Origin of the sequence: Caulobacter endophyticus (genome assembly GCF_029543245.1) — a bacterium.
Taxonomy (GTDB): domain Bacteria; phylum Pseudomonadota; class Alphaproteobacteria; order Caulobacterales; family Caulobacteraceae; genus Caulobacter; species Caulobacter endophyticus_A.
In genome coordinates this window covers 1-53,539 of sequence record NZ_JARQWV010000029.1, presented here as the reverse complement: position 1 = coordinate 53,539, position 53,539 = coordinate 1, and the positions used below count along the sequence as shown (strand labels likewise).

Genomic DNA, 53,539 nt, shown 5'->3' with positions numbered 1-53,539 from the left:
GAAATCGGTCCGATGCTGGGCCTGAACGCCAACACCGTCTCCATACGCCTGACCCGCGCCAAGGCCGCCCTGCGCGAAGCGCTCGATCCGGAGGATCGCCGATGACCACGCCGAACGGTCCCCCCAACGGTCCCGAAGACGACTGGGCCGACCTGGCGCAGACCTGGACCGCCCCTGCCGCCGGAGAGCCGGCTATCGACCCGGCCCAGATCCGCGCCCTGCGCCGCCGCGACCGGCTGGCCAGGCTGAATTTCGCCGCCGAGCTGCTGGGCGTTCCGCTCGTGCTCGGACTGGTGGCCTGGGCCGTCGTGAAGCGCGACCTGCCCTGGCCCGTCGCGATCGCCTGCGTGATCTTCACCCTGCTCGCAGGGGCGGTGACGCTGTGGTCGCGGCGAGGTGATCCTGGCCTGCTGCTCGACACGCCCCAGACCGTCGTGCGCACGGCCCTCGCCCAGGCCAGGATGGGCCTGCGCTGGGCGATCGGCGGCGCCTGGACCTGCGCGGCGGGCGCGGCGTTCCTGGCGACCCTGGGCGGACTGTCGGGGAAGTGGCGGGCCGAATGGCCGCTACTGGCCGGCGGGAGCCTGTTCCTGGCGACGTGCCTGGCGCTCTATCTCGCACACGCCCGCCGCTGCCACCGCCGGATCGCCGCGCACGAGGCGTCGCTGGCGGCGCTGGACGATCGTTAGGACCGTCCGCTCAGCGCTTCTTGCCGAGTTCGGCGGCGATGTCCTTGGTCATGCGGCCGACCTTGCGGTGGGCGGTCGTGATCTGCTCGCGGGTCACGCCCCAGCGCTTCATCCAGTACTCGACGGCCTGGCGCTCGGAGAGGTCGAGGCGATCCTTGTCGATGAAGCCACGCTTGTCCTTGAGGCCGGCCATCAGCTGTTCCACGGCTTGGTGGAGCCGGCCGCCTTCCGGGAGGCCTGCTCGCGTTGAAAACGACCGCCGCGCGGCGGCTTGGGACGGGCGGCGATCGCCGCCTGCTTGATGCGCAGCGCCCGCTGGATCGGCGTCTCGCCGGGCGGGCCGTCGTCGTTCTGGTCGCTCATACTTGGGAGCCTAGCACGGGCGGGTGGTCAGGCCGAGGCCATGCCAGGAGTCCCGCGCCGACGACTGTCGCCACGACGAACAACGCGATCGCCAGGGCGTCAGCATACGCGAAGGCGGCCTCGCGCCGGACGCCCGCCGCGTGGCCCATTTCCAGCAGCACGCCCCAGGCGCTGGTCAGGCCGAGCGCGAACCACATCGCCGCCATCAAGGCGGCCGGCAGCAGCGCCGCGATCCATCGCCGCCGCCACACCATCCGGGCCAGGGCCGGAATGCAAAGCGAGAAGGCGGCCACGGCGAGGACCGAGCTCAGCGACAGCGTCGACCATACCGCGCCGATGTAGAGGGTCGGAATCGAGGTGACGAGGCGAACCTCGACGACGCCCCAGGCCAAGACGATGACCATGGGGACCATCGCCACGGCCAAAGCTGACCGGGCCAAACGGACTGGGGCCCGTACGAGAGGAGCGACAGCGTCACTCATCAGCAGAACCCCACCCGTAAAAGACCTCACCCCTCGATGATGTGCGGCACGAAGCGGGCCAGGTTCTTGGTGACCTGGCTGTCGTCCTCGCGGATGCCCATGCCGACGGGCTCGGCCCCGACGATCCAGGCGCCGACCACCGGATGCTTGCCCTCGAAGCTGGGCGGCGGGTGGAAGGCCTGGACGATCGCGCCTTCCGCGCCATAGCCCTGGTCGAGCACAGGTTCGGCGCCCGCGCCGACGATCTCGACATTGGCGCCCTCGCGCGAAAACAGCGGCTTGCGCACGTAGTTCGCGCCCAGGGCCGAGGCCGCCGGATCGCCCTCGAAATAGGCTTCCAGCAGGTTGGGATGGCCCTTGTGGCGCTCCCACAGCAGCGGAAGGATCGCCTTGTTGGACAGGATCGCTTTCCACGGCGGCTCCAGCCAGCGGACCTTGGCCGTGGTCAGGTTGGCCGCGTAGGGCTCGCGCAGCATGTCTTCCCACGGATAGAGCTTGAACGCCGCCTGCAGCAGGTAGCCGTCGGTGTCGACGAACTGGCCCTCTTCGTTGAGGCCGATGGCGTTCATGGCCACGAACTTGGGATCAAGACCCGCCTGGGCGGCGAGGTCTTCCAGGAACCGCACGGTCTGGCGATCCTCGACGGCCTCGTCGTCGCTGGCGAAGTGCACGAAGCCGCCGTTCGGGAACAGGACCTTGAAGCGATCGCGCATCGCCTCGAACAGGCTGTTGAACTGATCGGTCCCGGCCGGCAGAGCGCCCTGCCCCAGCAGGTCTTCCAGCCACAGCCACTGGAAGGTGGCGGCCTCGAACAGGCTGGTGGGGGTGTCGGCGTTGTATTCGTAGAGCTTGGGCGGGCCCGAGCCGTCGTAGCCGAAGTCGAAGCGGCCGTAGAGCGAAGGCTCCTTGGCCCGCCAGGAGGCGGCGACGAAGTCCCAGTGCTCGCGCGGGATCGCCAGCTCTTCGAGGATCTCCTCGCTGGCGACCGCCTCGTCGACGAGATCAAGGCACAGGTCGTGAAGCTCGGCAGCCGCCGGCTCCAGGTGCTCCTCGACCTCCTGCAAGGTGAAGGCGTACGCCGTCCCCTCGTCCCAATAGGCCTGTCCGCCGGTGTGATGGTAGACGAAGCCGACGGCCTCGGCCTTCTCGCGCCAGTCGGCGCGAGGGGTCAGGGTAAGACGACGCACGCTTGGTCCTTATTCGGGCTTCGAAGAGCCGTCGGCGGCCTTGTCCTCGATCTGCAGCGGGGCGGGCTGCGGAGCCAGGCGGGCCAGGATGTCGTCGGCCGACGACTGGCCCGGCAGGATGCCGGCCACGCGCAGCTTCTCGTCGAGATCCGCGCCCGTGCGGCGGTCTTCCAGTTCCCCGGCGGCCTTGATCTTCTCGCCGCGGACCATTTGGCGTTCCTTGATCCGCGCCAGGCTGTCGGCGGCCGAGCCCAGCGAAGCGCCGGCGCCCGCGCCGCGGGCGGTGACGGCTTCCTGGGCCTTCTGGACGGACTCGTTGACCTTCACGACCTCGACCTCGCGCTTGAGCGTGTCGATGCGGCGGTCGGTGGCGGCGATGGCCTGGTGCAGCTGGTCCTCGGCCTCGCGCATGGAGCCGATCTGCGGCTCCTTCAGCGAGATCTCGCTCTCGATGTCGGCGATGCGCTGGGCCACCTGGCGGGCCAGGTCCATGTCGCCCTTGGTGACGGCGGCGCGGGCGGAGTTCTCGTACTTGGCCACCTGCTCGCGCAGGCTCTTGACGTCGTTCTCCTGGATGCGGCGACGGGCGACCAGGGTGGCGAGGTTGTCGCGCGCCTTGGCCTGGGCCGCGTCAGCGTCGCGGATCTCCTGGTCAAGGATGCGGATGGCGTTGGCGTCGACGACGGCGGACGTGGCTTCGTGCGCGCCGGCGCGACCCAGGGTGAACAGCTTGCGCCAGATGGACATCGGAAGGCTCCGGGAAATTCTAGGTTTGGGTCAGGCGGCGGACGAGAACGAGGTGCGCAGGTCGGAAGCCACTTCGATGGCGTTCTCGGCCAGGGTGCGCAATTCGATCAGGATGTCCTCGATCGAGGTGGTGGTCGAGAGCTCGCCGAACAGTTCGTAGTAGTCGCGGCCGCCGACGACGCAGATGCCGAAGTTCGACAGCGGCACCAGCTTCTGGGCCTTGAGCAGGAACTCGTTGAAGGCGTGGCGGTCTTCCTGTTCGTCGACCGGCCACAGCAGGGCCGAGGCGGCGACCTGCTGGTCGCTGACGCTGATGTAGATCTCCAGGTCGCCGTGCCAGTGCATGGTGGCCAGCAGGATCTCGTCGGCGCCTTCGAGGACGCTGACGGTGATTTCGTCGGCGCCGCGTCCGGGCGCTTCGTCCAGGGCCGCCTTCAGCGAGCGGACAGTCCAGGGCGTCTGACTCATCGGGTCGTAATCCTCTTCAACGGGCCATCTTGGCCGTGTTCATACAAGATGGGAGCTTGAACACCAGCCGTCGAGAGCGAGCGGCGCCCCTTTTACAGCGCAGGCTGGCGCCGTACATGAAGGGGCAGTATCGCAGGGACCCGCCATGTTCAGTCGCTTATTCGGCCGCAAGGAACCCGCCCCGGAGTCGGCCCTGCCCGCCATCCGCAACGTGACCCTGGGCCGGACCGTCTGGCTGGACCCGCTGGCCTGGAAGCGTTTCGGCTCGGATACCAAGTTCCCGCTCGACCGCGACACGCTGGAGATCACCGCCCAGGGCCTGGTGGACCTCAAGGACGGCGGCTTCGTGCACCGGTTCTACACCGACGACCACGTGATGTTTCAGGCGGTGTCGGACGACCGCGCCGGCCAGCGCCTGACCGACGTGACGATCTTCGTGCCCTGGGACAGCGCCTATCCGGGCGGCCGCGCCGACCGCGACGCCTGGGGCAAGCGCCTGCGCGCCCGCAGTTTCGCCGCCGCGGGCCTGCCCGAATATCATCGCTTCTGGTTCGGGGACGAGGCCGAGAGCCAGGAGCCCGTGACCTTCTGGGAAGAGCTGCACGACGACCGCGACGGCGTGCCCGACCGCAAGATCTTCCAGACCTGCATGCTGTTCGCCCGCGACCTGCCCGGCGAGGGCCGCGAACTGCTGCTGGCCATCGAGATGGAGACCGAAGACCGCGAGGTCTCGTTCGAAACCATGATCGGCGTGCCGCTCGAAGTCGGCGAATTCCGCGCCTAAATCACCTGACAGGGGGAAATAGACCATGTTCGACGTCAATGCCTTCGGCGAAAGCGCCCTGGCCTTCCTGGTGGCCTTCGTGGCCGCCGGCGTGTTCACCGTGGCGTTCAAGATCGTCTACCAGGCGGTGACGCCCTATGACGAAGCCAAGCTGATCCGCGAGGGCAACGTCGCCGCGGCCATCGCCCTGGGCGGCGCCGTGGTCGGCTACGTGCTGCCGCTGGCTTCGGCGCTCAGCCACACCGTCAGCCTGATGGAGTTCGCCGCCTGGGCGCTGCTGGCCGGCGTCATCCAGATCGCCGCCTTCACCCTGGTGCGCTTCACTGTGCTCAAGGACCTGATCGACCGGATCGAGAAGGCCGAACTGGCCGCCGGCGTCTACCTGGCCTCGATCTCGCTGGCCGTCGGCCTGCTGAACGCCGCCTGCATGACCTCGTGAGGCCGGACATGAACGCGCTTTCCCCCCTGCCCGCCTCCAAGCGCCGCAAGCGCTCCAGCGCCGTCGCCCTGACCGGCCTCATGGCCGGCTCGGCCTTCACCCTGACGGCCTGCGACGATCCCGGCTCGGCCACGCAATGGGGCGATCCGCCCGCCGCCGTCTCGGGTCAGAAGGTCGACGCCTCCAGCTTCGCCAACCTGGACGAGTGCAAGGCCTCGGGCGACTTCACCGCCGACCAGTGCCAGACGGCCTATGACGAGGCCCAAAAGGCCAGCGCCGAGAACGCGCCCAAGTTCTCCGACCAGCAGAGCTGCGAGGAGCGCTACGGCGTCGACCAGTGCGTGCCGCGCAGCCAGGCCAACGGCGGCGGCAGCTTCTTCACGCCGCTGCTGACCGGCTTCATCATCGGGCAGGCGCTTGAGGGCATGAACAACCGCGGCTATCGCGGCGCGCCGATGTATCGCGACCGCGACGGCACATATTACAGCGGCTCGGGCTATCCGATCTCGCGCGACTACCTCTCCGGCCGCAGCCGAGTGCGCCAGGACAGCTTCGACGCGCCCTCGCGCTACGAGGCTCCGGCGCGCGTGCAGAGCCGCAGCAGCGTCATCTCGCGCGGCGGCTTCGGCGGCGGATCGCGCAGCTTCGGCGGCTAGAGGGAACTGAAGACCGGGCGTCTCGCGTTGGTTCGTCGAGGACCACGCGAGACGACCGCATGACCGACAAACCCATCACCGGCGTCCCCCACCCTCGCTGGTGGCAACGCCATCCGACGCTGGCGTTCTGCGTCGCGTGGGCCCTGGGCCTGGGGCTGGTCGCGGCGGCCCTGGCGCTGGGACTTCAGGCCGCGACCTGAACGGTGCGCCCCTGCAGCGCGCGCACCGCCGAAAGCAGGCGAGCCGGCGTGATCGGCTTTTCCAGCCACATGTCGGGTTCGATCTGCAGCACGCGGGGGTCGCTGGCCGACACCATCAGCACAGGCACGTCGCTGCCCTCGACGGCGCGGATCAGTTCGGCCCCCGTCATGCGCGGCATCGAGTTGTCGGTGATCAGCAGGTCGGGCGCGAAGGCGTCGAAAGCCTCGAGCGCTTCCTGGCCGTCACGGCTCCACAGGACCTCGAATCCCGCGTCCTCGAGCAGCATCTCGTAGACGCCGCCGAGGAGAATGTCGTCTTCCGCAATTAGGATCCGTCGCATGGCCAGCCCCAGCCCTGTCGAATGTGTGAACAGGTCTTAACCATGCTGGGACGCCCGGTGTCAGCGTGCGCAATCGTCGCATTTCCCGAAGTTGAGCAACCATCGACTGAGTCGCGCGACTCACTTCATCCGCAGGCTTAGCCCGGCGGCGACCAGATGGACGGCGTCGGCCGCCCGGGCCAGGGCCTGATGCAGGCGGCCGGCCTCGTCGCGGAACCTGCGGGCCAAGGCGTTTTCGGGCACGACGCCCCATCCGACCTCGTTCGACACGAGCCACAGTTCGCCGTCGAAGGCCGAAACGGCGGCGACCAGTTCGGCCCCGGCGGACGAAAGGTCGCACTCGGCCAGCATCAGGTTGGTCAGCCACAGGGTGAGGCAGTCGACCACGGCCACGGCCCCCGGCGGCAGGCCGCGCAGGGCCGCAACGAGGTCCATGGGGGCTTCGAGCGTGGTCCAAGCCTCGCCGCGGTCGGCCTGGTGGCGCGCGATGCGTTCCTCCATCTCCGAGTCGAAGGCCTGAGCGGTGACGATCATCACCGGCCTCTGGCCTTTCGTCCTTGCACAGATCTCGGCCGCGCCCTGCGCGAAGGCGCTCTTGCCGGAACGGGCCCCGCCCAGGACCAGGGTGACAGACAACGCAAAGCCTCCAGATTGACGGTGTGCGGCGCACCATATAGTGCAGCCGGCGCGACAGGTTCCTCCCAAAGAGGATGAAAAGGGAACTCGGGTGCGAAACCCGGGCTGCCCCCGCAACTGTAAGCGGCGAGTTCGCGCGTCACATGCCACTGGCGGCGCCCTTCGGGGCGCTGCTGGGAAGGCGACGCGCAGCAACGATGACCCGCGAGCCAGGAGACCTGCCCGTCGCAGTCGTTTTTCGTCCGGCCGGGGTGCGCCGTACGATCGGGTCTTCCCCGCATGACGACGTCCAGTCCGGGCGTGTTCCTCCTTGGAGCACGCTCCTTCTTGTCGCGCACGGAGGAATGACATGCGCCTTGTTTCCCTGCTGGCCCTCGCGGCCGCAGTACCCGCCCTCGCCCTGCCCGCCTATGCCCTGGCCGACGACGCCGCCGCGGTCGACCAGATCGTCGTCACCGCCGGCCGCGAACCCGAGAAGCTGTCGGAAGTCTCGACCAGCACCACGGTGATCGACGCCGAGACGCTGAAGAGGACCCAGGCCGTGGTGGTCTCCGACCTGCTGTCGCGCACCCCGGGCGTCACCGTGACCCGCAACGGCGGCGTCGGCGGCACGACCCAGCTGCGCATCCGCGGCGCCGAGACCGACCAGACCGTGGTGCTGATCGACGGCGTCAAGCTGAACGACCCGGCCTCGACCGGCGGGGGCTACAACTTCGCCACCCTGCTGGCCGGCAACCTGAACCGCATCGAAGTGCTGCGCGGCTCGCAGTCCACCCTGTGGGGCAGCCAGGCCATCGGCGGCGTCGTCAACCTGCTGACCGCCACGCCCAACGGCCCGCTGAGCACCAGCGTGTCGGCCGAAGCCGGCTCGCGCGACACCGCCTATGGCCACGCGGCCCTCGGCGCCGGCGGCGACTGGGGCGGCTTCCGCCTGGCCGGCGCCTACTACACCACCGACGGCGTCTCGGCCTTCGGCAAGTCGTATGGCGGCAAGGAGAAGGACGGCTACCGCAACGCCGGCCTCAGCGGCCGTCTCGACCTGAACGTCACCGACTGGGCCGCGGTCGACCTGCGCGCCTCCTACGCCTCGGCCAAGAACGAGTTCGACGCCACCAGCGGCGACACGGCCGAGTACGGAAAGACCAAGGAACTGGTGTCCTACGCCGGCGTGCGCACCACGCACTTCGACGGCATGCTGAAGAACCGCCTGGGCTTCAGCTATACCCAGATCGACCGTGACAACTTCAATCCGGGAACCGCCACCCCCGTGACCTTCGACGCCCGTGGCCAGAACACGCGCTACGAGTACCAGGGCACCTGGACGATCAGCGACGAGTTGCGCGCGGTGTTCGGCGCCGAAAGCGAGCGCTCGCGCTTCCGTTCGGTCTCGCCGTGGTCGGGCGATCCCAATCCCAAGCCCGCGCCGAAGACGGCCAGCACCGACAGCCTGTACCTGCAGCTGCAGGCCAAGCCGATCAGCGGCCTGACCCTGACCGGCGGCGTTCGCCAGGAAGACCACTCGGCCTTCGGCGAGGCCAGTGTCCTGCAGGCCGGCGCCACCTACTCGCCCAACGGCGGCGTGACCGTGTTCCGCGCCAACTATGGCGAAGGCTTCAAGGCCCCGTCGCTGTACCAGCTGTACAGCATCTACGGCGACAAGACCCTTCAGCCCGAAGAGTCCGAAAGCGTCGACCTGGGCGTCGAGCACAGCGTGCTGAACGGCCGGGTGCGCGCGGCCGTGACCTGGTTCCACCGCGACATCACCAACCAGATCGACTTCGTCTCGACCAACACGCCGCCGAACTACGGCGGCTACGCCAACTTCGCCAAGACCGAGACCAGCGGAGTCGAGCTGGAGACCACCATCGAGGTGACCCCCGCCCTGGTGGTGAGCGCCAACTACACCAACATGGACCCGATCAACCGCTCGGCCGGTTCGGTGGGCAAGCGCCTGCCGCGCCGCGCGGGCGAGACGGCCAACCTGAACGCCGACTATGACTGGAAGAGCGGCCTGACCACGGGCCTGTCGATCCAGTACGTGGGCGACAGCTTCGACAACGCCACCAACACCCGCCGCCTGAAGAGCTACGCGCTGTTCGACCTGCGGGCTTCCTATCCGGTCAACGAGACCTTCGAGGTCTACGGCCGCGTCGAGAACCTCTTCGACAAGGAATACCAGACGATCTACCGCTACGGCTCGGTGGGCCGCGGCTTCTTCGCCGGCGTGCGGGCGAAGTTCTGATGAACGGCGGGCCGTCGTCCCTATCCGGACACGGCGGCCGCCTGGCCGCGGCGCAAGCGCGTTTTCCGAACGCGCCCGCGCCGTGGCTCGACCTGTCGACGGGGATCAATCCCCGTCCCTATTCGGTCCCGCCCCAGGCCTACGAGGACTGGGGTCGGCTGCCCGACCCCAGCGACCTGGCCAGGCTTGAGGCGGCCGCCGCCGAGGCCTTCGGCGTGGACGATCCGAGCCGGGTCGTGGCCATGCCCGGCAGCGAGACCGCCATCCGGCTGCTGCCCAAGATCCTGCCCCGCGAGCGGGTGAGCCTGCCCCTGCCCACCTATTCCAGCCATGCACACGCCTGGCGGCGGGTCGGCTCCGAGCTGGTCGACGATCCCGCGCAGGCCGACATCTGCGTGGTGGTGAACCCCAATAATCCCGACGGCCGCAGCCTTCCGCCCGAGGCGGTGCTGACCCTGGGCCAGCGCGGCGCAATCGTGGACGAGGCCTTCGTGGAGTGCGAGCCGTCGCTGTCGGTCGCCCGCTTCGCCGGCGCGCCCGATCATGAGCAGCTGGTCGTGCTGCGCTCGTTCGGCAAGTTCTACGGCCTGGCCGGCCTGCGCCTCGGCTTCGTCATCGCCCGTCCGGCCCTGGCGCGCCGCCTGCGCGACACCCTGGGCGAATGGCCCCTCTCCGCCCCGGCCCTGGCCGCGGGCCTGGCCGCCTATCCCGACACCGCCTGGGCGGACGCCACGCGCGCCAACCTGGCCGACGACGCCGCGCGGCTGGACGCCCTGCTGACAGGCGCCGGTTTCGAGGTGCTGGGCGGCACCAGCCTGTTCCGTCTGGCGCGCACCGCAAACGCGGCGCGCCGTTTCGAGAGCCTCGCGCGGGCGGGCGTCCTCACGCGGCCCTTCGACCACGACGCGAGCCTGCTACGCTTCGGCCTGCCCGGATTCGACGCCGACTGGGCGCGCCTCGCCGCCGCCCTGGAGATCTCGCGATGACCGACGACGTCGCCGGCGGCCGCAAGAGCCTGGTCGCCCTCAGCCGCCGCACGGCCCTGGGCGCGGGCCTCGCCGCCGGCCTGGCGGCGGGGACGGCCGTCGCCGCGTCGCGCAAGCCGCGCCTGGTCTCGCTGAACCCCTGCCTCGACGGCGTGCTGGTCGAGGTGGCCGACCGCGACCAGATCGCGGCGCTGAGCCACTATGCCCGCGATCCGCAGCAGTCGAGCATCGCCGCGCGCGCCAAGAGCTATCCGATCACCTACGAGAGCGCCGAGGAGGTGATCGCGCTGCGGCCCGACGTGGTGCTGAGCGCCGCCCACTCCTCGCCCGCCACCCGTGCGGCGCTGAAGCGGCTGGGCGTGCGGGCCGAACTCTTCAAGGTGCCCAACAGCTGGGCCGACAACCAGGCCGACATCCGCCGCATCGCCGACGCCGCCGGTCACCCGGAACGCGGCGAAGCTCTGATCGCCCGCGTCGACCGGGCGCTGGCGGCCTCGGCCCCGCCGCCCGGCTCGCCGCCGCTGGAGGCGCTGGTGTTCCAGCCCAACGGCTTCGCGGCCGGCGAAGGCACCCTGGTCGACGAGATGATGAAGCGCGCCGGCTTCGTGAACGTCGCCTCGCGCTACGGCCTGAAGAAGTGGGGCAATGTCTCGCTCGAGAGGCTGCTGGCCGATCCGCCGCAGGTGCTGCTGGCCGGCCAGGCCCGTCCCGACGCCCCGACCTGGGCCGAGCGCATGCTCAGCCACCCCGCCCTCGCCAGCGTGAGCCACCGCATGACCCGCGCGACCTTCCCCGAGCGGCTGCTCTATTGCGGCGGCCCCACCCTGATCGACACCGCCGCGACCCTGGCGGCCGCCCGCCGCCAAGTGCTGAAGGCCCGTACATGAGCCATTCCCGTCGTTCCTGGCTGCTGATCGGCGGCCTCCTTGTAGCCATAGCCGTACTTTTCGGCCTGTCGCTGATGAGCGGACGGGTGTGGGCGCCGTGGAGCGCCTGGATCGACCGGTCCGATCCGCGCTGGGCGATCATTTTCGAACTGCGCCTGCCGCGCACCGTTCTGGCCGTCGCGATCGGGGCGGCGCTGGGGATGTCGGGCGCGGCCATGCAGGGCTACACCCGCAACCCGCTGGCCGATCCGGGGGTGCTGGGCGTGTCGTCCATGGCCGCCCTGGGCGCGGTGATGAGCCTCTATCTGGGCCTGGCCTTCACCGCCACCTGGCTGCTGCCGGCCTGCGCGATCCTGGGCGCCGGGCTTGGCGTGATCGCGATGCTGGCCCTGGCCGGCACCACCGGCGGCACGGTCACCTTCCTGCTGGCCGGCGTGATCCTCAACACCGTGGCCAGCGCCGGCGTGGCCCTGGCCCTGTCGCTGGCCCCGAACCCGTGGGCGGCGCAGGAGATCATCAGCTGGCTGCTGGGCTCGCTCGCCGACCGCAGCATCGAGGAGGTGCGGCTGGCCGTGCCCCTGATCATCATCGGCCTGGCGGTCCTGCTGACCCTGCGCAAGGCGCTGGACGCCCTGACCCTGGGCGAGACCGGGGCCGCGGCCCTGGGCGTCAACCTGTCGGCCGTGCGGGTGATCCTGGCGGTGGGCGTCGGCGTCGCCTCGGGCGCAAGCGTCGCGGTGACCGGCCTGATCGGCTTCGTCGGCCTGATCGCCCCGCACCTGGTGCGCCCCCTGGTCGGACACCGGCCGGGCGCCCTGCTGGTTCCCGCCGCCCTGGCCGGCTCGGCCCTGGTGCTGGCGGCCGACATCGTCGTGCGCCTGACGCCCTCGGCCGCCGAGATGCGGCTGGGCGTGGCCACCGCCGCCGTGGGGGGGCCGTTCTTCCTGGCCCTCCTGATCTCCATGCGCCGGAGGCTCGCATGACCCTCTCCACGCTTTCCGCCGAGAACATCAGCGTCGCCCTGGGCGGCCGCGCCGTGCTGCACGGCGTCTCCGCCGAATTCCGGGCCGGCGAAGTCACCGCCGTGGTCGGCCCCAACGGCGCGGGCAAGTCGACCCTGCTGGCGTGCCTGGCGGGGCTGCGCAAGCCGGACGCCGGCGGCGTCAGCCTCGCCGGCGCGCCGCTGGCCGCCCTGTCCCACCGCGAACGCGCGCGGAAGATCGGCTTCCTGCCGCAGACGCCGGAAGTGGCCTGGGCCGTCGACGTCGAGACCCTGGTTGGCCTGGGCCGCACGCCGCACAGCGGCATGCGGGGCCTCTCAGAAGCCGATCGCCAGGCCGTGGCCCGCGCCCTTAAGCACACCGACCTGGAGGACCTGGCCCGCCGCGAGGTGAAAAGCCTGTCGGGCGGCGAACGCGGCCGGGCCCTGTTCGCCCGGGTGCTGGCCGGCGAGCCTAGCTGGCTTCTGGCCGACGAACCGCTGGCGGGCCTGGATCCCGGCCACCAGCTGGACGCCGTGGACCTGATGCGCGGCTTCGCCGCCGATGCCGGCCGGGGCGTGATCATGACCCTGCACGACCTGGCCATCGCCGCGCGACTGGCCGACCGCGTGCTGGTGCTGGTCGACGGCCGGCTGATCGCCGACGGCCCGCCGCGCGAAGCCCTGACGCCGGACGTGCTGGCCCGCGCCTATGGAGTCACGGCAAGAGTGATCGAGGGCCAGTCGGGCCCGCTGATCGAACTTGTGGGACGCCATGGCTGAACCCCTGCTGCTCGCGCCTCCGCTGGCCCTGCTGATCGAGGCCCTGGTCGGCTATCCGCCAGGCCTGCACAAGGCTCTGCCGCATCCGGTGACCTGGATCGGCAAGGCGATCGAGGCGATGGAGCGGCGGTGGAACCGGCCCGAGCGATCCGACGCGCACCGTAAGGAGATGGGCGTGGTCACGGTGGCGATCCTGGTCGCGGCCGCGATCCTGATCGGCAGCCTGCTGGAGGCGGCCTTCGACAGCGGCCTGCTGGCGACGCTGGTCGTGGCGCTGCTGGCGACCCTGGGCCTGGCCCAGCGCAGCCTGCACCAGCACGTCATGGCCGTGCTCGACCCGCTGGAGGCCGGCGACCTGCCCGCGGCCCGTGCGGCGGTCAGCATGATCGTCGGGCGCGACGTCGATGACCTGGACCTGCACGGCGTAACGGCGGCGGCCCTGGAAAGCCTGGCCGAAAGCTTCAACGACGGCGTGGTGGCGCCGGCCTCGTGGTTGACCCTGTTCGGCCTGCCGGGCCTGTTCGCCTACAAGGCGGTGAACACCGCCGACAGCCAGATCGGCCACATGGAGCCGCGCTGGCGGTCGTTCGGCTGGGCGGCGGCCAAGACCGACGACTTGATGAACTGGGTTCCCGCCCGCCTCGCCGGCGTCCTGATCTGCCTCGGCGCGGGCTGGAAGGGCTGGGCTGTCATGCGCCGCGACGCCCGCAAGCACGCCTCGCCCAACGCCGGATGGCCCGAGGCGGCCATGGCCGGCGCCCTGGACGTGCGGCTGGGCGGCCCTGCCCGCTACGACGGCGAGACCACCCAGCGCCCCAGCTTCGGCGACGGCCGCGCGCCGGACCTGACCGACCTGCGCCGCGGCCTTCGCATCTATCGCCGCGCCTGCGCCCTGCTGTGGCTGCTGGTGACCCTGTTGTGCCTGGGCGGATGGAGACTGACCCAATGACCTTCACGCCCCCGCCCATCGCCGCCGTCGACCGCACGCTGGAACCCAAGCTGCGGGCCAAGCTGGACGGCAAGGCCAAGCCGCCGGGCTCGCTGGGCCGGATCGAGGACCTGGCCGTGCGCCTGGGCCTGATCGCCAATGACGTCGCGCCCCGCGCCGACCGCACGGCGCTGCTGGTGTTCGCAGGGGACCACGGGCTGACACAGGAAGGCGTCTCGAGCTATCCGTCGAGCGTCACGGTGGCGATGGTCGGGCTGTTCCTGTCGGGCCGCTCCAGCGTCAACGCCTTCGCCAAGGCCACCGGCGTGTCGGTCAAGGTGGTGGACGCCGGCGTCGCCGCGCAGTTGCCCGCGCATCCGGACCTGATCGACGCCAAGGTGCGCCTGGGCGCCGGCAACGCCGCGCGCGAGCCCGCCATGACCCGGCAGGAGACCCACCTGGCCCTGACGCGCGGGATCGAGATCGCCGGCCGCGCCCTCGACGAAGCCGACGTGCTGGCGATCGGCGAGATGGGCATCGGCAACAGCTCGGCCGCGGCGCTGGTCATGCATCGCCTGGCGCCCGCGCCGCTGGACGCCTGCATCGGCCAGGGCACGGGCCACGACGCCGAAGGGCTGGCGCGCAAGGCCGCCGCCATCGCCCGCGCCGCCGCCCGCAGCGACGCGGAGGACCCGTTCTCCGTCCTGGCGGAGTTCGGGGGCTGCGAGCTCGCCATGATGGCCGGCGCCCTACTCGGCGCGGCCGCCCTCAGGCGTCCGGTGCTGGTCGACGGCTTCATCGCCACCGCCGCGGCCCTGGCGGCCGTGCGCCTGGTTCCCGAGGCGCTGGACTACTGCGTCTTCGCCCATGGTTCGGCCGAGAAAGGCCATGCGGCGATGCTGACGGCGCTGGGCGCCGAACCGCTTCTGGATCTTGGCCTGCGCCTCGGCGAAGGCACCGGCGCGGTTCTGGCCGCCCCGCTGCTGGCGGCGGCGGCCAACCTGCTGACGCAGGTCGCCGACCTGGCCGACGTGCTGGCCGGCGCGGGATGATCGGCCGACAGCTGAATCTGCTGCTTTGCGCGGTGCAGTTCCTGACCCGGCTGCCGACCCCGCCCCTGCGCGGCTTCGAGCCAGACTGGATCACCCGCTCGGCGCGCTATTTTCCGCTGGTCGGGCTGCTGGTCGGCGGGATCTGCGCGCTGGTGCTGCTGGCGGCGGGCCAGGTTTGGGACGGCTGGGTTCCGGCGCTGCTGGCGCTGGGCGTGGGTCTGCTGCTGACCGGCGGCTTTCACGAGGACGGCCTGGCCGACAGCGCCGACGGCCTGGGCGGCGGACAGACCCGCGAGCGCCGCCTGGAGATCATGAAGGACAGCCGGGTCGGGACCTATGGCGTGCTCGCCCTGGTGGTCGTGCTGGGAACCAAGGCCGCGACCCTGGCGACTCTGGCGCCGGCGCAAGCGGCGCTGGCTCTGTTCGCCGCCCACGGGATCGGCCGGGTGGCCGCCGTGGCGGTCATGGCCGCCCTGCCCCACGTCAGCGACCGGGCCGACGCCAAATACAAGCCGGCCCCCGACGGCGTGAAGCCGATCGAGGTGCTGATCGCCGCGCTGCTGGGCCTCTGGCCTCTGCTGCTCGCGCCGCCTCTGGGCGCGGTGGCTGCGATCGGGCTGGCGGCAGTCCTGGCCTTGGCGCCCGCCCTGCTCGCGAAGCGGCTGATCGGCGGCTATGTCGGCGACGTGCTGGGCGCGGTCGAACAGGTCGCCGAACTGGGCGCGCTGCTGGGCCTGGCGGCCGTGCTGGCATGATCCTGGCGGTCTGCCCGCTGAGCCGGCTGGATGCGCATCTCGCCGCCCACGCGCCCTCGCACGTGATCAGCCTGCTGTCGCCGACGGCCGAAGCCCCTCAGATCGCGGGCGGGCTGCGCCTGCATCTGGCCTTCCACGACATCGCCGAGCCGCGCGAAGGACTGACGCCGCCCGACGCAGGCCTGATCGCCCGCCTGCTCGCCTTCGCCGACACCTGGGACGGCGCGCGGCCGCTGCTGGCGCACTGCTATGCGGGGGTCAGCCGCTCGACGGCGGCGGCGTTCATCCTGGCCTGCCGCCTCGCGCCCGGTCGCGACGAAGCCGAACTGGCCCGGACGCTGCGGACGCTGTCGCCCTCGGCGACGCCCAACCCGCTGATGGTCGCCCTCGCCGACGCGGCGCTGGCGCGCGGGGGCCGGATGGTCTCCGCCGTCGCCGCCATCGGCCGCGGCGCCGACGCCTTCGAGGGCGAGGCCTTCGCCTGGGACCTGGCTCAGTAGGTGACCGTGGCGATCACCTGGTCGCCGTAGGTTCCGGGCGACGGCGTCGACTGGGCCGGGACGCGGCCATAGAGGGTAAGCGGCTGCCCCCCGCCGGTCCCGCTCCCGCCGACGGTCAGACCCGCGCCGGTTCCCCAGGGTGATCCTCGCGCCTCATCCTTGTAGATGCCGTAGGTCACGTACTGGCTTGCGGCCTTCATCCGGCGGGCCGTGGCCGAGGTCCCCTGCTGGCCGTTGTCGAGGCCGATGGCGTAGGGCGTGTCCTTGGTGCAGGTCACCGACATGCCGGTCTGGGCGTCCTTGTTGGCGCTGAGCACGCCGACATTGCCGAAGCTCAGATTGCCGGTCGAGATCGTGCAGTCGGGGATCAGGGTGGCGCTGAAGGTGAAGGTGGCGGGCGTGATCGTCGAGCCGACCGTGACGCCGGCGCAGCTCAGCAGGTTCAATCCCCAGAAGAAGGTCTGGCCGGTGAAGCTGGTGGAATAGGCGCCCGGCAGCGTCGTCGTGCTGGTCGAGAGCCGCAGATAGACCGTCTGGTTGACGTTGATCGAACTGCCTGTCCCCGGGTTTGCGGTAATGGTCGGCACCGTGCCGAACACCAGCAGCGCCGACGAGCCCCAGGGCTGGGTGCGGCCGCTGTCCTGGTAGATCTGGAACGGCACGGTCGCGCCGCCGGGCCCGGCCATGTAGCGCTGGCCCGACCCGTTGCTGCCGCCGGAGCCGGCGTCGAGATTGGGACACAACGACACCGGCAGCAGCGGTGTCAGACCCGTGCAGGTGAAATTCAGCGTCGCCGTGGCGTCGACAGTGCCCGCCGTCAACGGGCTGAGGGTCGATCCCAGGTTCACGCTCGAGATGGAGGCGTTGCAACTGGCGGCGGCCTCGGCGCGCGAGGGCGCGCCGATCCAGGCCACGAGCGCCAGCAGCAGCCCCGCCAGCGCCATGAGCCGGGTTCGACCGATCCTAACGGCAGACGGCTTCGACCACATGCCGGCCTCCCTCCCTGGCGGCGTCGCCCAGAGCCAGGCGCGCCAGGCACTCATTCCCATCCTCGACGATCACCCGCAGCTCGACTTCCCCGGCCACGCCCGTCAGGAATGTCTGGCCGTCGTAGCCGACGATCGCCCGCTCGTTGACGCCGGCGCGGATCACCTCGGCCCCCGCCGGCACGAAGCTTCCGTCCGGCCGCTTCAGGGTCAGCAGCACGGCCGGAGGACTCTTGCCCACGCCGAAGCGCACGACGGCCCCGCCCCCCGCCATCGGCGTGACGGCGCGTTCGGTCTGGGCGACCTCTAGCTCCAGCGGCAGGTCCTGGCTGTCGATCGACAGTCGATTGACGTCGAAGGCCTCGAGATTGCGCACCAGCAAGCGCCCGTTGCGGTCGCTGCGGCCCACCTTCTGGTTCTGGTAGAGCACCGGCACGTCCGGGGCGCCGACTTCCACCATGGCGAACGAGCCTTCCAGGCGATTGGTGACGGCGGCCACGCCGCCCAGCCAGGCCACCGCGCCCTCGACCTGCACCTGGGCGCGCGCCGCGCCATCGGCGTACTGGACCGCGCCGGAAACCCGGGCGTTGTGACCGCGATAGGCCGCCTGGGCCTCGGCGCCCTGCCGGGCGCCCTGTTCGATCCGGGCGCGCCAGCCGTAGCTGCCGCTGGCCTGGGTTTCGGCGCGGCTGGCCTCGACGAAGCCGAAGGTGTCGCCGCCCTGGGATTGGACGCCTGTGGTGGCCGACCCCGTCGAGCCCAGCGGGATGGAGACGCCGAGAAAGGCCCCCGTGTCGCGGCGCTCGCCACGGCTCGCATAGGCCGTGACGTAGGCGGTGACGCGATCGGCAAGGGTGTGGCGCAACGAGCCGCTCCAGACCTGGCGACGGGGCCCCGCCGCCGGGGTCTGGGCGCTGTAGGAAGCACTGAACACCGGCGCGTCGCCGTTGCGCATCAGGGGGGCCAGGCGAAGCGGGGTCGAGACCGTGACCTGGTCGATGGCCCGCGGCGGCTCGTCGCCCGCCATCCGCCAGTTGCGATAGAAGGAAGGCCGCGAGGTGACGGAGGCCAGGTCGCGATAGCCTGCCGAGGCCCGCATGCTCATGCCCGAAATGTAGAAGCCGGCGAACCGGCTGTCGAAGACCACGGCCGCCAGGGCGCCCGCGCGACCGTCGACCCGGCTGGCGGCCGCCGAGGCCGAGACCACGCCCAGTCCGCCGAACTGCGCCGTCAAACCGCCTCCGCCCTGCACGAGGCCCGCGCCGGCCTCGACGTGCCCCTCCAGCGTCAGGGCGTCGAGCACGCCATAGCGAAGGCTGGCCGAGGCCACCGGCGATCCGGCGTAGTCGGCGGACTCGACGCCGAAGCCCCGGCGCGCGAAGCCCGCCTCGGCCGAGAAGTCGGCCAATCCCTTGCGCAGCAGCAGCGGCGTGGCGAAGAACGGCGCATCCACCGCCACCTCTCGGCCGGCGGCGTCGGCCAGCACCAGGCGCACATTACTGTAGCCCTGGCCCGACGGCAGGCCGTCGATCCGGATCGGACCTGCGCCGACCGGCCGGCTCAGAATCCGGTTGTCGTTGACGTAGAGCTCCAGCGTCGAGGGCGCGGCGGCGGTGGCGGCCAGTCGCGGCGAGGGCATGGTGAGTATGTCGGGCCGGGTCGCGAAATCGCGGCGCACCTGGAAACCGGCCATGCGGATCGGACGGGTCCAGGCGAAACCGCCGTTGATGTAGTCCCCTCCCCGCAGGCCCAGCATCCGCTCGGGATCATACCATGACCAGGTGGTGTCCAGGCGCACCAGGCGCGTGGCGTCGCCGACGCGGTTGGCCGACAGCCCGCTGGAAAGGGTTCCGAACCGGCCGAAGACACGACCGTCCAGCGCCAGTCCGATGGCGTCCAGGCCCAGGTCGTCGTCGGCGTCGACCTGGCCGGCGTCGGCCGAGAAGACGTAGTTGAGCACCGCGCCCAGATCCTGGCGCGGGGCGCCGGCGGCTTCGCGCCGCACCGACAGGTCGAAGCGCTGGATCGCCAGTTGATCGACGTCGGCCGTGACCATCAGGCGCTGGCCCAGGTCGTCATAGGTCGCCGACAGGCCCGGGACGCCGTCCAGCGCCACCAGCCCTTCGCCGCCGGGGGCGGCCAGTCCCACCGCGCGCATCTCGTCGGCGCGCATTCGCAGACGACCGTCCGCCTCCCGCTCGACGGCGGCGACAAGGCCCGTGTTGCGGCTGTTGATCCAGACTTCGAGCTGCAGGTCTTCGCGCATGGCGGCGATGGCCTTGAGATCGGGGAGCGGCAGGTCCTGGGCCAGGACGCTCGTCCCGAGGGCGGTGAAGACGGCGCTCAGAAGGGCCGCCTCAGTCGCTCTTGAGCGGCGCATCGATCGGCCCGGTGTCGGTGTCGGCGATCAGCCGAACTCCGGCGGCGGGCTGGAAGGCCCCCGCGGGCCAGGAGACTTCCGCTCCAGGCAGAACATAACCCACCAGACCCTTGCGTTCGGCAAGGACCGCGCCGGAAGCGTCGCCGATCTTCAGATTGGCCAGACGCAGGCGGCGGGCGCCGGTGTTGCGCCCGACGAGCGCCGCGCCGCCGTCTTCGGACGGCTGCAGCCGCCACTCGATGCGGGGCCGCTCGCGGCTGGATCCGAAGAACAGCGGGATGGAATGGCGCATCAGCAGGGTGACCTGCCGGCCCGCATCGCTCAGCGGCGGCGGCAGCTCGTCGACGATCAGGCGGTAGGATTCCTCGGCCTCCGGCGCGCGGCCGTCGAGGCGCACGACCCGCACCGTGCGGCTGGCGCCCGGATCGACCTTGGCGATCGGGGGACTGGCGACCACGCCCGTCGCCGGGGTCAGCACATCGCGCCCTCCGGCCTGCGTCCAGCGGAACACCCGGATCTGGACATTCAGCGGTGCGGCGTCGTCGTTCTGCAGCGTCAGGGTCGTCGCGTTCTGGCCCGCGGGCAGGTCCAGGCTCACGGGGCTGACGCGCAGCGACGCGGCGGTCGCTTGCGCGCCGCCGAGCGCGGCCAGGGCCAGACCGGCCAGGAGGACGACCGCACGCATGTCAGTAGGTGATCGTCACGGCGACCAGGTCGCTGTAGGCGCCCTGGGCCGGCGTGGACTGGGCCGAAAGCCGGCCGTAGGCGGTATAGGACTGCACCGCGCCGTTGCCGGTGCCGGCCTGGGTGTCGACGTTCTGGGTGACGCCCCACACCTGGGTGCGGCTCGCGTCACGGTAGACCGCGTAGTTAACCGTGTCGTTGGCGGCGCTGGTCATCTTGCGCGCGGCCACGGTGGCGCCGGTGCCCGCCCCGGCGCTCAACGCGACCGTGTAGGGCGTGGAATTGGTGCACTGAACGCCGATCGTGCTGGTGGTGTCGATACTGGCGTCGAGCACGCCTCGCGACCCGAAATCCAGGTTTGAGGCCGACTGAACCTTGCATTCGCCTTGAATGGTCAGGTTGACCTGGAAAGAACTCGACGCCGTAGCAGCCGTCGCCGAACTCGAAATCGTGACGAACGCCATCATTCCGACGACGAAAACTGAAGTCGCTAGTTTTTTCATGTCCGGCCGCCCCTTCTGGAAATTCGAACAGCATTCACTCGCGTAAGACTTGCGGCGCTCGCCCTTGTCGAGTGATTAACGAGCATTAGGGGTGGCTGCGGAGGCGGTCGCGGACGTTACCGCTCCCTCAGGTGGAGAGTCGTCGATTCCTCCTCCCCCAGAAGTGGAGAAACGTCAATTTTCGGGACAGGCTTTGGTTGAGCCACAAGGGAAACGCCGATTTTTGAACATTGTTATGTCGCGAGCGACTGACATCGATGAAAATAGTGCAGGCGGCGTCTCGTAAACGCCTGTCGCAGGACGTTATGTCGCAGGGCCTTCAACCCGTCCGGCGGACCTGGCGGCGGCGATCAGGACGCGGACAGGCCCGGTTTCGACAAATCCGGCCGCCATCCTCCAAGCGCGACGACGATCCGACAGGCAGGATACCAACGTTCGATCGGCGCTCCACCGCACCGCCCCTCGAACGGCGCGGCCCTCCTCCCCCGTACCTCGAGGCCGCCCGGCCGCCGTCCCGCCGCAACCCCGACAGGCAGGACGGCGGCCGCTGACGGGCGATCGATGGAACGCGGCGGCGCTTTGCGGCTTCACCTCCCAGAGGAGGCCGCCATGCCCCACGTCAGATCCGTTCCCCCCGCCCTGCCCGCCGCCGACGCCGACAGGTCCATCGACCTGCAGGAGCCCCGCAGCGTCCGCTACTGGACCGAGACCCTGGGCGTCAGCGAGGAACAGCTGCACACCGCCTGCGAACACGCCGGCGCGTCGGTGGAGGAAGTGCGCAGGTATCTGGGCAGCAATAGCTGAGGGGCTGAAAGGCCTGGAGCCATCTCCAAAAATCAGCCTGCTCCCATCAGGTGCGCAGCGGGATGTCCGAAACGAAGACACGTTCGGCGGCGTTTTCGACACCTGCCTTCTCTAGCAAGCCCACAAAGGCGTTGAACATCGTCAGTGGCTGACTGCTGGGGCCGATGATGATCCGGTCAAGGAGGCTATTGATGCCTGCCCCAACCAAACCGTTCGCCGGATCATCGCGCAAAGGAATGCGATGAATTTGCTGGGGGACTCCCTCCACGACGGCGAAGGCTGGTTCAATTACTGGCGATGGGTCCGCTCCGGGTGAATAATAGACACGCCATTCCTGCTCCTCGGCAAATCCGGGGTGCTTGGTACAGAGCATGTCCGTCTTGAACATCACAAATAGCGAACCGAAAAGTATGTCGCGATCGAGCGCAGCGACTTCATCCCGTCGGACGATTAGTCCATCAATGATATCTTTAAGACGCGCACTGTACTGCTGAGGCGTAAGATAGCTAACAGGAGATGACACAGCTTTAAGCTGGTCGGTTTCAGCCATAAACGGTGTGTTCTTAAGAATGAGGGCTACGCCATTCCGCTGACCGTACGCGCGCCACATCGATAACCGTCCATACTCATCCTCACTCTTATCATGCCGTGACAAGGATGTGAGGAAGGTGTTCTGCTCAAAGTGGGGTAGCCAGCTATTGAACCGCTCCTCAAAAAGGTTGGGTAAGCCGGGATGTATCTCTTCAATGAATTCGCGGAGACGGCCGCCGACTTCAGGATCCTTGTAGGCTGGGATAATGCAGTCAAGGCCGTGACGCATTTCGGAAAAATCGTTCATCGTCAGCGCGTTTCTCATCCAGACATAAGGGTCTTGGATGATGCTCATTGCCACCGCCGCGCTGGTGTAGTGCGCGAACCGGGTGTTTTGCCGCTCTACCTCATCGCGGGCCGCCAAGTGATGGGGGAAGAATAGAGACCCCAAATGTTGATAAGCCTCGGACAACGGCATGGAACGACTCGCGCTTTGACCAAAGGTGAAGCTACGAGTGTCACTCCCGCAAAGATGGTGGACCGTCAACCTCTCCCCCGGGGCACTTTAATTGATGCGTCGGTCATGGTCTTGAAACCGCGTCTACATGACCATCTCGCCTCAGCCCCTCCTGAACCATCGCCTTGTGATCCGTGACCAGCCTTCAGTTGGCCGTTGGAGAATTTTTGGAGACGCCTTCTCCGAAAAGCCCAAAGCTTCAAATAATTTATTGATTTCAATAACTAAAATTGAGTTTTGGTAGGCCTGGAGGGATTCGAACCCCCAACCAGACCGTTATGAGCGGTCGGCTCTAACCATTGAGCTACAGGCCCCCATGTCGCGCGGACGAGAGTCGGCGCGGGCGAGGACCGGTCGATTAGCATGGGCTGCACGCGGCTTAAAGGTGCGGTTCAGGTTGAGTTTGCGACAGGGGAACCAATCGCGGGTCGACGCACTGTTGGGTCCCCGCGCGCAGGAGAACAAGAACCATGATCCGCATCCGCTCGACCGTCCCGGTCCTGGCCGCCGCCGGCGCCGCCGTCCTGGCCCTGTCGGCCCTGCCCGCGGCCGCGCAAGGCGCCGACGCGGCCTTCCGCGCCACCACCTTCAACCTGTCGGCCTCGGGCGAGACCGTCGTGGCGCCCGACATGGCCACCATCACCCTGGGCGTGCAGACCGAAGGCGCCAGCGCCGCCGCGGCCCTGTCGGCCAACGGAACGGCGATGAACAAGGTGATCGCGGCGCTGAAGAAGGCCGGCGTCGCCGAGCGCGACATCCAGACCTCGAACCTCAACGTCAATCCGCAGTACGTGTACGAGGAGAACAAGCCGCCGCGCCTGACCGGCTACCAGGCCAGCAACCAGGTGACGATCCTGGCGCGCGATCTCTCGAAGCTGGGCCAGACAGTGGATGCGGCGGCCTCGGCCGGCGCCAACACCGTCAGCGGCATCAGCTTCGGCCTGCAGAACCCGCAGAAGGCCGAGGATGAGGCGCGCGTGAAGGCCGTGGCCGCCCTGAAGGCCAAGTCCGACCTCTACGCCCGGGCGACCGGCTACAAGGTGGTGCGCCTGGTCAGCCTGAACGAGGCCGGCGGCTACACGCCCTCGCCGCAGCCCGTGGCGATGTTCGCCATGGCCAAGCGCGAGATGGCCGACTCCACGGCGATCTCGGGCGGCGAGCTGAAGGTGCGGATCCAGGTCAGCGCCACCTACGAGGCGCAGCAGTAACGGCCAGGATCAGTCCTGAAACAGGAAACCTCGCTCCCCACCGGGAGCGAGGTTTTCTTTTGTCAGAAACCGGCGCGGACGAAGGCGCGTTCGACGCGGTCCTGGATCTCGATGCCCGGCAGGGCGCGCTCGCCCTCCATGACCGCGAGATAACGCAGGCCGGACGCCTGGCGGCCCTTACCGGCGGGCATCGGGCCCATGGCCCAGCCAACGCGGTTGGTCGCCGAGCTGTCGCAACTGACGAACCTGGCCTCGCCGGCCAGGTTGGCCTTCAGCACGTCCTGGGCCGTCGAGGTCTTGCCCTCGCAGGTCGGCAGGTTGCGGGCGCAGGAGATGTAGCCCCCGCCCGTCCAGAGCACCTTGCCGTCGGCCTGCGCAATCAGCACGCAGGTCGAGGGCGAGCCGATGGCTCGGCCCACGGCCTGGGTCAGGGCGTCTTCGTCGACGCCCTTGGGCAGCTTGGAGCCGCCGCAGCCGGCCAGCGCCAGGGCGCCGGCCAGGAGGAGCGCCAGGGCGGCGGCCGACCGCATCAGGCGGCCTGCTTGATGACATTGCCCTCGTCGAGCAGCACGACGGTCGGGGCGTAGTTGCGCGCCTCCTCGGCCGGCATCTGGCAGTAGGTGACGACGATGACGGTGTCGTTCTTCTGCACCAGGCGGGCGGCGGCGCCGTTGACGCCGATCACCTTCGAGCCGCGCGGGGCTTCGATGGCGTAGGTGGTGAAGCGCGCGCCGGTGGTGATGTTGAGCACGTCGACCTGCTCGTTCGGCAGGATGCCCGAGGCGTCCAGCAGGTCGCGGTCGATGGCGATCGAACCTTCGTAGTCGAGGTCGGCCTGGGTCACCGTGGCGCGGTGCAGCTTGGCCTTCATCATGGTCAGAAGCATGGCGACGCCCCCTTCTTATCTCGTTGAAACACTGGGATTTCGCGAGGTCGCCACACACATGACCCGCGTTCAGTCAGGGCCATATAGACAGGATGGCCCGCGCGTTCAATCGCAGCGCAGCACGGCGCGGTGGATGGTCGCGTGGGGATCAGCCGGCATGAGCCTTCAGGAACCCCGTCATCTGGTCCAGCACCGGCGCCTTGCGGCGGAACGGCCGCGACAGCGCCAGCAAGGGCGCGGCGTGGTCGAGGCCGGGATAGACCTGCTCCTCGACGACCACGCCGACCTCGCGCAGGGCCTTGGCCAGCTTGCGGGTGTTGCGGGGCCGGACGGTGTGATCGCCCTCGCCCGTGGCCAGGAACGCGGCCGGTGCGCCCGCGTGGACAAAGCCGATCGGCTGGGTGGTCGGCAGGTCGTCGACGTGCCCGAAGGTGCGGGTCGAGATTGCGCCGTCCAGCGGCAGGAAGGCGTAAGGCCCCGACAGCCCGGCGAAGGCCTTCACCGCGCCGGGCGCGACATCGGCGGCGGCCAGGTATGACGGGTCCAGCGCCAGCATGGCGGCGATGTAGGCCCCGGCCGAGTGCCCGGCCAGCGACAGCCGGGCCGGATCGCCGCCCAACCGCGGGGCGTGCTCGATCGCCCAGCGCACAGCCAGTGCGCCGTCCTCCAGAAAGGCCGGATAGACGACCTCGGGGTGCAGACGGTAGTCCGGCGTGACAACCAGAAAGCCCTGCGCCGCCAGGGCGCGCGCGGCCCAACCGTAGTCCTTCCGGCGGCCCGAGTTCCACGCTCCGCCGTAGAAGAACAACAGCACCGGCCAGCCCCCCGCCCCGCTCGCCGGCACGTAGACGTCGAGCCGCTGGCGCGGATGGTCGCCATAGGAAACCCCGCGCACCGGGCGGCGCGCGGGGTCCTTGGACGTCAGGGTCGCGAAGATCGCCAGCGGCGACCAGGCTTCCGACAGGCTCAGAGCTTGAACCCGCCGGCCAGGATCTTGGTGTAGGCGGCCTTGGTGACCTTCACATAGCCCTTGCCGGGCTCGCGGAAGTACAGCGGGTCCTTGATCACGGCCGGGTCGAAGCCCTCCTTCACCAGGTCGATCTTGCGGTACTTGAAGGTGCCGGTGGTCTCGATCTCGGGCTGCAGGCGCACGAACACCGGACGGGCGTAGGCGGGCATCTCGCGGTCGACATATTCGGCCAGGTTGTCGATCTCGAACTCGGGGCCGACCACCAGCGAAGCCATGCCGGCCTTGCCGTCCAGATCGCCCACCGGCACGCCGTAGACATTGATCTCCTTGACGCCCGGGAAGCCCGCGAGGCGTTCGGAGACCTCGCTGGTGGCGACGTTCTCGCCCTTCCAGCGGAAGGTGTCGCCGATGCGGTCGACGAAGTAGATATAGCCGTCGCTGTCCTGGCGCATCAGGTCGCCGGTGCGGAACCAGGCGTCGCCCTTCTCGAAGACGTCGTGCAGCACCTTCTTCTCGGTGGCGGCCTTGTCGGCGTAGCCGGTGAAGTTGGAGCGCGCATCGCTGGCGATATGGCCGATGCACTCGCCGATCTCGCCAGGCTTGACCTCGATGCAACAGCCATTGGCGCTGCGCACGGGGGTCTCGGTCTCGACGTCGAACTTGACGATGCGGATGTTGAACTTCTTCTTCAGGTAGCCCGGCACCCGGCCGATGGCGCCGCGGCGGCCGTCGAAGTTGAACAGCGACACATTGCCTTCGGTGGCCCCGTAGAACTCGAGCACGCCGCCGACCTTGAAGCGGTCGAGCATGTCGTCCCAGACGTCGGGGCGCAGGCCGTTGCCGAAGATCAGGCGCAGCTTGTGGGCGCGCTCGAACTCGTTCTCGGGCTGGTTGGCCAGATAGCGGCACAGCTCGCCGATATAGACGAACATGGTGCAGTTCTCGCTGACCACGTCGCTCCAGAAGTGGGTGGCCGAGAACTTCTTGCGCAGCACGATGCTGCCGCCGTTCAGCAGGCCCGCGCCCATGGCGCAGAGGCCCCCGGTGGCGTGATAGAGCGGCAGGGTCACGTAGATGCGGTCGGTGGCGCGCGAGTCCGTCGAGCCGGCGAAGCCGCGCATGTAGAGCTGGGCGCGCATGTGGGTGATGCGCGCGGCCTTGGGCAGGCCCGTCGTGCCGCTGGTGAAGATGTAGAGGGCGGTGTCCTTGGCCTTGAGGCCGTCGCGGGCCGTCAGGCGATCGGGTCGCAGCTGGCTGCAGCTCTTCAGCGCGTTGACCAGGTCGCGCTGGTCGCCGTGCACCGGACCCAGCACCCACTGCTGGATGTGGCGGCCCAGCTGCTCCTTCACGTCCTCGAAACAGGGCGAGGTTTCCGGATCGACGATGCAGTGCAGCGCCTGGGAGATGTTGAGGCAGTGCGCCAGCGCGGCGCCCGTCAGTTGGTTATTTATCAGAGCCGTGGCGACGCCGACCTTCGAAAGGCCGTACCAGATGGCCAGGTACTCGATGCGGTTGGGCATGAAGAGGGCGACGGTCTGGCCGCGGGTGATCCCCTGCCCCTTGGCCCAGTGCGCGTATCGGTTCGCGATCGCGTCCAGCTCGGCATAGGTGATCGTCTTGCCTTCGAACGTGATGGCGGGATTGTTCCGCCACTTGTCGACCGCCGCCTCCAGATCGTCGCAGATCAGGTTGTCGCTGTCGGGCGCGATCGACTTCACACGCTTTAGGGTGCGGGTCAGTCCCTTCAGGAACCGCCACTCGCGCTTCAACTTGGCCTGCAGACGCATAAATTCACTCCCTTCAAACAACCATTGGAGAGCGCCGGGCTAGCGGTCAAGTCGTTGGAAGGTCTTGAGTGTGCATCTGCGAAAAGCAACCTCGCAATTGCGACAAATCTTTTCGGCTGCCGTAAGGGCACTATTGAAAGGGCCCCGTGGAACTGATCCACGGGGCCCCTTTCGTCTCGAATCCGAGATTGACCTTAAGGTCAGCCTCAGCCGTTGGCGGCCTTGCGCTGGTCGTCACGCGCCGCCTTCAGCTTCTCGGCCACAAGGAAGGCCAGCTCAAGAGCCTGCTCGCCGTTCAGGCGCGGGTCGCAGTGGGTGTGGTAGCGGTCGGCGAGATCGGTCTCCGACACGGCGCGGGCGCCGCCCAGGCATTCGGTGACGTTCTGGCCGGTCATCTCCAGGTGCACGCCGCCCGGATGGACGCCTTCCGAATGGGCCACTTCCACGAAGCTCTTCACTTCGCTGAGGATGCGGTCGAACGGACGGGTCTTGTAACCGGTTGAGGCCTTCAGCGTGTTGCCGTGCATCGGGTCGGTGGCCCAGACCACGGCGCGGCCGTCGGCCTTGGTGGCCTTCATCAGCCGCGGCAGGCGGTCGGCGATCTTGTCCGAGCCGAAACGGCCGTACAGCGTCAGGCGGCCCGGCTCGTTGTTGGGGTTCAGAACGTCGATCAGGCGCAGGAGGTCGTCGCCCTCCATGGTCGGGCCGCACTTGAGGCCGATCGGGTTCTTCACGCCGCGCATGAACTCGATGTGGGCGCCGTCCAGCTGGCGGGTGCGCTCGCCGATCCACAGCAGGTGGGCGCTGGTGTCGTACCAGTCGCCCGAGGTGCTATCGACGCGGGTCATGGCCTCCTCGAAGCCCAGCAGCAGGGCCTCGTGGCTGGTGAAGAACTCCACGCGCTTCAGGTCGGGCTGAGTGTCGGGGGTGACGCCGACGGCCGACATGAAGGTCAGGGCCTCGGAGATCTTTTCCGACAGTTCGCGGTAGCGCGCGCCCTGCGGGCTGTCGCCGACGAAGCCCAGGGTCCAGCGGTGGATGTTGTAGAGGTCGGCATAGCCGCCGCTGGCGAAGGCGCGCAGCAGGTTGAGGGTCGCCGCCGACTGGCCGTAGGCCTTCAGCAGGCGGTCCGGGTCGGGCAGACGTTCTTCGGCGTTGAAGTCCATGCCGTTGATGATGTCGCCGCGATAGGACGGCAGGGTCACGTCGCCGATGGTCTCGATGGGCTCGGAGCGCGGCTTGGCGAACTGGCCGGCGATCCGGCCCACCTTCACCACCGGCTTGCCGCCGGCGAAGGTCAGCACCACCGCCATCTGCAGGATCAGGCGGAAGGTGTCGCGGATATTGTCGGCGTGGAACTCCTTGAAGCTTTCGGCGCAGTCGCCGCCTTGCAGCAGGAAGGCCCGCCCCTCGGCGACATCGCCCAGAAGCGACTTGAGCCGACGCGCCTCGCCCGCGAACACCAGCGGCGGCATCTGACGAAGCGTCTGCTCGACACGCTCGACCGCGCCCGCGTCCGGATAGTCCGTCGGCACGTGCTTGGCGGGTTTGGCTCTCCAGGTCGCGGGGGTCCACCGGGCGGTCATGATGTTCTCAACGGTTCCAAAGGGGAGCGCTCATAGCGCACCCCGGGGGTAAAGGCAAAAATCGTGCGGTGAGCGTGGTGTAATTCAGCTCACCGGGGAAAGTTCGACCCATTCGCCGCCATATTCGCCGCTCGACTTCCGCACGGCGACACAAGCGACGATCGCCAGGGCGCCGACGGCGATCCACCACTCCTGCCAGACGCCGAAACTTAAGGCCCCGATGACAAGATAGCTGGTAAGGGCCGCGCCCGACATGGCGGCCGGTCCGCGATCGGTCTCGGCCGCGCGCGTGACGCCATGGGCCAGCCAGCAGAAGAAGGCGCCCGCCAGGGCCGCGCCGACGGCGCCCAGCTCGAGCCACAGCTGGAGCTGGGCGTTGTGAGTGTGCAGCGGGATCGCGTCGCCGAAGGTCCGGCTGGCGTCCAGCCCCCAGCCTCGGAACGGATGATCCTGGATGCGGTCGGCGGCGAAGGCCCAGATGTTCAGGCGCGCATCCCAGGACGGCGGAACCAGGCCGTGCAGCCAGCCCCAGAAGCCGGACTGGATGGCCCAGAGCACCGCGATCGGGGCCACTACGAACGGAACGGCCACGGCCGCGGTCAGCAGGCGTCCGCCCATCTTGCCCAGGCCCTTGACCAGGCCCCAGACCACGCCGCCGGCCGCCAGCGCGACCAGGCAGGAGTCGGCGCTCGACAGCAGCGAAGCCGTCACGACGCCGGCCAGGAGCAGGCCGACCGCCACGCGCCGTCCCCGGCGCGCCAGGGCGGCGGCGGCCGGCCAGAACAGCACGGCCATGACGTAGCAGCCGATCGAGATCTTCACCTTGGCCAGGTCAGGACGGATCGGATCGCCCGTCAGCACCCGAAGCTGCTGGAAGATCGAGGCCCCGATGAGCGCATCGACGCCCACCAGCACGGCCAGGGCCAGCACGCCGAAACCCATCACCGTGGCGACGCGATCAGCCCCGTGCGCCGTGAGACGCAGGACTGCGGCGACGGCCGCGCCGTAGAGCGCCAGCTGAAGGAACAGCTTCACGGCCGTCACCTTCTCGACGTCGCCGTAATCCTTGAGCGATCCCGGCGGCGGGGCGGCCGGGCTCCATTTCATGCTGAAGGCAGCCCAGATCGCCAGCAGCAGCAGGATCAGCGCGGGCGCCGTCGGAGCCCTTGGCTTGCCCATGACCGGCAGCACCAGCAGTCCGACCAGCGCCATCAGCGGCGCAAAGCCCAGTTGCGCGGCATAGCCCAGCAGCGGCGTCAGCGCGAAGGCGAAGACCATGACCCCGACGAGCCACGGCGTCCCCTTCTCAGGAACCTCGGAGGTGGTGATCATACCCCGCCCACCTCGGCCGGCACGTACTTCTCGCGCATGGTCACCAGTTCCTCGGCGAGGGTCGGGTGAACCGCGCAGGTCGAGTCCCACTGCGGCTTGGTGACGCCCATCTTCACGGCGATCGCCGCCATCTGAATGATCTCGGGCGCATCGGGACCGACCACATGGACGCCGACGATCTGCTCGTTGTCCTGGCGGACGACCAGCTTCATCAGGCAGCGCTCCTGGCCGCCGTAGAAGGTCAGCTTCATCGGCCGGAAAACGGCGCGATAGATGTCGACCTTGCCGAAGGCGTGGCGGGCCTCGGCCTCGCTCATGCCCACCGCGCCGATCGGCGGCTGCGAGAACACGGCCGAGGCGACCAGGTCGTGATCAAAGGTGGTCGGGTTGCCGTAGAACTCGGTCTGGGCGAAGGCCGCGCCCTCGCGGATGGCCACCGGCGTCAGGTTGATGCGGTCGGTGACGTCGCCGACAGCCCAGATGCTGTCGACATTGGTCTTCGAATGGGCGTCGACGGCGATCGCGCCCTTGTCGTTCAGCTTAACCCCGGCCTTCTCAAGGCCCAGCCCCTCGACGTAGGGGTCGCGGCCCGTGGCGAACAGCACGACGTCGCTTTCGAAGGTCATACCGTTGTTGAAGGTGCTGACCAGGCCGCCGTCGGCCTTTTCGATCGACTTGTGCGAGCAGCCCAGCACGACCTTGATCCCGCGCTTCTCCATCTCGTCGGCGAGATGGGCGCGGACGTCGTCGTCGAAGCCGCGCAGGATGTTGGAGCCGCGATAGCAGAGCGTGGTCTCGACGCCGAGACCGGCATAGATGCCGGCGAACTCGACGGCGATGTAGCCGCCGCCGACCACCAGAACGCGCTTGGGCAGGGTCGGCAGGTGGAACGCCTCGTCGGAGGTGATGCCGTACTCGGCGCCCTCGAACTCGGGGCGCACGGGCCGGCCGCCGGTGGCCACCAGGATGCGCCTGGCGGTGTAGCGGCCCGCGTCGCCTTCGGAACCCTCCTTGGGCAGCACCTCGACGGTATGGGCGTCAATGATGCGGGCCTTGCCGTGCAGCAGATGAGCGCCGGCCTTGCGCAGGTTGGTGACGTAGATGCCCGACAGGCGCGCGATCTCGACGTCCTTGTCGTGCAGGAAGGTCTTCCAGTCGAACGACGCCTCGCCGATCGTCCAGCCGTAGCCCTTGGCGGTCTTCAGCTGGCTGGAGACCTCGCTGGCGTAGACCATGAACTTCTTGGGCACGCAGCCGCGCACCACGCAGGTGCCGCCGACCCGGTACTCCTCGGCCACGGCCACCTTGGCGCCGGACAGGGACGCCAGGCGCGCGGCGCGCACGCCGCCCGAGCCGGCGCCGATGACGAAGAGGTCGAAGTCGTACTCAGCCATCATCGGCTCCGGATCAAAGCGAACTGGGAACAGCGGGATCGGGATATGGGATCAAGGCAGAAGCTTGACCACCCCCTCGTCGGTTCCCACCAGGGCCTCGTCGGCCAGGTCGAGGAACAGGCCGTGATCGACCACGCCGGTGACGGCCTTCAGCGCCGCGGCCAGGGCCGCCGGCTCGGCGATGGCGCCCGAGGCCATGTCGTAGATCACGTTGCCGCCGTCGGTGACGACGATGCCCCGATCGGCCATGCGCAGGCGCGGCGGCGGAAGCTCGAACTCGGCGGCGATGTCGGCCAGGCGACGACCGGTGTGAGGATGGCCGAAGCGCACCACCTCGATCGGCAGCGGAAACTTGCCCAGCACCTTCACGTGCTTGGCGGCGTCGGCGATCACGACGCAGCGCTTGGACGCCTCCCAGACCAGCTTCTCGCGCAGCAGCGCCGCGCCGCCGCCCTTGATCAGGGACAGGCCCGGGCCGATCTCGTCGGCGCCGTCGACGGTGAGGTCGATCGACATGACGTCGTCCAGCGTCGCCAGCGGAATGCCGAGCTCGCGGGCGAGGCTGGCGGTCGCTTCGGAGGTGGGCACGCCGCGGATGTCGAGCTTGCGGGCGGCCAGGGCCTTGACGAACCAGGCGGCGGTCGAGCCGGTGCCCAGGCCAACGACCATGCCCGGCTCCACCAGCAGGGCGGCGGCTTCGCCCGAAGCCTTCTTCTGTGCGTCGGCGCTCATGCCTTCTTGTCCTTCTTGGGCTGTTTCAGGGCGCGGAACTTGGCCGCCCACCCGGTCTTGAGGGTTTGCGGCGCACGGCTGAGCGCCAGGTCGCCGGCCGGCACGTCGGCGGTGATCACCGAGCCCGAGCCCGTCATCGCCCCGTCGCCGATGCGCACCGGCGCGACCAGGGCCGAGTTCGAGCCGATGAAGGCGCCCGCGCCGACATGGGTCTCGAACTTCTCGAAGCCGTCGTAGTTGCAGAAGATCGTGCCGGCGCCGATGTTGGCCTTGGGGCCGACCGAGCCGTCGCCCAGATAGGTCAGGTGATTGGCCTTGGCGCCGGCGCCGACCTTGACCTTCTTGACCTCGACGAAGTTGCCGATATGGGCCTCGGGGCCGATCTCGGCGCCGGGACGAAGGCGGGCGTAGGGACCGATCAGCGCCCCCTCCCCCACGCTCGCGCCTTCAAGGTGGCTGAACGCCTTGATCACCGCGCCCGAGGCGACGCTGACGCCGGCGGCGAACACCACGAACTGCTCCACGGTGACGCCGGCGGCGATCTGGGTGTCCCACGACAGGTGGACGGTCTCGGGCGCGGGCATGGTCACGCCTTCCGTCATCAGGGCGGCGCGGCGGCCGGCCTGCCAGACGGCCTCGGCGGCGGCCAGCTCGGCCTGCGAATTGACGCCCTGCACCGCGGCCTCCGGCGCGAAGGTGGCGCGGGTGGCCAGCTTGCGGTCATGGGCGATGCCGACGATGTCGGTCAGATAGTACTCGCCCTTGGCGTTGTCGTTGCCGACGGCGGCCAGCAGGTCGAACAGCTGGGCGCGATCAGCGGCCAGAACGCCCGAATTGCAGTGCTTGAGCGCCAGGACTGCCGGCTCGGCGTCCTTGGCCTCGACGATGCGCAGCAGCACGTGGCCGGGGGCCAGGACCAGGCGACCATAGGCGCCCGGATCGGCGGCCTCGAACCCCAGAACGGCGACGTCGGCGCCGGCGGCGCGCAGGTCGAACAGCGGGGCGATCACCGGCGCGGTCAGCAGCGGGCAGTCGGCATAGGTCACGACCACGTCGCCGTCGAAGTCGGCCAGGGCCTCCTTGGCGGCCAGCACGGCGTGGCCAGTGCCCAGGGGCGGGTCCTGCACGACGGTGGCGTCCGCGCCCAGGCGCTTGCGGGCGTGCTCGCCGACCTGCGGGCTGTGAGCGCCGACCACGACGACGATGCGCGTGCAGCCCAGCGCCTGCGCGGCGTCGATGGCGTGGTCGAGCATGGCGCGCCCGCCGACCCGGTGCAGCACCTTGGGCGTCGGCGACTTCATCCGCGTGCCCTGGCCGGCGGCCAGAATCACGGCGGCGCGGGGACGGCCCGTATGATGAGCGGGGGCGATCTGCGTCATGATCAACGCGACTCCGAAGCGAACCAAAGTTGCATTAGCCGCGCCTTTAGCCGAAAGGCCAGGGCATGTCTCTTCCGCACGCCCTCAAAGATACGACGATCGCCTTCGACCTCGACGGCACCCTGGTCGACACCGCACCGGACCTGGTGGGGGCGCTGAACACCATCCTCGCCGAGGAGGGCCTTCCGGTCCTGCCCTTCGACGACGTGCGCAAGATGGTCGGACGCGGCGCCAAGGCCCTGCTGGAACGTGGCTTCGCCGCTGCCGGCGCGCCGCTGGACGCCGACCGCGCGCCCAAGCTCGTCGAGCGCTTCATCGCCATCTATCTGGGCCGCATCGCCCACGAGAGCGCGCCGTTCGAAGGCGTGGTCGAGGTGCTCGCCGACCTCAAGGCCGCCGGCGCGCGTCTGGTGGTCTGCACCAACAAGCTGACCCACCTGTCGGTAGCCCTGCTGGACGCCGTCGACCTGACCCGATTTTTCGACGCCGTGGTCGGCGCCGACGACGCCCCCGCCCCCAAGCCCGACCCGCGCCACGTGCTGGCGGCCATCGCGGCCGTGGGCGGAGACCCGGCCCGCGCGGTAATGGTGGGCGACAGCATCAACGACGTGCTCAGCGCCAAGGCCGCCGGGGTTCCCGCGCTGCTGGTTTCGTTCGGCTACACAGAAGCTCCCGTGGAGACGCTCGGCGGAGATCTGTTGATAGATCGCTTTTCCGAGGTCCCGGAGGCCGCAATCTCGCTTTTGGCCTCTTGCGGCGCGGAAAAGAGCGGTCTATAGCCCCCTTCCTCTCGCGGCGGGGACTTCTTCGGAAGGCCTAGCCCACACGGCGGATGCGTAGCTCAGCGGGAGAGCACCTCGTTCACACCGAGGGGGTCACAGGTTCAATCCCTGTCGCATCCACCACTCCTTCCCTTCTTCGGACATCTTGTACGGAAGGTCGGCGGCCATGCAGGTTCCCGAGATCTTCTGGACATTCGCCACGATCGGGCTGGGCCCTTTCGTAGGCAGCTTCATCGGGCTTTTGACCCTGCGCCTGCCGGCGGAGCGGCCCTGGGCGGCCTCGAGGTCGGCCTGCGACGGCTGCGGTCGCAAGCTGGGACCGCTGGACCTGGTTCCCATCGCCAGCTTCGTCGCCCTGCGCGGACGCTGCCGAAGCTGCGGCGCGACGATTCCACGGCGATACCTGCTGCTCGAACTGGCCTGCCTGGGAATCGGCGCCTGGAGCGCCTTGGCCTTCGCCGGGCCCATCGCGCTGGCCACGGCCGTCTTCGGCTGGTGGCTGCTGCTGCTGGCGGTGATCGACGCCGAGCATTTCTGGCTGCCCGACATGCTGACCCTGCCGCTCGGCGCGGTCGGGTTCGCGGCGTCGCTGCTGGTGCTGCACGAACCCGTCTGGACGCCGGTGCTCGGCGCGGCGATCGGTTTCGGAACGCTGTGGCTGCTGGCCTTCGCCTATGAGCGTGTGCGCGGCCGCCAGGGCCTGGGAGGCGGCGACCCCCGCCTGCTGGGCGCTATCGGGGCCTGGACGGGCTGGAGCGCCCTGCCCTCGGTGGTCGTATGGGCGGGCCTGGCGGGGATCAGCGTCGCCCTGGCGCAACTGATCCTGCGCCGCCAGGTCGCGACGGACACCCGCCTGCCGTTCGGGACGTTCCTGGCGATCGGCGCATGGCTGACCTGGCTGCTAGGGCCGCTTCACGGCCTTTTCGGCTGACAGTCGCGTCGAGACCACCCGGCGGACGCCGGCCGCGTCCTTGACGAAGCCCTTGTCGAGCGCCGCCTGCACCAGCAACGGATCGGCCGTCGCCACTGCGGTCTCGGCCTGCAGCCGCCCAGCGCCATCGGCCCGCAGGGTGATCGCCGCGCCGGCGCCGCCCGTCGGCGCAAGCCGCGTGACCCAGTCGCCGCCCACGCACGCCGGCGTCCCGGCAAGGGTCGCGCCGCCCAGCAGCGAGTCCTGAGCCGCGCGAAAACGGATATGTCCCCCTGCCCGCCGGCAACGGCCGTCGCGGAACAGCGCCACGACATCCTTGGCCTCGATCCGCCCGGACAGCCCCTCCAACTCCAGCGAAAGCGGGCCGGTCAGACCTTCCACGCCCCTGTCGCGACCCCAGCGCAGGACAAAGGCGCGGCCGGCGGCCTTGTCGGTCGCCTTGAGGCGCACCTGGCCGGTCAGCAAAGCCAGCGGCGACAGGCCGACCCGGAAATCGCCCAGCCGCCTGCCCTGTGCGATCGCCAGACCCACGCGCCCGCGCCAGACGGAGCCCTCGGCTTCAGTCACCCGCAAGGCCGCGGCGCCGGCCAATCGGCTGGTCAGCAGCGTCGCCGGCGCCAGCGCAATGACCATCACGGCTGTCGCCCCCGCCAGCACAGAGATCAGGATCCGCGTATTCATCGCACACCCCTAGCGAAGGTCACCTCGGCCTCGACCAGGCCGTTGTCGAGCCGCGAGGCGGTGAAGCCGGCGACGCTCAGTCCCGTCTCGCGTTCGAGGGATGCGACCCAGGGCAGCAGGGTGCGGGCGTCGATGGCGTTGATCCAGATCGTGAACGCGCCGTCGCCTTCCTGGCGCTTGCGGGCGATCGGCACGCCGAGGCTCGCCGCGCTGGTCTCGACGATCGTGGACACGGGACCGGCGGCGGCCTTCGCCGGGGACGCGACGCCCGTGGCCGCAGCCAAGGCGGCGGACAGCTCACGCGCGTCCGTCAGCCGCTCGCGAGCGGCCTCGCCCGAGCGCTTCAGCGGCACGACCACGCCGTAGAAGCCGCCGACGCCGAGGACGGCGACCGCCATCACGGCGAGCATCACGCGCTCGCGAGGCGTGCGTGCGTTCCAGCTTTCGGCGATGCGATTCATGGCCGCCTCCGGATGATCAGGTCGCTGGTGACGCGCTGGCCTTCGGTGAGCGTGCCCTGCTCGACGACGTCGAAGCCGCCCGACTTCAAGGCCCTCCGCAGCTGGTCCATGTCGGAATAGTTGACGTAGGAGACCGACGAGCGGATCGCCCCGTCCTGGCCGTGGACCAGGGTGTCGAGCCGCATGCCCGAGACCGAGCGCACGGCGTCGACATAACCGGCCGCGAGGTCGCCGAAGCCCAGGCGGGTGCGCGCCTGCAACCGACCGACGGCAAAACGAGCGGGGTCCCCGTAGCGCGCCGCCTGCGGGACCAGGCGGACGGCCAAGGTGCGATTGCGGGCTTCAAGCGCCCGGGCGGCAAGGCCGTCCTTGGCGACCTGCGCCAGCAGCAGCACCAGCGGTGAAACCACGACCACGGCCGCCAGGACCGCCAGGCGCTTCCAGCGCAGCACCGGTCCTTGGGTGCGCGGCGCGAACTGGCCTTGCAGCAGATCGACAGCCGGACGTGTGGCGCTCGCCAGGAGCCAGGCGTCGAGTTCGGAGGCCGGGATGTAGCGATGGGGGCGGTCGCCGACGACGATCGAGGCCAGCTCCGGCTCGACGCCGAACGCCAGCCCCTCGGCTCGCACGCCCAGCCGTTCGCCGAAGGCGGCCAGCACCGTGCGGCCCTCGGCGTCGTCGGGCAGAAACAGGTAGTCGGGCGCCGCGCCGGTGACCTCGACCCCTCTGGCCCGCGCTGTCTCGAGGGCCGAACGCAGCACTTCGCGATCGATCCAGACGACCAGCGCCCGCCCCTCGGCGTCGCGCTCGCCGACCGCGAGATGCAGCCCTTCGGCGCCCGTCGCGACGGCGTCGCCGACCTGGAAGGCCGCAGCCGCCCTCGCCTGGGCGAGACTGCCGCCTGGCAGGTCCAGCCAGCGGCTCACGGCCCGGGCGCCGGGCAGCACCAGCATCGCCGAGCCTCCGGCCTGTTCGCTGGGCAGCAGCTTGCGGCGCACCGGGCCGTGGGCGCCGGCCTCGACGATCTCGGGGGCCTCGTCGGGCCCATCGGGGAGAAACAGCAGGCGGGTCATTCTTCCAGGGTCCAGCGCCGGGCGACGAGACGGACACGGTTCGTCGGGCCGGCTTCGAAAAGCGAGGTCATGAAGGTTTCGCCGCCGGCCAGGCCTACGCGGCTTTCCAGCGAGAAGTAGCGGGTGCGGAAACGGATCTGGTCGCGGACGCCGTCGACCGGCGCCGCCCCGGCCAGGGCCTTCTGGCCCCAGAAGGCCTCCAGGTCCGACCAGCCGCCCGCCGGACGCGCGGCGAGCGCCTGGCGGGCGCTCTCTGGCGAGACGCCGCCCAGGGTGACCGCCGAGAGCAGGACAGCCCGCTCCTGGGGCAACGTGTTGACGTTGATCGGCGACAGGTCGGTGGTCGGCAGCGCGCAGACATAGGGGCGCAGCATGGCGTAGACCTTGGCGTCGAAGCCGCGCACGGCGCGCAGCTCGCTGACCTCGGCCAGGGGCGCGCCCGCCGTTCGGTACGGCGTCTTGCTGCCCGCATAGCCGTCGTCCTCCAGCCCGGCCGGGCCGACGTCGTTGCTGTCGATCCACTGCGCCAGGCTTTCGGCCAGGTCGGGACCATTGGGAACGCCCAGCAGGGTCATCAGGCTGGCAAGCTGGCGCACGCCCAGCTCGCGGCGGCGGAAGGGTTCGCCCTGATCGGCCTCGGCCACGCTGTTGAGGTTGAAGCAGCCGGTGGCGTCGGCGACACGGGCCTGGATCACGCCGCCCTCGATCGGGAACTCCACGGCGCGGCCGTTCCAATCGCCTTCCAGCGAGGTCTTGCCGGCGTCGTGCGCCAGAAGCTGGTCGATGCGCGAGCGGGCCATCTGCTCGCCTCCCAGGGCGTACCAGCGGGCCTGGCCGCCGACCTGGGCGTTGAACGAGCGGCGCAGGCCGAAGCGGATGTCTTCGAGCACGCCCACGGCGATGATGCCGATGACGGCCACCATCAAAAGCACCGTCAGCAGGGCCGCGCCTTCCTCGTGCCTGCGCTTCATCGCCCTTCCCCCGAGGTGAGGAACAACTGGTCGACCCGGCCCAGGTCGGCCAGCGTCATGTCCAGGCGCACGGCGGTCGGGATGTCGGTCTGCGGATTGCCCTTCCAGGTCGGGGTCCAGGCGCCGTTGAATAGGAAGCCGGGCCGAACGCCCGCGACGTCGTGCAGCAGCACCTGCGGCGGGCCAAGGCGCGCGCCATCCAACGCCGGGCGGGAACGCCGCTCCAGACGCCCCTCGACCAGGGCGTACTCCACATATTGCAGCGAGGCGCGGGGATCGGCGTCGGGGTTCTCCCAACCACGCCGGACGAAGGCCAGCACCGGTCCGCCGCCGCCCCAGGGATCGCCGCCGGCGAAGGCGGTGATCGCCGGCCGCCCATCCTCGCCGCGCGTGCGGCGGGCGGCGGCCTGCGAAAGGTCGGCCTTGAGGATCGCGCGGGCCCGCTGAAGCTCGGCGTGGCGATCGACCGTCACCCGCACGGCGCTCTGGTTGGAGAGGGTCGAGCCCATCACGGCCACGCCCGCCGCGCTGATCAGAGCAAAGATCAGCACCGCCACCAGCATCTCGACCAGGGTGAAGCCCTTCATCGCGCGCCTCGAAACAGCGAGGCCTGGACGAGGGGGCTGCGCGAGCGGGGCGCGGCGACGGCGATGTCGACACGGACGATGGCGGGATCGGCTGTGCGGCTGACCTGGCGGGTCCAGGCCCATTGGCGTCCGCCGGTCGTCTCCACGCCGCTGGTGCGTCCGATGGCGAGCGGCGTCGCACTAGTCATGGCCTCGACCGCGCGATTGTCGAGAACGACCTCGGCCAGCACCCGGTCGGAGAGCCGCCCACCGGCGCGGGTGTTCTCGCCCGCCAGGTTCAGCAGGGCGAGCAAGGCCAGGCTGAAGATCGCCAGGGCGACCAGCAGTTCGATCAGCGTGAAGCCGGCTTCAGTACGGGCGCGGGGCATCGAGCGAGACGTTCCCTGCCAGATCGACGACGACGGTGCGCCGCGCCTGCCCGCGCGCGAAGCTGAACTCGGTGGGGTTGGCCAGACCGGTGGGATCGAAGACCACGACGCCCTCGGGCGCGGCCGTGACCTGCGTCCCGTCTTCAAAGGCGCGGACGCGGAACGGCGGCTCGTCCAGGAGACGCCAGTCGCGACCCTCGCGGCGCTCGAAACGGTATTCGCCGTCGGCCGCCACGACGCGCACCTGCCCGCCCCTGAACACGGCCTCGTCGCGAGCGCGCAACAGGCTCGCGGCGAAGCGCTCGGCCTCCTGCGGCAGGCCGGGACGGCTGTCCGGCAGGGCCAGGACGACGGCGCCGGCCAGCAGCCCCATGATCACGAGCACGATCATGAGCTCGACGAGGGTGAAGCCCTCTCGCCTGCCGGGCTTGCGCGGGATGTCAGCCCCAGTTGCCAATGTCGGCGTCCTTGCCCTCGCCGCCCTCGCGGCCGTCAGCGCCGAACGAGAAGACGTCGATCGCCCCGTGCTGTCCCGGCGCGCGGTACTGGTAGTCGTTGCCCCAAGGGTCCTTGGGCAGGCGGCGCACATAGCCGCCTTCGCGGTAGCGGTCGGGCTGGGCCAGGCTGGCCGGCGGCGTCACCAGGGCTGCAAGACCGTCCTCGGTACGCGGGAAGGCGAAGGTGTCGAGGCGGTAGCCCTCCAGCGCCTGCTCCAGCACGGCCACGTCGGCGCGGGCCTTCTCCTTCATGGCCTTGTCCTGGCTGGGCAGCACGTTGATGGCCACGACGGTGGCCAGGAGGCCCAGGATGACGATGACGACCATCATCTCCACCAAGGTGAAGCCGGCTTCGCGGGCGCGGCGGCGGCGGGTCTTGTCAGGGGCGCGCATGGTCTTGGCCTCCTAGTTCATGGCCAGGGTGTTGATCTGCAGGATGGGCAGCAGGATCGAGAGGACGATGGTCGCCACCACGCCGCCGAGCACGACGATGATCGCCGGCTCCAGCAGGCTCAACAGGGTGGCGGTGAAGGTGTCGAACTCGCGCTCGAGATACTCGGCGGCGCGGGTCAGCATGGCGTCGACGCGGCCGCTGCTCTCGCCGCTGGCGGTCATGTAGACCAGCACCGGCGGAAAGACGCCCGCGCGCCGCATGGCGGTCGACAGCGAACCGCCCTCGCGGATGCCGGCGATCATGGCGTCCATGCCGCCGCGCAGGGCCGCGTTGCGGACCGTGCCGGCCGTGAGGATCAGCCCCTCCAGCATCGGCAGGCCGCTGGCGATCATCGTCGACAGGGTGCGGGCCAGTCGCGCTGCGTGGACGTTGCGGATCAGCTGGCCGACGAACGGCAGGCGCAGGAAGAAGCTGTCGGCGCGCAGCTTGAAGGCCGGGTTGCGCAAAGCCCGCCAGTAGGCGAGCGCCAAGCCGGCGATGACCAGCACGACCAGCCAGCCGAAGTGCTGCAGGAAATCCGACAGGCCGATGACGATGCGGGTCAGCAGCGGCAGGGTCTGGCCCATGCTGTCGAACTGCTCGACGACCTTGGGAATGACGAAGACCATCAGCACGGTGACCACGAGGCACGCCACCAGGGCCAGCACGGCCGGATAGACCAGGGCCGTGGTGATCTTGGCGGCGACCTTCTGCTGCTGGTCCAGCAGGTCGGCCAGGCGCTCCAGGATTGTCGGCAGCGCGCCCGAAGCTTCACCCGCCGCGACCATGGCCCGATAGAGCGGCGGGAAGGCCCCGACCGGCCGGGCCAGGGCGTCCGACAGGCGGTAGCCCTCCAGAACCGCGGCGTGGACCTGCTCGACCACCCGCTTGAGCTTGGGGCGGTCGGCCTGAAGCGCGATGGTGCGCAGGGCCTCTTCCAGGGTCGAAACCGCGACCAGGGTGGCCAGCTGGCGCGTGAACAGCGAGCGGTCGCGTCCGCCCAGGCGGTCGCCGAACAGCCCCTGCCCGCTCTTCGCCGCGATTGGCGCGTGGGGCGAGACCTTCACCGGCGCAAGGCGGCGGCGTTCCAGCTGGGTACGGGCGTCGCCCTCGTCGACAGCCTTGATGCGGCCCGAGCGCGTGGCCCCCGCCAGATCGAGGGCGACGTAGTCAAAGCTCGCCATCGCGCGCCCCCGCCCCGGTGATGCGCAACACCTCCTCGACCGTGGTCAGGCCTTCCAGCACGTAGCGGCGGGCCTCATCCTTCAGCGCCACCTCGACGCCGGCGGCGGCGATCTCGTCCTCGGCGGCGTTCTGGCCGATCAGGCGACGCACCATGTCGTCGACCCGCAGAGCCTCGTAGACACCGATCCGGCCCTGGAAGCCGGTGTGGCCGCATTCGGCGCAACCGACGGGGCGGCGCAGCGGCGTCCCGGTTGGGACGTCGATCAGGGCGGCGGCCGCCGCGTCGGCGGGTTCCTGGACTGAGCACACGCGGCAGAGCCTGCGCACCAGCCGTTGGGCGATGATCAGGCGCATGGTCGAGGCCAGCAGGAAAGGTTCGACACCCATGTCGCGCAGGCGGACCACGGCGCCGGCGGCGTCGTTGGTGTGCACGGTCGACAGCACCAGATGGCCGGTCAGGCTGGCCTGGACGGCGATCTGGGCGGTCTCCGCGTCGCGGATCTCGCCGACCATCACCACGTCGGGGTCCTGGCGCAGGATGGCGCGCAGGCCGGCGGCGAAGGTCATGCCGACCTTGGTGTTGACCTGGGTCTGGCCGACGCCGTGGACGGCGTACTCGACCGGGTCCTCGATGGTCAGGATGTTGCGGCTCTTGTCGTTCAGCAGGCCGAGCCCGGCATAGAGCGTCGTGGTCTTGCCCGAACCGGTGGGGCCGGTGACCAGCACGATGCCGTTGGGCTCGCGCAGGGCCGTCTCCAGCGCCGCCAGCATGCGCGGCGACATGCCCAGGTCGGCGAGACCCAGGCCCGCCTGCTCCTTGTCGAGGATCCGCATCACAACCCGCTCGCCCATGCGGGCCGGCAGGGTCGAGACGCGGACATCCAGGCTCTTGCCGCCCAGGGCCAGCGAGATCCGACCGTCCTGGGGGATGCGCTTTTCGGCGATGTCGAGCTTGGCCATCACCTTGACGCGCGAGACCAGCATGGCGGCGATGCGCGGCGACAGGCTGAGGATCTCGCGCAGCACGCCGTCGACCCGCAGGCGCACGACGAGCGCCTGCTCGTAGGGCTCGACGTGGATGTCCGACGCGCCCGAACGCACGGCCTCGGCGATCAGGCCGTTGATCAGGCGGATCACCGGGGCGTCGTCCTGCGGGTCCAGCAGGTCGGCGGCGGTGGGCATGTCCTCCAGCAGATGGCCGAGCGCGCCGTCGAAGTCGTCGCCCGAAGCCGAGGCCAGACCCGCGCCGGCATAGACTTCCGAGAACTTGCGGTCGAAGGCGGCGGTGGCGAGCATCTGCAGCTTCAGCGGCGCGCCCAGCGCGCGGCGCGCCTCGATCAGAGCCAGGGGATCGAAGCCTTCGCGCAGGCCGACGGTCGCCTCGCCGTCCAGCGACAGCAGGACGAGGCCGTGGCGCTTGGCGAAGGCGTAGTCGAGCACGGTCATTGCGGCTGCGCCTGGGGCGGGGCCGGCAGGGCCGCGGCCGAGCTGCGCTGGAAGTCGCGGATCACCGCATCCAGCGAGCTGTCGCCCTCCGGCGTGGTCAGCGCGCTCTCGCGGCGCATGCGATCGAGGCGCGGGCCGGTGACGGCGCGGGCGTCGTCGACCGTCTTGATGATCCGAGGACGGATGAAGACCATCAGATTGGTCTTGCCGCGTTCGCGGGCGGTGCTGCGGAACAGGCCGCCTATCCCCGGCAGATTTCCGAGGCCCGGCACCTTCTGCACCGACGACGTCTCGGTCTGGTCCAGCAGGCCGCCCAGCACGACGATGTCCCCATCGTCCACCAGGGCCGTGGTCTCGATCTCGCGCTTGTTGATGACGAGTTCGCTGGAGCCGACGCTGACCGGACCGGCAACCGCCGAGACTTCCTGGCGCAGGAACAGGGTGATCCCGCCGCCAGCGTTGATCTGGGGCTTCACCTCCAGCTGCACGCCGACGTTCTGGCGCTGAATGGTGCGGAACGGGTTGGAATTGGCGTCGCCCAGCACCTCGCCAGTGGTGATCGGCACTTCCTGGCCGACGAGGATCCGGGCCTCCTCATTGTCGAGCGTCATGATCGACGGCGTCGACAAGAGGTTGGAGCCGCTGTCCTTCTTCACCGCATTGATGATCGCGCCGAACAGCACGTCGCCGCTGCGGCCGGCCACCCCGCCGGTCACGCCCGAGGCGTTGAGCAGCGAGTTGATCCCCGCCTGGCGCATCGAGGTGACGGCTTCGGACTCGCCGTCCTTGGGATCGCCCGCCACGATGGCGCCGGCCAGCGGCAGCAGGCTGGGCGAGGCGTTGGTGTAGTTGGTGGCCATGAACGGGATGGTTCCGTTCGTGCCGCCCAGCAGCAGTTGCACGCCCAGCTGCTTGGCGGCGTCGTCGGAGACCTCGACGACGATGGCCTCGACGAGCACCTGCTCGCGGCGCACGTCCAGCTGGCGGATCACTTCGGAAAGCGTGCGCTGCAGCTCCGGCGGGGCGTTGATGATCAGGGCGTTGGCGCCGGGATAGCGGGCGACATTGGCGCGGGCGCTCCCCGGCGCCGCCGTTACGGTGGAGGTCGCCGCAAGGCTCGCGTTGACCGATCCCGGCGCGCCGGCGGCCGGGCGGCTGGAACCGGTCGCGACGCTCGACGGCGCCTGGCCCACGAGCTGTTGCAGCACCGGCAGCATCTGTTCGGCGTTGGCGTGGCGCAGGAAGACGACCCGCACGTCGTCGCTGGACTCGGCGCGGCGATCGAGATCGGCGATCAGCGGCAAGAGTTTCTGGACGGCGTCGGGATCGCCGCGAAGCAGGACCGAGTTGCTGCTCTCCACGGCCACGACGGTGACCGCGCCCCTGCCCGGCTTGCCGTCGGCGCCGGGCCCGGCGATCAGGTCATTGACGACCTGGGCGATCTCTCGCGCGGAGCTGTTGGTGAGGGTGACGGTGTGGACGGCGGCGCGGTCCTGGTCGACCTGGGCCAGCAAGGCCCGGATGCGGCGGACATTGTCGGCGTAGTCGGCCACGACCACAGCCCCGCCCCGGGCGTTGGCCACGACCTGACCCTGCGGCCCGACCAGGGGCTTGAGCATGTCGGCAGCCGTCGCCGCATCCAGCGTCCGCAGGCGGAAGACCTCGGTGGCGAACTGCCCCCCGGCCGTGCTGGGCTGGCGGGCGGCGTTCTCCGACGGCTCGATGCGATAGACGCCGCCGCCGGCCGGCGTGGCCACCAGATTGTTGGCCCGCAGCGTGGCCAGGAACAGCTCGAACAGTTCGCGCCGGTCCAGGGGGCCGTTGCTGGTGACCGATACCGTGCCCTTGACCCGCGGGTCGACGACGAAGGTGGTGTTGGTGGTCTTGGCCACGTCCTGGATGAAGGCGCGGATGTCGGCGTCCTGGACGTTCAGCACCTGGGTCTGGGCCAGGGCGGGCGCGGCCGACGGCAGGGCCAGCGCGATCGAGGCGGCCGCGGCGAGGATGCGCAGCGTGGGGGCCTTGGTCATGGACGTTCCGGAAACGAGAGGGTCATGCGGGCGCCGGCCCGCGAGAGCTCGACATGGTCGGCGGCGACGGACGCGAGGGTGACTCCGTCGGCGACGGCCTCGCCCACGGCATAGGACTTCTGGACGCCGTCCGGCCCTGCGATGATCGCCGAGCCGCCGTCGTCGGTCTGGCGCACGCCGAACAGCCGGAAGCCTTCGACGCCCGCCGCCCCCCCGACGCGCGAAGACGCCCCGGCCGAACCGAAGGCGTCGAAGCTGGCGAGGATCTTGGGATCGACGGTCCTGTGGACCGGTGCGGCCTTGACCGCCAGTGGCGGCGGCGGCGCGGCGACGATCCAGACGAGCCGCGCGATCTGGGCCGCCAGGATGAGCAGAACCACGAGTTCGAGCGCCAGGAACGCTCTTCCTCCGTGGATCCGGAATGTTTCGGTCAGCTTTGCTAGCATCGGCGATCGTCGGGAAGTTCAACGGCGACGAACGCTCCCCGCCCGCAAGGGCGAGGAGCGCCGTCGATCGGCCGCGGTCGGTCTCCGGAGAGGCCTAGAACCGCGTGGACAGCGAGACGGAGAAGGTCTGGCCGAGGTCGTAGGTGTTGGCGTCGACGCGACCGCCGCCCAGCACCTGGTACTCCTCGAAGTCTTCGCCGAGCAGGTTGCGAGCCTTGAAGGTGAACTCCAGCTCGCGGTCCCTCACGTCGAAGGCCTTGCGGTAGGTGAAGTCCACGGTCACGCCCGGCTCCTGCAGGAGGTCCGGCTGGTCCGGGCGCCCGCGGGCCGAGATCCGCTTGCTGACATAGGTGGCCAGGATGGTGGCCTGCGAGCGGTTCTCCTCGTCCTCCCAGCCGAACTGAATGTTGGCCAGGTGCTTGGAGAGGCCCTGAAGCTGGCTGCCGTCCCTGACGTAGTCGAGCGCGCGACGCGGCGCGCCCGCCCCGGCCAGCGGATAGACCACGTCGTCCTCCGACACCTTCACCTGCGAGTCCGAGAAGGTGTAGTTGGCGCCGACCAGCCAGCGCTTGGTTCCGAAGAAGGCGCCTTCGAAGGGGCTGTCGAACAGCTTCTTGAAGTCCAGCTCGAAGCCGTAGAGCGAGGCCTTCGGCGCATTGACGTAGGTCTGGACGATCGTCGAGCCCTGCTCGCTGACCACCGACTCCACCGGACGATCCAGGTCTTTGTAGAACAGGCCGCCCGACAGGTACTGGTTGGCGGCGAAGTACCACTCGACGCGGGCGTCGAGGTTCAGCAGTTCGGTGTCGGTCAGGTAGGGATTACCGATGAACAGGCGGTCGGTGTCGGGGTCGAAGTACTGCTGAGGGGCCAGTTCGCGAAACTGCGGACGGGCGATGGTCTTCGAGGCGCCCAGGCGCAGTTGCATGTCCTCGGCGAAATTGTAGGTCAGGGTCGCGGCCGGCAGGACATAGGTCTCTTCCAGCGCCGTCGGCGTGGCCGGATCGCCGCCGAACAGGTCGACGACCTGGACGGTCTGCTCGGCGTCCTCGACCCGCAGGCCGAAGGAGGTGCGCAGGCGCGGCAGGAACTCCGCATCCACCTGCACGTAGCCGGCATGGACCTTGAGGCCAGCCTCATAAGCCGCCGCGCCGTCGCCGCCGGTGATTTCGGTGAAGGTCAGGTAGCCCTGGGCGAGGTTGTAGTCCGACAGCAGGAAATCAACCCGCTCGCGCTGGATGGCCAGCGGGATGGCGCCGCCCTGGTAGCGGAAGTCGCGGCGTTCGGCGTCGCGCTCGTTGTCGAGATAGGCGTAGCCGCCGCTGAACTTGGCGTCGCGACCGCTGCTGAGCGGCAGGGTGTAGGCCACGTCGAAGCCGGCGCTGGCCATGGTGTCGTCGAGCGTGCTGAAGCTCGTCGAGTTCTGCTCCTGCGAGGCGGAGTGGTAGTAGACGCCGTTCTCCAGACGGTAGCGGATGAACTTCTCGTACGGCGCGTCGCGCTCGGACTTGGCGTAGGAACCGCGCCAGTCGAAGTTCCAGGCGCCGAACTCGTGCTTGCCCGACAGCTGGGTGTCGTAGAGGTTCCGCTCGAACCACTCGGTGTAGGAGTCGAGCACTTCCTGGCCGGCGGCGTAGTCCTCGCCGGCCCGCTGGCGGGCCGACTTGGTGGTGTTGTGGACGTAGAGGTTGGTCCAGCGCACCTGGTGGTCGCCCCACTCCAGGCCCAGACCCACCAGGCCGTTCACGGTGACGTTGTTGCTGGTGTTGTTGAAGTTGTAACTGGTGCGCGGCTCCAGCACGCCGTTCTGCTCAAGGCCCTGCTGCTGGATGCCTTCGCGAGAGCGCCAGCTGTTCTCGAAGCCGCCGATGGCGACGACGCCCAGGCGCGCGCCCGAGGCCAGCTCGAACGAGCGGCCGGCGCTGACGTCGGCCGAGAAGTTGCCGGGGATCTTGTTCTTGGTCTGGATCAGGTTCAGCGGCGCGTTGACCAGGCTGGAGCCGATACGCACCAGCTGGGCGCTCGTGAAGTTGCTGGAGTTGATGCGCTTGCCCGTAGCCAGCGCCTCGCGCAGCTCCGGCGGCTTCTTGCGCGTGCCGTCGTCGTAACCGAGGAAGTCGGTGTCCGAGCCGTAGTAGGTCAGGCCCTTGTTCAGCGTGGTCTCGGTGTTGCCGCCGCCGCCGATCTCGACCTCGAAGAAGGCCTCGTCGGGAATGGCCACGGTCTGCAGGTCGATGACGCCGCCGCCGAACTCGCCCGGATAGTTCGGCGAGAAGCTCTTCTGCACGGTTGCGCCGGCCAGGATGGCCGAGGGGAAGAGGTCGAGGGGTACGACGCGCTGCAGCGGCTCGGGGCTGGGCAGCGGAGAACCGTTCAGAAGGGCCGACGAGTAGCGCTCGCCCAGGCCGCGCACATAGACGAAGCGCCCCGACACCAGGCTGAGGCCGCTGACCCGGGTCAGGGCTTCGGCGGCGGTGCCGTCGCCGGCGCGCTTGAGGTCTTCCTGGGTCAGGAAGCTGGCGACCTCCGAGGTCGTGCGCATCGGCTCGGGAATGTTGCGACCGAGGATGAGGACTTCCTCGACCACATTGGGCGTCTCGTCAGGGTCGAGCGCAGCGAACTGGCGCGGCGCAGGGGTCTCGGCTGCGCCCGGCTGCGGCTGGGCGGCGGGGGTCGTCTGCGCCATGGCGATCTGCGGCGCGACCAGCGCCGACGTCGCGAGCAGGAGGCCGCTCAGGGGCCGGAACAGCATGTTCATCGGAAGAACCTTGGAATTGTCGGGCGTCGGGAAGCGGGGGCGGCTCAGCGCCGCCCCCAACCGGATCAGCAGGTCGAGCCGCTGGTCAGGCCGCAGGTCCAGCCCTGCCACCAGGTGTCGTTGGCGTCCTTGACGGCCCCGATGTAGCCGGGGTTCACCAGGAAGCTGCTGAGGCTGGTGATGTTGGCGTAGGGCGTGCGGGCCGCCTCGTTGGCGCCGTTGATGAACGTGCCCGTCAGCGTCGAGGTGTGGCTCGACGTGTTGTTGGTGCCGGCGTTGAACAGCGCCGCAACGGCCGTGGCGTCGACATTGGTGTCGTTGGTGAACGGCGTGGCGCAGGCCAGGGCCACCGAGTGGAAGGCGACCTGGGTGGTTGCGTCGTCGATGTCGACGCAGCCGGCGGTGCTGGCGGTCATCTGTACGACCGAGTTGACCCAGACGTTGTTGGTCGAGGTGTTGGCCACCAGCAAGTCGTTGCCCGAGCCGCCGCGACCGATGACGGTCCAGTTGGCGAACTTGGGGTTCGAGCGCGGCGCGGTGCCGGCGCTGCTGGTTTCGAAGGCGCGGTTACCGCCGTTGGCGCGCTGGACGATGATGCCGAACTGCAGGGCGCCGTTGTAGCCGGTGTCGGTGTCGATGCTGTCGTCGTCGTTGCCGGTCAGGACCAGATACTTGCCGTTGACGTTGCCGCCGAAGAACTCGATGCCGTCGTCGCTGCTGTTGTGGACCTGGATGTGGTCGAAGGTGGTGCCCGAGCCGACGCCCGCCAGAGTGATGCCGTTCAGCTCGTTGTTGGCGACGATGACGAAGCCCGAGTGCTGGACGCGCAGGTAGCGCATGACGCCGCTGTTATCCTGCAGGCCGCTGCCGCCGTAGAAGGCGTTGGTGCCTTCGACCTGGGCCTCGCAGCCGGCCGTGCCCGGCGTGGCGCCGGCGCCCGAGCAGTTGCTGATCGGCGCGCGGCCGAGAATGACGAGACCGCCCCACTGGCCGATCGAGTCGGCGCCGGTCTGGCCTTCGATGCTCTGCTTGCTGGTGAAGACGATCGGGTTGGCGGCCGTGCCCTCGGCGAAGATCTGCGAGCCGCGGTTGACGACGATGTAGTCGAGACCGGCCGAGCCGAAGACCTTCACGCCGGCTTCGACCGTGATCACGCCCTTGGCGCGGCCGGCGATCGGCGCGTTCGGGTCGCCGCCCTGGTCCTGGCCGACGTCGACGCGGCCGCTGACTGAATAGACGGTGCCGGCGCGCAGCGGCACGACGAGATTGCCGGTGATCAGTTGCGGCAGCTGGCAGTTGCGCAGGGTGCCGTTGGCGACCGTGCCGACATTGGCGAACCCGGTCGGGCAGTCGGCGGCCGGGGTGCCCGGCGCCGGCGTGGTCGGATTGGTCGGGTTCGTGCCGCCGCCATTGCCGAAGCCGCCCTCGCCCGGCGAGGCGACGCTGTCGGCGCCGCCGCAGCCCGCAAGCGCCAGGGAGGCGCTCAGCGCAAGCGCGATCAAGCTAACGTTTCCAACGCGGTTCATGACGGTTCTCCATTGGCGCAGCCGCAAACAGGGCGGCGAAGACCCCCGGTCCCCACCAATGGAAAAGCCTCGCCCTCCAGCCCTGGATTGGCGGGCTACAGAGCCGTGAAGACAGTTAGCCCAAAGTTTTGTGACAGATTTTCTGGGAAATAATTTGATACAAAGTCGTAATGATCAAAAATCGAAAAGTCGTTTTATGTCTAAAATTGAGCGAACCATGCTCTCTTCTTCAAACACTCGGTCGACGCGAAAAACATCGCGCCGCACGAACTTGAAGCGCCATTCCGATGACTCACTTCGGCTTCCAGTTGCCGGACGAAATCGCTGAACAATTCGACGCCTACGCCGCTATGCACGGCGGGCGGTCGGCGGTGCTTCGCGCGCTCGTCGCCCAATGCCTGTCCAGCGAGACGGCCCTGCCGCAACGGCCGGCGCCCGAGCCCGTCAGCCATGCCCAGACCAGTTCCGTGCCTGTGCTGCTCACCAGGGACGATCGTCGCCGGCTGGACGAGGAGTGCCGGATCACCGGGATGACACGCGGCCAATGGCTGGCGGCCTGCGCCCGCAACCGGCTGCACGGCACGCGCCACTTCGGCCAGGTCGATCGCGACCGGATCGCGCGGATCACGCGGGAGATGCGCGAGATGAAATCCAGCCTGCACCGCTACGCCTGCGCCATGCAGCGCGCCCCGCGCGACCTGGCGGTCGTGGAAAAGCACCAGAGCTTGATCGGCCACCTGTCGGCGCAGGTCGAACGCGGCCTGCGCGCCATCGAAGGCGCCTTCCGCGGCAACGACCACTATTGGAGCGGCCAGCCCGCTGAGCCTCGCCCGGCGGAGGATCGGCGCGTCGCCCCCGCCGCCTCGGCGGCGGAGGCGTCGCTCTAGACTATTCGGCCGCCGCCAGGGCGCGGGCATAGCGGTTGACCGGGAAGTCGAGACCCAGGCTCTCGCGGAAGGTCGAGCCCTCGTACTCGGTACGGAAAAGCCCCCTGCCCTGCAGGATCGGCACGACCAGTTCGACGAAGACCTCCAGCTGGCCCGGCAGGCTTTCGAACAGCACGAAGCCGTCGGCGCCGCGCCCCTCGAACCAGGCCTGCAAGGCATCGGCCACGGCCTCCGGCGCGCCGACGAACTGGCCGCGCGGCGTGGCGAAGCGCAGGGCGGTCTCGCGCAGGGTCAGGTTCTCGGCCTTCACGGCGGCGACGATGCGACCTACCGCGCTCTGGTTGGAATTGGCTCCGAACACGGCGGCCTCCAGCGGGAACGGACCATCGGGGTCGTGCCGTGAGAAGTCGTACTCGTTGAACGGCCGGGCCAGCATCGACAGGGCGTTGTCGAGCGATACGAGCTCGGTCAGCTCCTTGTAGAGCGCCTCGGCCTCCTGCGCGGTGCGGCCGATCACCGGACGGGCGGCGGGCAGCACATGCAGTTGGTCCGGATCGCGACCGAAGCCGGCGGCGCGGGCCTTGATGTCCTGGTAGTACGCCTGGGCGGCGTCGAGATCCTCGTGCGAGACGAAGATGGCGTCGGCGCGGCTGGCGGCGAAGGCCTTGCCGTCTTCCGAGGCGCCGGCCTGGAAGATCACCGGCTGGCCCTGGGGCGAGCGGCTGATGTTCAGCGGCCCCTTCACCGAGAAGAACTCGCCCTTGTGGTTCAGGGCATGAAGCTTGGCCGGATCGAAGAACTGGCCGCCCTGCTTGTCGAAGGTCAGGGCGTCGTCCTCCCAGCTGTCCCACAGGCCCTGGACCACGTCGAGATACTCGCCGGCCAGGCGGTAGCGGACGTCGTGGGCGTAGTGCTTGTCGCGGCTGTAGTTGGCGGCGCTGCCTTCCAGCCACGAGGTGACGACGTTCCAGCCGGCTCGCCCGCCGCTGATGTGGTCGAGCGACGAGAACTGGCGGGCGACGTTGAACGGCTCGCTGTAGCTGACCGTCAGGGTGCCCACGAGGCCGATGTTGCTGGTGGCGCCGGCCAGGGCCGACAGGATGGTCAGCGGCTCGAAGCGGTTCAGGTAGTGGGGGCTCGACTTCTCGGTGATGTAGACGCTGTCAGCGACGAACAGGAAGTCGAACTTGCCGGCCTCGGCGACCTGGGCCTGGCGCTTGTAGAACTGGAAGTCCGTGCTGGCGCTCGGCTGGGCGTCGCGATGGCGCCAGTCGCCCCAGCCGGGGCCGACCCCGTGCAGGATGAAGCCGAGCTTGAGTTGGCGGGGCTGGGGCATCGGGCCGTTCCGTTGGCTGAAAATGACGGAAGCCTGCTTACGAAGCGCCCTGCCCGCGATCCAACGAGATGGTCTCAAGGCCCTGATCAGGCTCGGAAATAAGGCGCGTCCCCCTTGATCGTCACCCGCTCGACCACGCGTTCCACCGGCCAGTAGTCGAGCACGGCGTAGTGCTGGGTGGCGCGGTTGTCCCAGAAGACGATGGCGTTCGGGCTCCAGCGGAAGCGGACCTGGTATTCGGGCGCCTTCACCCGATCGAGCAGTTCGGCCAGCAAGGCGGCGGCCTCGTCCTCGGGCAAACCAAGGATCCGCGTCGTGAAGACCTTGTTGACGAAGAGGTGCGGCTGGCCGGTCTCGGGATGGGTGCGCACCACGGGATGGGCCTGGGGCGGATAGGCCGCCCTCAGTTCCTGCCGCTTGGCCTCATCGATGCGGTAGCCGTAGCTCTGCAGGATGTCGTGCTCGGCCTGGAGGCCCGCCAGCCTGTCCTTCAGGGCCTGCGGCAGGTCGGCATAGATGGCGGCGGTGTCGGCGAACAGGGTGTCGCCGCCCGACGGCGGCAGGGTGCGGGCGCGCAGCACCCCGCCCATCGACGGCGCGGGCCGGAAGGTGACGTCGGTGTGCCACTTGTTGGCCGCCCGCACGATCGGAACGATGGCCTCGCGCAGCTTCATGCCGTCGGCGGCCTCGATGTGCAGAATCTCGGGATAGCCCGGCACGTGGGCGGTGACCGGATGCCCCTCCAGGTCGCCGAAATAGCGGCCGAAGCGGACGTGGTCCTCGTGGCTGATGTCTTGGTCGCGGAAGAACACCACCTTGTGGCGCAGCAGGGCCTCCCGGATGGCCGCGACGATCTCGGGCTCCAGCGGCTTGGTCAGGTCGAGCCCGGAGATCTCGGCGCCCAGCACCGGCCCGGCCGGCGTGACCGTCAGGCCGGCATAGTCGGGCGCATCGCCCGCTGAGATCGGGGTCAAGGCGTTCATGGCGTCCTCCCATCGCCGTTTCGAGAACGACGTTATCCTACTGTAGGCATGGGAATTGAGCGGGCTCAAGCCTCACCCCTCCGGCCCTCCGGGCCACCTCCCCCTTCAGGGGGAGGGTCTTTGGTGACGAACCTCCCCCCGTGGGGGAGGCGGCCGAAGGCCGGTGGGGGGACGGTTTCAGCTTTCGAGGCGGCGGGAGGGTTCGCAATCACTCCCCCCACCGATCGCTGCGCGATCGCCTCCCCCACAGGGGGAGGTTCCTTGAGGTTGGGGCGCGGTTTCGCAGTCTCCCGCGTTGGCACGCGTTAGGTCGGGGAGGCGCGGAGCGGCCGGGCGGAGCCCGGAGACCGTGTGTTTGTTTAGCGTTTCGGCTTC

The 53,539-nt window shown here is 69.5% G+C and carries 58 protein-coding genes, 2 tRNA genes and 1 riboswitch (1 of these 61 cut by a window edge); of the genes, 21 read left to right on the top strand and 39 right to left on the bottom strand.

The features are described 5' to 3' along the window. Positions 1-105: the final stretch of an RNA polymerase sigma factor gene (locus P7A99_RS22185; RefSeq protein ID WP_277795909.1), read on the top strand. 462 nt of this gene lie to the left of the window's left edge; only the last 105 of its 567 coding nucleotides appear in the window; the start codon falls outside the window, past its left edge; its stop codon occupies positions 103-105. Then, the gene (locus P7A99_RS22180; RefSeq protein ID WP_277795908.1) at positions 102-689 is read left to right on the top strand and encodes a hypothetical protein; all 588 of its coding nucleotides are present in this window, start codon (positions 102-104) and stop codon (positions 687-689) included. The genes P7A99_RS22185 and P7A99_RS22180 overlap by 4 nt, the downstream gene beginning before the upstream one ends. A 10-nt stretch (positions 690-699) precedes the next feature. Here P7A99_RS22180 and P7A99_RS22175 read toward each other — a convergent pair whose 3' ends face one another. The 6 genes from P7A99_RS22175 to P7A99_RS22150 form a co-directional block, all read right to left on the bottom strand. Beyond that, positions 700-882: a DUF3606 domain-containing protein gene (locus tag P7A99_RS22175; RefSeq protein WP_101716176.1), complete on the bottom strand. Its 183-nt coding sequence runs from the start codon at positions 880-882 to the stop codon at positions 700-702. After that, entirely contained in the window at positions 882-1,052 is a 171-nt protein-coding gene (locus tag P7A99_RS22170; RefSeq protein ID WP_277795907.1) for a hypothetical protein, read from the bottom strand. Before P7A99_RS22170 ends, P7A99_RS22175 begins: the two co-directional genes overlap by 1 nt. Continuing rightward, complete coding sequence (locus tag P7A99_RS22165) at positions 1,049-1,456, bottom strand: hypothetical protein (protein ID WP_277795906.1); 408 nt, start codon at positions 1,454-1,456, stop codon at positions 1,049-1,051. Before P7A99_RS22165 ends, P7A99_RS22170 begins: the two co-directional genes overlap by 4 nt. Before the next feature lie 104 nt (positions 1,457-1,560). Next, a complete protein-coding gene (locus P7A99_RS22160) occupies positions 1,561-2,721 on the bottom strand; it encodes a glutathionylspermidine synthase family protein (RefSeq protein ID WP_277795905.1) in 1,161 nt (386 codons plus the stop codon). A gap of 9 nt (positions 2,722-2,730) precedes the next feature. Then, a complete protein-coding gene (locus tag P7A99_RS22155; protein ID WP_277795904.1) occupies positions 2,731-3,468 on the bottom strand; it encodes a PspA/IM30 family protein in 738 nt (245 codons plus the stop codon). 30 nt (positions 3,469-3,498) lie between these two features. Then, a complete protein-coding gene (locus tag P7A99_RS22150) occupies positions 3,499-3,936 on the bottom strand; it encodes a YjfI family protein (RefSeq protein WP_101716179.1) in 438 nt (145 codons plus the stop codon). Positions 3,937-4,081: 145 nt separating this feature from the next. Here P7A99_RS22150 and P7A99_RS22145 point away from each other — a divergent pair, with 145 nt between their 5' ends. The 4 genes from P7A99_RS22145 to P7A99_RS22130 are packed head-to-tail and all read left to right on the top strand — an operon-like array spanning position 4,082 to position 6,015. Further along, a complete protein-coding gene (locus tag P7A99_RS22145) occupies positions 4,082-4,720 on the top strand; it encodes a DUF2491 family protein (RefSeq protein WP_277795903.1) in 639 nt (212 codons plus the stop codon). 25 nt (positions 4,721-4,745) lie between these two features. Further along, a complete protein-coding gene (locus P7A99_RS22140; RefSeq protein ID WP_277795902.1) occupies positions 4,746-5,159 on the top strand; it encodes a DUF350 domain-containing protein in 414 nt (137 codons plus the stop codon). A gap of 8 nt (positions 5,160-5,167) precedes the next feature. Then, on the top strand, positions 5,168-5,815 hold the full coding sequence (locus tag P7A99_RS22135) for a DUF1190 domain-containing protein (protein ID WP_277795901.1): 648 nt from the start codon (positions 5,168-5,170) through the stop codon (positions 5,813-5,815). A 59-nt stretch (positions 5,816-5,874) separates the two neighbouring features. Then, a complete protein-coding gene (locus tag P7A99_RS22130; protein WP_277795900.1) occupies positions 5,875-6,015 on the top strand; it encodes a hypothetical protein in 141 nt (46 codons plus the stop codon). Here the strand turns inward: P7A99_RS22130 and P7A99_RS22125 are convergent. Both P7A99_RS22125 and cobU read right to left on the bottom strand, forming a co-directional pair. Further along, positions 6,000-6,356, bottom strand: a complete 357-nt coding sequence (locus P7A99_RS22125) for a response regulator (protein ID WP_277795899.1) — start codon at positions 6,354-6,356, stop codon at positions 6,000-6,002. The two genes, P7A99_RS22130 and P7A99_RS22125, sit on opposite strands and share 16 nt — an antisense overlap. Before the next feature lie 120 nt (positions 6,357-6,476). Beyond that, positions 6,477-6,992: a bifunctional adenosylcobinamide kinase/adenosylcobinamide-phosphate guanylyltransferase gene (gene cobU, locus P7A99_RS22120; RefSeq protein ID WP_277795898.1), complete on the bottom strand. Its 516-nt coding sequence runs from the start codon at positions 6,990-6,992 to the stop codon at positions 6,477-6,479. 39 nt (positions 6,993-7,031) lie between these two features. Continuing rightward, positions 7,032-7,232: riboswitch (cobalamin riboswitch) on the top strand. 109 nt (positions 7,233-7,341) lie between these two features. Between cobU and P7A99_RS22115 the strand changes: the two genes are divergently transcribed. Genes P7A99_RS22115 through P7A99_RS22075 form a run of 9 tightly spaced genes read left to right on the top strand, consistent with a single transcriptional unit; the run spans position 7,342 to position 16,104 of the window. After that, positions 7,342-9,234, top strand: a complete 1,893-nt coding sequence (locus P7A99_RS22115) for a TonB-dependent receptor plug domain-containing protein (protein ID WP_277795897.1) — start codon at positions 7,342-7,344, stop codon at positions 9,232-9,234. Continuing rightward, positions 9,234-10,220, top strand: a complete 987-nt coding sequence (gene cobD, locus P7A99_RS22110; RefSeq protein WP_277795896.1) for a threonine-phosphate decarboxylase CobD — start codon at positions 9,234-9,236, stop codon at positions 10,218-10,220. Before P7A99_RS22115 ends, cobD begins: the two co-directional genes overlap by 1 nt. Next, positions 10,217-11,107, top strand: a complete 891-nt coding sequence (locus P7A99_RS22105) for an ABC transporter substrate-binding protein (protein WP_277795895.1) — start codon at positions 10,217-10,219, stop codon at positions 11,105-11,107. The genes cobD and P7A99_RS22105 overlap by 4 nt, the downstream gene beginning before the upstream one ends. Then, complete coding sequence (locus P7A99_RS22100; RefSeq protein ID WP_277795894.1) at positions 11,104-12,090, top strand: FecCD family ABC transporter permease; 987 nt, start codon at positions 11,104-11,106, stop codon at positions 12,088-12,090. Before P7A99_RS22105 ends, P7A99_RS22100 begins: the two co-directional genes overlap by 4 nt. Further along, positions 12,087-12,869, top strand: coding sequence for an ABC transporter ATP-binding protein (locus P7A99_RS22095; RefSeq protein ID WP_277795893.1), 783 nt, complete (start codon positions 12,087-12,089; stop codon positions 12,867-12,869). Before P7A99_RS22100 ends, P7A99_RS22095 begins: the two co-directional genes overlap by 4 nt. Beyond that, positions 12,862-13,818: an adenosylcobinamide-phosphate synthase CbiB gene (gene cbiB / locus P7A99_RS22090; protein WP_277795892.1), complete on the top strand. Its 957-nt coding sequence runs from the start codon at positions 12,862-12,864 to the stop codon at positions 13,816-13,818. Before P7A99_RS22095 ends, cbiB begins: the two co-directional genes overlap by 8 nt. After that, the gene (gene cobT / locus P7A99_RS22085) at positions 13,815-14,849 is read left to right on the top strand and encodes a nicotinate-nucleotide--dimethylbenzimidazole phosphoribosyltransferase (protein ID WP_277795891.1); all 1,035 of its coding nucleotides are present in this window, start codon (positions 13,815-13,817) and stop codon (positions 14,847-14,849) included. The genes cbiB and cobT overlap by 4 nt, the downstream gene beginning before the upstream one ends. Beyond that, positions 14,846-15,604, top strand: a complete 759-nt coding sequence (gene cobS, locus P7A99_RS22080) for an adenosylcobinamide-GDP ribazoletransferase (RefSeq protein WP_277795890.1) — start codon at positions 14,846-14,848, stop codon at positions 15,602-15,604. Before cobT ends, cobS begins: the two co-directional genes overlap by 4 nt. Next, positions 15,601-16,104, top strand: coding sequence for a tyrosine phosphatase family protein (locus tag P7A99_RS22075; protein ID WP_277795889.1), 504 nt, complete (start codon positions 15,601-15,603; stop codon positions 16,102-16,104). The genes cobS and P7A99_RS22075 overlap by 4 nt, the downstream gene beginning before the upstream one ends. Here the strand turns inward: P7A99_RS22075 and P7A99_RS22070 are convergent. From P7A99_RS22070 to P7A99_RS22055, 4 genes are read right to left on the bottom strand one after another with little or no spacing between them, the layout of a single operon-like run. Beyond that, the gene (locus P7A99_RS22070) at positions 16,098-17,048 is read right to left on the bottom strand and encodes a Csu type fimbrial protein (protein WP_277795888.1); all 951 of its coding nucleotides are present in this window, start codon (positions 17,046-17,048) and stop codon (positions 16,098-16,100) included. The two genes, P7A99_RS22075 and P7A99_RS22070, sit on opposite strands and share 7 nt — an antisense overlap. A gap of 19 nt (positions 17,049-17,067) precedes the next feature. Then, complete coding sequence (locus P7A99_RS22065; protein WP_277795887.1) at positions 17,068-19,470, bottom strand: fimbria/pilus outer membrane usher protein; 2,403 nt, start codon at positions 19,468-19,470, stop codon at positions 17,068-17,070. Next, the gene (locus P7A99_RS22060; RefSeq protein WP_277795886.1) at positions 19,448-20,155 is read right to left on the bottom strand and encodes a fimbrial biogenesis chaperone; all 708 of its coding nucleotides are present in this window, start codon (positions 20,153-20,155) and stop codon (positions 19,448-19,450) included. Before P7A99_RS22060 ends, P7A99_RS22065 begins: the two co-directional genes overlap by 23 nt. 1 nt (position 20,156) lies before the next feature. Continuing rightward, entirely contained in the window at positions 20,157-20,618 is a 462-nt protein-coding gene (locus tag P7A99_RS22055) for a Csu type fimbrial protein (protein ID WP_277795915.1), read from the bottom strand. A 648-nt stretch (positions 20,619-21,266) separates the two neighbouring features. Here P7A99_RS22055 and P7A99_RS22050 point away from each other — a divergent pair. After that, positions 21,267-21,461 (top strand): DUF3606 domain-containing protein, encoded by a 195-nt coding sequence (locus P7A99_RS22050; RefSeq protein ID WP_277795885.1) that lies wholly within the window; start codon positions 21,267-21,269, stop codon positions 21,459-21,461. A 46-nt stretch (positions 21,462-21,507) separates the two neighbouring features. Here P7A99_RS22050 and P7A99_RS22045 read toward each other — a convergent pair whose 3' ends face one another. Both P7A99_RS22045 and P7A99_RS22040 read right to left on the bottom strand, forming a co-directional pair. Beyond that, on the bottom strand, positions 21,508-22,470 hold the full coding sequence (locus P7A99_RS22045) for a DUF2971 domain-containing protein (protein ID WP_277795884.1): 963 nt from the start codon (positions 22,468-22,470) through the stop codon (positions 21,508-21,510). Between the two features lie 277 nt (positions 22,471-22,747). Next, a tRNA-Ile gene (locus tag P7A99_RS22040) sits at positions 22,748-22,823 on the bottom strand. 156 nt (positions 22,824-22,979) lie between these two features. Here P7A99_RS22040 and P7A99_RS22035 point away from each other — a divergent pair. After that, positions 22,980-23,717: an SIMPL domain-containing protein gene (locus P7A99_RS22035; protein ID WP_277795883.1), complete on the top strand. Its 738-nt coding sequence runs from the start codon at positions 22,980-22,982 to the stop codon at positions 23,715-23,717. Between the two features lie 62 nt (positions 23,718-23,779). Here the strand turns inward: P7A99_RS22035 and P7A99_RS22030 are convergent, their stop codons facing one another. The 9 genes from P7A99_RS22030 to glmU all read right to left on the bottom strand — a co-directional run bounded on the left by P7A99_RS22030 (position 23,780) and on the right by glmU (position 33,783). After that, the gene (locus P7A99_RS22030) at positions 23,780-24,247 is read right to left on the bottom strand and encodes a hypothetical protein (RefSeq protein ID WP_277795882.1); all 468 of its coding nucleotides are present in this window, start codon (positions 24,245-24,247) and stop codon (positions 23,780-23,782) included. Further along, the gene (gene panD, locus P7A99_RS22025; protein WP_058347267.1) at positions 24,247-24,603 is read right to left on the bottom strand and encodes an aspartate 1-decarboxylase; all 357 of its coding nucleotides are present in this window, start codon (positions 24,601-24,603) and stop codon (positions 24,247-24,249) included. The genes P7A99_RS22030 and panD overlap by 1 nt, the downstream gene beginning before the upstream one ends. A gap of 148 nt (positions 24,604-24,751) precedes the next feature. Beyond that, complete coding sequence (locus P7A99_RS22020; protein ID WP_277795881.1) at positions 24,752-25,498, bottom strand: alpha/beta hydrolase; 747 nt, start codon at positions 25,496-25,498, stop codon at positions 24,752-24,754. A gap of 71 nt (positions 25,499-25,569) precedes the next feature. Next, complete coding sequence (locus tag P7A99_RS22015; protein ID WP_277795880.1) at positions 25,570-27,360, bottom strand: long-chain-acyl-CoA synthetase; 1,791 nt, start codon at positions 27,358-27,360, stop codon at positions 25,570-25,572. 206 nt (positions 27,361-27,566) lie between these two features. Beyond that, positions 27,567-28,946, bottom strand: a complete 1,380-nt coding sequence (locus P7A99_RS22010; protein WP_277795879.1) for a class II 3-deoxy-7-phosphoheptulonate synthase — start codon at positions 28,944-28,946, stop codon at positions 27,567-27,569. 84 nt (positions 28,947-29,030) lie between these two features. Continuing rightward, a complete protein-coding gene (locus tag P7A99_RS22005; RefSeq protein WP_277795878.1) occupies positions 29,031-30,278 on the bottom strand; it encodes an O-antigen ligase family protein in 1,248 nt (415 codons plus the stop codon). After that, positions 30,275-31,672 carry a glutathione-disulfide reductase gene (gor, locus tag P7A99_RS22000; RefSeq protein ID WP_277795877.1) on the bottom strand — a complete coding sequence of 466 codons (1,398 nt, stop codon included), beginning with the start codon at positions 31,670-31,672 and terminating at the stop codon, positions 30,275-30,277. The genes P7A99_RS22005 and gor overlap by 4 nt, the downstream gene beginning before the upstream one ends. 51 nt (positions 31,673-31,723) lie before the next feature. Further along, a complete protein-coding gene (rpiA, locus tag P7A99_RS21995) occupies positions 31,724-32,404 on the bottom strand; it encodes a ribose-5-phosphate isomerase RpiA (RefSeq protein ID WP_277795876.1) in 681 nt (226 codons plus the stop codon). After that, the gene (gene glmU / locus P7A99_RS21990; protein WP_277795875.1) at positions 32,401-33,783 is read right to left on the bottom strand and encodes a bifunctional UDP-N-acetylglucosamine diphosphorylase/glucosamine-1-phosphate N-acetyltransferase GlmU; all 1,383 of its coding nucleotides are present in this window, start codon (positions 33,781-33,783) and stop codon (positions 32,401-32,403) included. Before glmU ends, rpiA begins: the two co-directional genes overlap by 4 nt. Before the next feature lie 65 nt (positions 33,784-33,848). Between glmU and gph the strand changes: the two genes are divergently transcribed. The 3 genes from gph to P7A99_RS21975 all read left to right on the top strand — a co-directional run bounded on the left by gph (position 33,849) and on the right by P7A99_RS21975 (position 35,496). Continuing rightward, entirely contained in the window at positions 33,849-34,562 is a 714-nt protein-coding gene (gph, locus tag P7A99_RS21985; RefSeq protein ID WP_277795874.1) for a phosphoglycolate phosphatase, read from the top strand. Between the two features lie 51 nt (positions 34,563-34,613). Next, positions 34,614-34,688, top strand: a tRNA-Val gene (locus tag P7A99_RS21980). 43 nt (positions 34,689-34,731) lie between these two features. Then, positions 34,732-35,496, top strand: coding sequence for a prepilin peptidase (locus P7A99_RS21975; protein WP_277795873.1), 765 nt, complete (start codon positions 34,732-34,734; stop codon positions 35,494-35,496). Here the strand turns inward: P7A99_RS21975 and gspN are convergent. From gspN to P7A99_RS21905, 14 genes are all read right to left on the bottom strand, one after another. Continuing rightward, on the bottom strand, positions 35,467-36,177 hold the full coding sequence (gene gspN, locus P7A99_RS21970) for a type II secretion system protein N (RefSeq protein WP_277795872.1): 711 nt from the start codon (positions 36,175-36,177) through the stop codon (positions 35,467-35,469). The two genes, P7A99_RS21975 and gspN, sit on opposite strands and share 30 nt — an antisense overlap. After that, entirely contained in the window at positions 36,174-36,638 is a 465-nt protein-coding gene (gspM, locus tag P7A99_RS21965) for a type II secretion system protein GspM (protein ID WP_277795871.1), read from the bottom strand. Before gspM ends, gspN begins: the two co-directional genes overlap by 4 nt. After that, the gene (gspL, locus tag P7A99_RS21960; protein WP_277795870.1) at positions 36,635-37,711 is read right to left on the bottom strand and encodes a type II secretion system protein GspL; all 1,077 of its coding nucleotides are present in this window, start codon (positions 37,709-37,711) and stop codon (positions 36,635-36,637) included. Before gspL ends, gspM begins: the two co-directional genes overlap by 4 nt. Beyond that, on the bottom strand, positions 37,708-38,682 hold the full coding sequence (gene gspK / locus P7A99_RS21955) for a type II secretion system minor pseudopilin GspK (RefSeq protein ID WP_277795869.1): 975 nt from the start codon (positions 38,680-38,682) through the stop codon (positions 37,708-37,710). The genes gspL and gspK overlap by 4 nt, the downstream gene beginning before the upstream one ends. Then, a complete protein-coding gene (gene gspJ / locus P7A99_RS21950; protein WP_277795868.1) occupies positions 38,679-39,269 on the bottom strand; it encodes a type II secretion system minor pseudopilin GspJ in 591 nt (196 codons plus the stop codon). The genes gspK and gspJ overlap by 4 nt, the downstream gene beginning before the upstream one ends. Next, a complete protein-coding gene (gene gspI / locus P7A99_RS21945; RefSeq protein WP_277795867.1) occupies positions 39,266-39,637 on the bottom strand; it encodes a type II secretion system minor pseudopilin GspI in 372 nt (123 codons plus the stop codon). The genes gspJ and gspI overlap by 4 nt, the downstream gene beginning before the upstream one ends. Beyond that, positions 39,618-40,094, bottom strand: a complete 477-nt coding sequence (locus P7A99_RS21940; RefSeq protein ID WP_277795866.1) for a GspH/FimT family pseudopilin — start codon at positions 40,092-40,094, stop codon at positions 39,618-39,620. The genes gspI and P7A99_RS21940 overlap by 20 nt, the downstream gene beginning before the upstream one ends. Continuing rightward, entirely contained in the window at positions 40,078-40,527 is a 450-nt protein-coding gene (gspG, locus tag P7A99_RS21935) for a type II secretion system major pseudopilin GspG (protein ID WP_277795865.1), read from the bottom strand. Before gspG ends, P7A99_RS21940 begins: the two co-directional genes overlap by 17 nt. 12 nt (positions 40,528-40,539) lie before the next feature. After that, complete coding sequence (gene gspF / locus P7A99_RS21930) at positions 40,540-41,751, bottom strand: type II secretion system inner membrane protein GspF (protein WP_277795864.1); 1,212 nt, start codon at positions 41,749-41,751, stop codon at positions 40,540-40,542. Beyond that, the gene (gene gspE, locus P7A99_RS21925; protein ID WP_277795863.1) at positions 41,738-43,198 is read right to left on the bottom strand and encodes a type II secretion system ATPase GspE; all 1,461 of its coding nucleotides are present in this window, start codon (positions 43,196-43,198) and stop codon (positions 41,738-41,740) included. Before gspE ends, gspF begins: the two co-directional genes overlap by 14 nt. Further along, a complete protein-coding gene (gene gspD / locus P7A99_RS21920; RefSeq protein WP_277795862.1) occupies positions 43,195-45,228 on the bottom strand; it encodes a type II secretion system secretin GspD in 2,034 nt (677 codons plus the stop codon). Before gspD ends, gspE begins: the two co-directional genes overlap by 4 nt. Further along, positions 45,225-45,608 carry a type II secretion system protein N gene (locus P7A99_RS21915; protein WP_277795861.1) on the bottom strand — a complete coding sequence of 128 codons (384 nt, stop codon included), beginning with the start codon at positions 45,606-45,608 and terminating at the stop codon, positions 45,225-45,227. The genes gspD and P7A99_RS21915 overlap by 4 nt, the downstream gene beginning before the upstream one ends. A gap of 160 nt (positions 45,609-45,768) precedes the next feature. Beyond that, on the bottom strand, positions 45,769-48,543 hold the full coding sequence (locus tag P7A99_RS21910) for a TonB-dependent receptor domain-containing protein (RefSeq protein ID WP_277795860.1): 2,775 nt from the start codon (positions 48,541-48,543) through the stop codon (positions 45,769-45,771). Next, positions 48,498-49,934 carry a hypothetical protein gene (locus P7A99_RS21905; protein WP_277795859.1) on the bottom strand — a complete coding sequence of 479 codons (1,437 nt, stop codon included), beginning with the start codon at positions 49,932-49,934 and terminating at the stop codon, positions 48,498-48,500. The genes P7A99_RS21910 and P7A99_RS21905 overlap by 46 nt, the downstream gene beginning before the upstream one ends. Before the next feature lie 311 nt (positions 49,935-50,245). On the opposite strand from P7A99_RS21905, the gene P7A99_RS21900 reads away from it, so the two are divergent. Then, positions 50,246-50,845 (top strand): hypothetical protein, encoded by a 600-nt coding sequence (locus P7A99_RS21900; protein ID WP_277795858.1) that lies wholly within the window; start codon positions 50,246-50,248, stop codon positions 50,843-50,845. A 1-nt stretch (position 50,846) separates the two neighbouring features. Here P7A99_RS21900 and P7A99_RS21895 read toward each other — a convergent pair whose 3' ends face one another. Further along, positions 50,847-52,181: an LLM class flavin-dependent oxidoreductase gene (locus P7A99_RS21895; protein ID WP_277795857.1), complete on the bottom strand. Its 1,335-nt coding sequence runs from the start codon at positions 52,179-52,181 to the stop codon at positions 50,847-50,849. A gap of 86 nt (positions 52,182-52,267) precedes the next feature. Next, complete coding sequence (locus P7A99_RS21890) at positions 52,268-53,164, bottom strand: TauD/TfdA dioxygenase family protein (protein ID WP_277795856.1); 897 nt, start codon at positions 53,162-53,164, stop codon at positions 52,268-52,270. Positions 53,165-53,539 lie beyond the last annotated feature (375 nt).

What these genes read in the sequence shown, in the direction of transcription:
- P7A99_RS22055 (WP_277795915.1), bottom strand. Translation starts at nt 20,618, where the DNA reads ATGGCGTTCGTCACGATTTCGAGTTCGGCGACGGCTGCTACGGCGTCG.
- P7A99_RS22035 (WP_277795883.1), top strand. Translation starts at nt 22,980, where the DNA reads ATGATCCGCATCCGCTCGACCGTCCCGGTCCTGGCCGCCGCCGGCGCC.
- cobD (WP_277795896.1), top strand. Translation starts at nt 9,234, where the DNA reads ATGAACGGCGGGCCGTCGTCCCTATCCGGACACGGCGGCCGCCTGGCC.
- gph (WP_277795874.1), top strand. Translation starts at nt 33,849, where the DNA reads ATGTCTCTTCCGCACGCCCTCAAAGATACGACGATCGCCTTCGACCTC.
- P7A99_RS22065 (WP_277795887.1), bottom strand. Translation starts at nt 19,470, where the DNA reads ATGCGCCGCTCAAGAGCGACTGAGGCGGCCCTTCTGAGCGCCGTCTTC.
- P7A99_RS22140 (WP_277795902.1), top strand. Translation starts at nt 4,746, where the DNA reads ATGTTCGACGTCAATGCCTTCGGCGAAAGCGCCCTGGCCTTCCTGGTG.
- P7A99_RS21890 (WP_277795856.1), bottom strand. Translation starts at nt 53,164, where the DNA reads ATGAACGCCTTGACCCCGATCTCAGCGGGCGATGCGCCCGACTATGCC.
- P7A99_RS22030 (WP_277795882.1), bottom strand. Translation starts at nt 24,247, where the DNA reads ATGCGGTCGGCCGCCGCCCTGGCGCTCCTCCTGGCCGGCGCCCTGGCG.
- P7A99_RS21895 (WP_277795857.1), bottom strand. Translation starts at nt 52,181, where the DNA reads ATGCCCCAGCCCCGCCAACTCAAGCTCGGCTTCATCCTGCACGGGGTC.
- P7A99_RS22010 (WP_277795879.1), bottom strand. Translation starts at nt 28,946, where the DNA reads ATGACCGCCCGGTGGACCCCCGCGACCTGGAGAGCCAAACCCGCCAAG.
- P7A99_RS21900 (WP_277795858.1), top strand. Translation starts at nt 50,246, where the DNA reads ATGACTCACTTCGGCTTCCAGTTGCCGGACGAAATCGCTGAACAATTC.
- rpiA (WP_277795876.1), bottom strand. Translation starts at nt 32,404, where the DNA reads ATGAGCGCCGACGCACAGAAGAAGGCTTCGGGCGAAGCCGCCGCCCTG.
- gspE (WP_277795863.1), bottom strand. Translation starts at nt 43,198, where the DNA reads ATGACCGTGCTCGACTACGCCTTCGCCAAGCGCCACGGCCTCGTCCTG.
- P7A99_RS22130 (WP_277795900.1), top strand. Translation starts at nt 5,875, where the DNA reads ATGACCGACAAACCCATCACCGGCGTCCCCCACCCTCGCTGGTGGCAA.
- P7A99_RS22105 (WP_277795895.1), top strand. Translation starts at nt 10,217, where the DNA reads ATGACCGACGACGTCGCCGGCGGCCGCAAGAGCCTGGTCGCCCTCAGC.
- P7A99_RS22095 (WP_277795893.1), top strand. Translation starts at nt 12,087, where the DNA reads ATGACCCTCTCCACGCTTTCCGCCGAGAACATCAGCGTCGCCCTGGGC.
- P7A99_RS22170 (WP_277795907.1), bottom strand. Translation starts at nt 1,052, where the DNA reads ATGAGCGACCAGAACGACGACGGCCCGCCCGGCGAGACGCCGATCCAG.
- P7A99_RS21975 (WP_277795873.1), top strand. Translation starts at nt 34,732, where the DNA reads ATGCAGGTTCCCGAGATCTTCTGGACATTCGCCACGATCGGGCTGGGC.
- gspK (WP_277795869.1), bottom strand. Translation starts at nt 38,682, where the DNA reads ATGAAGCGCAGGCACGAGGAAGGCGCGGCCCTGCTGACGGTGCTTTTG.
- P7A99_RS22045 (WP_277795884.1), bottom strand. Translation starts at nt 22,470, where the DNA reads ATGCCGTTGTCCGAGGCTTATCAACATTTGGGGTCTCTATTCTTCCCC.
- P7A99_RS22125 (WP_277795899.1), bottom strand. Translation starts at nt 6,356, where the DNA reads ATGCGACGGATCCTAATTGCGGAAGACGACATTCTCCTCGGCGGCGTC.
- glmU (WP_277795875.1), bottom strand. Translation starts at nt 33,783, where the DNA reads ATGACGCAGATCGCCCCCGCTCATCATACGGGCCGTCCCCGCGCCGCC.
- P7A99_RS22070 (WP_277795888.1), bottom strand. Translation starts at nt 17,048, where the DNA reads ATGGCGCTGGCGGGGCTGCTGCTGGCGCTCGTGGCCTGGATCGGCGCG.
- gspI (WP_277795867.1), bottom strand. Translation starts at nt 39,637, where the DNA reads ATGCCCCGCGCCCGTACTGAAGCCGGCTTCACGCTGATCGAACTGCTG.
- P7A99_RS22175 (WP_101716176.1), bottom strand. Translation starts at nt 882, where the DNA reads ATGGCCGGCCTCAAGGACAAGCGTGGCTTCATCGACAAGGATCGCCTC.
- P7A99_RS22135 (WP_277795901.1), top strand. Translation starts at nt 5,168, where the DNA reads ATGAACGCGCTTTCCCCCCTGCCCGCCTCCAAGCGCCGCAAGCGCTCC.
- P7A99_RS22180 (WP_277795908.1), top strand. Translation starts at nt 102, where the DNA reads ATGACCACGCCGAACGGTCCCCCCAACGGTCCCGAAGACGACTGGGCC.
- gspJ (WP_277795868.1), bottom strand. Translation starts at nt 39,269, where the DNA reads ATGAAGGGCTTCACCCTGGTCGAGATGCTGGTGGCGGTGCTGATCTTT.
- gspG (WP_277795865.1), bottom strand. Translation starts at nt 40,527, where the DNA reads ATGCGCGCCCCTGACAAGACCCGCCGCCGCCGCGCCCGCGAAGCCGGC.
- gspM (WP_277795871.1), bottom strand. Translation starts at nt 36,638, where the DNA reads ATGAATCGCATCGCCGAAAGCTGGAACGCACGCACGCCTCGCGAGCGC.
- gspN (WP_277795872.1), bottom strand. Translation starts at nt 36,177, where the DNA reads ATGAATACGCGGATCCTGATCTCTGTGCTGGCGGGGGCGACAGCCGTG.
- P7A99_RS22015 (WP_277795880.1), bottom strand. Translation starts at nt 27,360, where the DNA reads ATGCGTCTGCAGGCCAAGTTGAAGCGCGAGTGGCGGTTCCTGAAGGGA.
- panD (WP_058347267.1), bottom strand. Translation starts at nt 24,603, where the DNA reads ATGCTTCTGACCATGATGAAGGCCAAGCTGCACCGCGCCACGGTGACC.
- P7A99_RS22060 (WP_277795886.1), bottom strand. Translation starts at nt 20,155, where the DNA reads ATGCGTGCGGTCGTCCTCCTGGCCGGTCTGGCCCTGGCCGCGCTCGGC.
- gor (WP_277795877.1), bottom strand. Translation starts at nt 31,672, where the DNA reads ATGGCTGAGTACGACTTCGACCTCTTCGTCATCGGCGCCGGCTCGGGC.
- cbiB (WP_277795892.1), top strand. Translation starts at nt 12,862, where the DNA reads ATGGCTGAACCCCTGCTGCTCGCGCCTCCGCTGGCCCTGCTGATCGAG.
- cobS (WP_277795890.1), top strand. Translation starts at nt 14,846, where the DNA reads ATGATCGGCCGACAGCTGAATCTGCTGCTTTGCGCGGTGCAGTTCCTG.
- gspF (WP_277795864.1), bottom strand. Translation starts at nt 41,751, where the DNA reads ATGGCGAGCTTTGACTACGTCGCCCTCGATCTGGCGGGGGCCACGCGC.
- P7A99_RS22075 (WP_277795889.1), top strand. Translation starts at nt 15,601, where the DNA reads ATGATCCTGGCGGTCTGCCCGCTGAGCCGGCTGGATGCGCATCTCGCC.
- gspL (WP_277795870.1), bottom strand. Translation starts at nt 37,711, where the DNA reads ATGACCCGCCTGCTGTTTCTCCCCGATGGGCCCGACGAGGCCCCCGAG.
- P7A99_RS22115 (WP_277795897.1), top strand. Translation starts at nt 7,342, where the DNA reads ATGCGCCTTGTTTCCCTGCTGGCCCTCGCGGCCGCAGTACCCGCCCTC.
- cobT (WP_277795891.1), top strand. Translation starts at nt 13,815, where the DNA reads ATGACCTTCACGCCCCCGCCCATCGCCGCCGTCGACCGCACGCTGGAA.
- P7A99_RS22165 (WP_277795906.1), bottom strand. Translation starts at nt 1,456, where the DNA reads ATGGTCATCGTCTTGGCCTGGGGCGTCGTCGAGGTTCGCCTCGTCACC.
- P7A99_RS22100 (WP_277795894.1), top strand. Translation starts at nt 11,104, where the DNA reads ATGAGCCATTCCCGTCGTTCCTGGCTGCTGATCGGCGGCCTCCTTGTA.
- P7A99_RS22145 (WP_277795903.1), top strand. Translation starts at nt 4,082, where the DNA reads ATGTTCAGTCGCTTATTCGGCCGCAAGGAACCCGCCCCGGAGTCGGCC.
- P7A99_RS22050 (WP_277795885.1), top strand. Translation starts at nt 21,267, where the DNA reads ATGCCCCACGTCAGATCCGTTCCCCCCGCCCTGCCCGCCGCCGACGCC.
- P7A99_RS22005 (WP_277795878.1), bottom strand. Translation starts at nt 30,278, where the DNA reads ATGATCACCACCTCCGAGGTTCCTGAGAAGGGGACGCCGTGGCTCGTC.
- gspD (WP_277795862.1), bottom strand. Translation starts at nt 45,228, where the DNA reads ATGACCAAGGCCCCCACGCTGCGCATCCTCGCCGCGGCCGCCTCGATC.
- P7A99_RS22150 (WP_101716179.1), bottom strand. Translation starts at nt 3,936, where the DNA reads ATGAGTCAGACGCCCTGGACTGTCCGCTCGCTGAAGGCGGCCCTGGAC.
- P7A99_RS22155 (WP_277795904.1), bottom strand. Translation starts at nt 3,468, where the DNA reads ATGTCCATCTGGCGCAAGCTGTTCACCCTGGGTCGCGCCGGCGCGCAC.